The organism is Micromonospora sp. NPDC049102 (genome assembly GCF_043197485.1).
Lineage (GTDB): Bacteria > Actinomycetota > Actinomycetes > Mycobacteriales > Micromonosporaceae > Micromonospora.
On record NZ_JBICTE010000003.1, the window covers coordinates 225,584 to 283,254 of the forward strand.

Annotated in this window: 47 protein-coding genes and 1 pseudogene (2 of these 48 running past the window's edge); 30 read left to right on the forward strand and 18 right to left on the reverse strand. The window is 71.3% G+C overall.

Features of this window, described 5'->3' with window-relative positions:
* On the forward strand, positions 1–325 hold the 3' portion of the coding sequence (locus ACGFH9_RS05695) for a hypothetical protein (RefSeq protein WP_393215989.1). 554 nt of this gene lie to the left of the window's left edge; only the last 325 of its 879 coding nucleotides appear in the window; the start codon falls outside the window, past its left edge; the stop codon is at positions 323–325.
* Positions 326–696: 371 nt separating this feature from the next.
* Here the strand turns inward: ACGFH9_RS05695 and ACGFH9_RS05700 are convergent, their stop codons facing one another.
* Positions 697–1,968: an MFS transporter gene (locus tag ACGFH9_RS05700; protein ID WP_393215816.1), complete on the reverse strand. Its 1,272-nt coding sequence runs from the start codon at positions 1,966–1,968 to the stop codon at positions 697–699.
* Between the two features lie 77 nt (positions 1,969–2,045).
* A complete protein-coding gene (locus tag ACGFH9_RS05705; RefSeq protein ID WP_393215819.1) occupies positions 2,046–3,323 on the reverse strand; it encodes an MDR family MFS transporter in 1,278 nt (425 codons plus the stop codon).
* 153 nt (positions 3,324–3,476) lie between these two features.
* Here ACGFH9_RS05705 and ACGFH9_RS05710 point away from each other — a divergent pair, with 153 nt between their 5' ends.
* Positions 3,477–4,244 (forward strand): phosphoglyceromutase, encoded by a 768-nt coding sequence (locus tag ACGFH9_RS05710; protein WP_393215822.1) that lies wholly within the window; start codon positions 3,477–3,479, stop codon positions 4,242–4,244.
* Positions 4,245–4,294: 50 nt separating this feature from the next.
* On the opposite strand, the gene phoU is transcribed toward ACGFH9_RS05710, so the two are convergent.
* The gene (gene phoU / locus ACGFH9_RS05715; protein ID WP_393215825.1) at positions 4,295–4,948 is read right to left on the reverse strand and encodes a phosphate signaling complex protein PhoU; all 654 of its coding nucleotides are present in this window, start codon (positions 4,946–4,948) and stop codon (positions 4,295–4,297) included.
* Between the two features lie 227 nt (positions 4,949–5,175).
* Between phoU and ACGFH9_RS05720 the strand changes: the two genes are divergently transcribed.
* Together ACGFH9_RS05720 and ACGFH9_RS05725 are read left to right on the forward strand one after the other, a co-directional pair.
* Complete coding sequence (locus ACGFH9_RS05720) at positions 5,176–6,432, forward strand: sensor histidine kinase (RefSeq protein ID WP_393215992.1); 1,257 nt, start codon at positions 5,176–5,178, stop codon at positions 6,430–6,432.
* Between the two features lie 23 nt (positions 6,433–6,455).
* Positions 6,456–7,139: a response regulator transcription factor gene (locus ACGFH9_RS05725; RefSeq protein ID WP_039906992.1), complete on the forward strand. Its 684-nt coding sequence runs from the start codon at positions 6,456–6,458 to the stop codon at positions 7,137–7,139.
* 58 nt (positions 7,140–7,197) lie between these two features.
* Here the strand turns inward: ACGFH9_RS05725 and ACGFH9_RS05730 are convergent, their stop codons facing one another.
* Positions 7,198–7,746 carry an NADPH-dependent F420 reductase gene (locus tag ACGFH9_RS05730; RefSeq protein WP_393215828.1) on the reverse strand — a complete coding sequence of 183 codons (549 nt, stop codon included), beginning with the start codon at positions 7,744–7,746 and terminating at the stop codon, positions 7,198–7,200.
* A gap of 41 nt (positions 7,747–7,787) precedes the next feature.
* Here ACGFH9_RS05730 and ACGFH9_RS05735 point away from each other — a divergent pair, with 41 nt between their 5' ends.
* Positions 7,788–8,321 carry a TetR/AcrR family transcriptional regulator gene (locus ACGFH9_RS05735; protein WP_393215995.1) on the forward strand — a complete coding sequence of 178 codons (534 nt, stop codon included), beginning with the start codon at positions 7,788–7,790 and terminating at the stop codon, positions 8,319–8,321.
* Between the two features lie 36 nt (positions 8,322–8,357).
* On the opposite strand, the gene ACGFH9_RS05740 is transcribed toward ACGFH9_RS05735, so the two are convergent.
* Positions 8,358–9,155, reverse strand: coding sequence for a hypothetical protein (locus ACGFH9_RS05740; protein WP_393215998.1), 798 nt, complete (start codon positions 9,153–9,155; stop codon positions 8,358–8,360).
* Between the two features lie 80 nt (positions 9,156–9,235).
* On the opposite strand from ACGFH9_RS05740, the gene ACGFH9_RS05745 reads away from it, so the two are divergent.
* Together ACGFH9_RS05745 and ACGFH9_RS05750 are read left to right on the forward strand one after the other, a co-directional pair.
* Positions 9,236–10,180 carry a Ppx/GppA phosphatase family protein gene (locus tag ACGFH9_RS05745; protein ID WP_393215831.1) on the forward strand — a complete coding sequence of 315 codons (945 nt, stop codon included), beginning with the start codon at positions 9,236–9,238 and terminating at the stop codon, positions 10,178–10,180.
* Positions 10,181–10,256: 76 nt separating this feature from the next.
* Positions 10,257–11,063, forward strand: a complete 807-nt coding sequence (locus ACGFH9_RS05750) for a sugar phosphate isomerase/epimerase family protein (RefSeq protein WP_393215834.1) — start codon at positions 10,257–10,259, stop codon at positions 11,061–11,063.
* A 30-nt stretch (positions 11,064–11,093) separates the two neighbouring features.
* Here the strand turns inward: ACGFH9_RS05750 and ACGFH9_RS05755 are convergent, their stop codons facing one another.
* Genes ACGFH9_RS05755 through ACGFH9_RS05765 form a run of 3 tightly spaced genes read right to left on the reverse strand, consistent with a single transcriptional unit; the run spans position 11,094 to position 13,227 of the window.
* Complete coding sequence (locus tag ACGFH9_RS05755) at positions 11,094–11,681, reverse strand: CGNR zinc finger domain-containing protein (protein WP_393215837.1); 588 nt, start codon at positions 11,679–11,681, stop codon at positions 11,094–11,096.
* Positions 11,682–11,699: 18 nt separating this feature from the next.
* Entirely contained in the window at positions 11,700–12,866 is a 1,167-nt protein-coding gene (locus tag ACGFH9_RS05760; protein WP_393215840.1) for a glutathionylspermidine synthase family protein, read from the reverse strand.
* A 1-nt stretch (position 12,867) separates the two neighbouring features.
* Complete coding sequence (locus ACGFH9_RS05765; RefSeq protein ID WP_393215843.1) at positions 12,868–13,227, reverse strand: hypothetical protein; 360 nt, start codon at positions 13,225–13,227, stop codon at positions 12,868–12,870.
* On the opposite strand from ACGFH9_RS05765, the gene ACGFH9_RS05770 reads away from it, so the two are divergent.
* From ACGFH9_RS05770 to ACGFH9_RS05825, 12 genes and pseudogenes are all read left to right on the forward strand, one after another.
* Positions 13,226–14,146 carry a proline dehydrogenase family protein gene (locus tag ACGFH9_RS05770; protein WP_393215846.1) on the forward strand — a complete coding sequence of 307 codons (921 nt, stop codon included), beginning with the start codon at positions 13,226–13,228 and terminating at the stop codon, positions 14,144–14,146. The genes ACGFH9_RS05765 and ACGFH9_RS05770 overlap by 2 nt on opposite strands.
* A 68-nt stretch (positions 14,147–14,214) precedes the next feature.
* Positions 14,215–14,790: a WHG domain-containing protein gene (locus ACGFH9_RS05775; protein ID WP_355622845.1), complete on the forward strand. Its 576-nt coding sequence runs from the start codon at positions 14,215–14,217 to the stop codon at positions 14,788–14,790.
* A gap of 62 nt (positions 14,791–14,852) precedes the next feature.
* A complete protein-coding gene (locus tag ACGFH9_RS05780) occupies positions 14,853–16,142 on the forward strand; it encodes a hypothetical protein (protein WP_393215849.1) in 1,290 nt (429 codons plus the stop codon).
* Positions 16,143–16,890: 748 nt separating this feature from the next.
* A complete protein-coding gene (locus ACGFH9_RS05785) occupies positions 16,891–23,502 on the forward strand; it encodes an RHS repeat-associated core domain-containing protein (RefSeq protein WP_393215852.1) in 6,612 nt (2,203 codons plus the stop codon).
* Between the two features lie 36 nt (positions 23,503–23,538).
* Complete coding sequence (locus ACGFH9_RS05790; RefSeq protein WP_393215855.1) at positions 23,539–24,045, forward strand: hypothetical protein; 507 nt, start codon at positions 23,539–23,541, stop codon at positions 24,043–24,045.
* Between the two features lie 167 nt (positions 24,046–24,212).
* Positions 24,213–25,595, forward strand: coding sequence for an efflux RND transporter periplasmic adaptor subunit (locus ACGFH9_RS05795; RefSeq protein WP_393215858.1), 1,383 nt, complete (start codon positions 24,213–24,215; stop codon positions 25,593–25,595).
* Positions 25,592–26,440: pseudogene (locus tag ACGFH9_RS05800) on the forward strand (ABC transporter ATP-binding protein); the annotation flags it as partial. The gene ACGFH9_RS05795 and the pseudogene ACGFH9_RS05800, both read left to right, overlap by 4 nt.
* Before the next feature lie 122 nt (positions 26,441–26,562).
* Positions 26,563–27,747, forward strand: coding sequence for an ABC transporter permease (locus tag ACGFH9_RS05805; protein WP_393215861.1), 1,185 nt, complete (start codon positions 26,563–26,565; stop codon positions 27,745–27,747).
* Positions 27,748–27,948: 201 nt separating this feature from the next.
* Complete coding sequence (locus ACGFH9_RS05810) at positions 27,949–28,158, forward strand: helix-turn-helix domain-containing protein (RefSeq protein ID WP_007465625.1); 210 nt, start codon at positions 27,949–27,951, stop codon at positions 28,156–28,158.
* Between the two features lie 214 nt (positions 28,159–28,372).
* On the forward strand, positions 28,373–28,474 hold the full coding sequence (locus ACGFH9_RS05815) for a 30S ribosomal protein bS22 (protein WP_007465623.1): 102 nt from the start codon (positions 28,373–28,375) through the stop codon (positions 28,472–28,474).
* 122 nt (positions 28,475–28,596) lie between these two features.
* Entirely contained in the window at positions 28,597–29,673 is a 1,077-nt protein-coding gene (locus tag ACGFH9_RS05820) for an NAD-dependent epimerase/dehydratase family protein (protein ID WP_393215864.1), read from the forward strand.
* Positions 29,674–29,930: 257 nt separating this feature from the next.
* Positions 29,931–30,788 carry a lysophospholipid acyltransferase family protein gene (locus ACGFH9_RS05825; protein WP_393216001.1) on the forward strand — a complete coding sequence of 286 codons (858 nt, stop codon included), beginning with the start codon at positions 29,931–29,933 and terminating at the stop codon, positions 30,786–30,788.
* A 1-nt stretch (position 30,789) separates the two neighbouring features.
* Here ACGFH9_RS05825 and ACGFH9_RS05830 read toward each other — a convergent pair whose 3' ends face one another.
* The 3 genes from ACGFH9_RS05830 to ACGFH9_RS05840 all read right to left on the reverse strand — a co-directional run bounded on the left by ACGFH9_RS05830 (position 30,790) and on the right by ACGFH9_RS05840 (position 33,909).
* Complete coding sequence (locus ACGFH9_RS05830; RefSeq protein WP_393215867.1) at positions 30,790–31,665, reverse strand: HAD family hydrolase; 876 nt, start codon at positions 31,663–31,665, stop codon at positions 30,790–30,792.
* A 124-nt stretch (positions 31,666–31,789) separates the two neighbouring features.
* Entirely contained in the window at positions 31,790–32,677 is an 888-nt protein-coding gene (locus ACGFH9_RS05835) for a DUF5667 domain-containing protein (protein WP_393215870.1), read from the reverse strand.
* A gap of 278 nt (positions 32,678–32,955) precedes the next feature.
* Positions 32,956–33,909 (reverse strand): ECF subfamily RNA polymerase sigma factor, BldN family, encoded by a 954-nt coding sequence (locus tag ACGFH9_RS05840; RefSeq protein ID WP_393215873.1) that lies wholly within the window; start codon positions 33,907–33,909, stop codon positions 32,956–32,958.
* A 576-nt stretch (positions 33,910–34,485) separates the two neighbouring features.
* On the opposite strand from ACGFH9_RS05840, the gene ACGFH9_RS05845 reads away from it, so the two are divergent.
* Genes ACGFH9_RS05845 through ACGFH9_RS05855 form a run of 3 tightly spaced genes read left to right on the forward strand, consistent with a single transcriptional unit; the run spans position 34,486 to position 37,044 of the window.
* A complete protein-coding gene (locus tag ACGFH9_RS05845; RefSeq protein ID WP_393215876.1) occupies positions 34,486–36,117 on the forward strand; it encodes an AMP-binding protein in 1,632 nt (543 codons plus the stop codon).
* Complete coding sequence (locus ACGFH9_RS05850; RefSeq protein ID WP_030329740.1) at positions 36,107–36,361, forward strand: glutaredoxin family protein; 255 nt, start codon at positions 36,107–36,109, stop codon at positions 36,359–36,361. The genes ACGFH9_RS05845 and ACGFH9_RS05850 overlap by 11 nt, the downstream gene beginning before the upstream one ends.
* Before the next feature lie 17 nt (positions 36,362–36,378).
* Positions 36,379–37,044, forward strand: coding sequence for an HAD family hydrolase (locus ACGFH9_RS05855; RefSeq protein WP_393215879.1), 666 nt, complete (start codon positions 36,379–36,381; stop codon positions 37,042–37,044).
* Here the strand turns inward: ACGFH9_RS05855 and ACGFH9_RS05860 are convergent.
* Both ACGFH9_RS05860 and ACGFH9_RS05865 read right to left on the reverse strand, forming a co-directional pair.
* Positions 37,025–37,678, reverse strand: a complete 654-nt coding sequence (locus tag ACGFH9_RS05860; RefSeq protein ID WP_393215882.1) for a response regulator transcription factor — start codon at positions 37,676–37,678, stop codon at positions 37,025–37,027. The two genes, ACGFH9_RS05855 and ACGFH9_RS05860, sit on opposite strands and share 20 nt — an antisense overlap.
* A 39-nt stretch (positions 37,679–37,717) precedes the next feature.
* Complete coding sequence (locus ACGFH9_RS05865) at positions 37,718–39,019, reverse strand: sensor histidine kinase (protein WP_393215885.1); 1,302 nt, start codon at positions 39,017–39,019, stop codon at positions 37,718–37,720.
* Positions 39,020–39,507: 488 nt separating this feature from the next.
* Here ACGFH9_RS05865 and ACGFH9_RS05870 point away from each other — a divergent pair, with 488 nt between their 5' ends.
* Genes ACGFH9_RS05870 through hemB form a run of 5 tightly spaced genes read left to right on the forward strand, consistent with a single transcriptional unit; the run spans position 39,508 to position 45,221 of the window.
* The gene (locus ACGFH9_RS05870; RefSeq protein WP_355245007.1) at positions 39,508–40,278 is read left to right on the forward strand and encodes a redox-sensing transcriptional repressor Rex; all 771 of its coding nucleotides are present in this window, start codon (positions 39,508–39,510) and stop codon (positions 40,276–40,278) included.
* Positions 40,275–41,672: a glutamyl-tRNA reductase gene (locus ACGFH9_RS05875; protein ID WP_393215888.1), complete on the forward strand. Its 1,398-nt coding sequence runs from the start codon at positions 40,275–40,277 to the stop codon at positions 41,670–41,672. The genes ACGFH9_RS05870 and ACGFH9_RS05875 overlap by 4 nt, the downstream gene beginning before the upstream one ends.
* Complete coding sequence (hemC, locus tag ACGFH9_RS05880) at positions 41,669–42,637, forward strand: hydroxymethylbilane synthase (protein ID WP_393215891.1); 969 nt, start codon at positions 41,669–41,671, stop codon at positions 42,635–42,637. The genes ACGFH9_RS05875 and hemC overlap by 4 nt, the downstream gene beginning before the upstream one ends.
* Entirely contained in the window at positions 42,634–44,214 is a 1,581-nt protein-coding gene (locus ACGFH9_RS05885; protein ID WP_355245016.1) for a uroporphyrinogen-III synthase, read from the forward strand. The genes hemC and ACGFH9_RS05885 overlap by 4 nt, the downstream gene beginning before the upstream one ends.
* Before the next feature lie 23 nt (positions 44,215–44,237).
* Positions 44,238–45,221, forward strand: a complete 984-nt coding sequence (gene hemB, locus ACGFH9_RS05890) for a porphobilinogen synthase (RefSeq protein ID WP_393215894.1) — start codon at positions 44,238–44,240, stop codon at positions 45,219–45,221.
* A gap of 241 nt (positions 45,222–45,462) precedes the next feature.
* Here the strand turns inward: hemB and ACGFH9_RS05895 are convergent, their stop codons facing one another.
* From ACGFH9_RS05895 to ACGFH9_RS05905, 3 genes are all read right to left on the reverse strand, one after another.
* Positions 45,463–48,741: a lamin tail domain-containing protein gene (locus ACGFH9_RS05895; protein WP_393215897.1), complete on the reverse strand. Its 3,279-nt coding sequence runs from the start codon at positions 48,739–48,741 to the stop codon at positions 45,463–45,465.
* Positions 48,742–48,833: 92 nt separating this feature from the next.
* A complete protein-coding gene (locus tag ACGFH9_RS05900; RefSeq protein WP_393216004.1) occupies positions 48,834–49,850 on the reverse strand; it encodes a GNAT family N-acetyltransferase in 1,017 nt (338 codons plus the stop codon).
* A gap of 72 nt (positions 49,851–49,922) precedes the next feature.
* The gene (locus ACGFH9_RS05905; protein WP_393216007.1) at positions 49,923–51,335 is read right to left on the reverse strand and encodes a lytic murein transglycosylase; all 1,413 of its coding nucleotides are present in this window, start codon (positions 51,333–51,335) and stop codon (positions 49,923–49,925) included.
* Positions 51,336–51,389: 54 nt separating this feature from the next.
* Between ACGFH9_RS05905 and ACGFH9_RS05910 the strand changes: the two genes are divergently transcribed.
* On the forward strand, positions 51,390–51,599 hold the full coding sequence (locus ACGFH9_RS05910) for a zinc ribbon domain-containing protein (RefSeq protein ID WP_355245028.1): 210 nt from the start codon (positions 51,390–51,392) through the stop codon (positions 51,597–51,599).
* 153 nt (positions 51,600–51,752) lie between these two features.
* A complete protein-coding gene (locus tag ACGFH9_RS05915; protein ID WP_393215900.1) occupies positions 51,753–54,575 on the forward strand; it encodes an ATP-binding protein in 2,823 nt (940 codons plus the stop codon).
* A gap of 58 nt (positions 54,576–54,633) precedes the next feature.
* Here ACGFH9_RS05915 and ACGFH9_RS05920 read toward each other — a convergent pair whose 3' ends face one another.
* Together ACGFH9_RS05920 and ACGFH9_RS05925 are read right to left on the reverse strand one after the other, a co-directional pair.
* Positions 54,634–55,218 (reverse strand): phospholipase, encoded by a 585-nt coding sequence (locus ACGFH9_RS05920; RefSeq protein WP_393215903.1) that lies wholly within the window; start codon positions 55,216–55,218, stop codon positions 54,634–54,636.
* A 177-nt stretch (positions 55,219–55,395) separates the two neighbouring features.
* A complete protein-coding gene (locus ACGFH9_RS05925; protein WP_393215906.1) occupies positions 55,396–57,057 on the reverse strand; it encodes a glycoside hydrolase family 10 protein in 1,662 nt (553 codons plus the stop codon).
* 201 nt (positions 57,058–57,258) lie between these two features.
* Between ACGFH9_RS05925 and ACGFH9_RS05930 the strand changes: the two genes are divergently transcribed.
* Positions 57,259–57,671, forward strand: the 5' end (the start) of a protein-coding gene (locus ACGFH9_RS05930) for an amino acid permease (RefSeq protein WP_393215909.1). The gene runs 1,084 nt beyond the window's last position; 413 of the gene's 1,497 nt are visible here — the first part of the coding sequence; it begins with the start codon at positions 57,259–57,261; its stop codon lies beyond the right edge, outside the window.

Consider the following 57,671-nt stretch of genomic DNA (forward strand, 5'->3'; position numbering starts at 1 on the left):
GGTGATCGCGTCGATCGCCGACCGGCCCGAGCGGCCGGGGCGGAGCCTGATCACCGCCAACCATGAGGTCATCCAGCGGTGGGCGCGAGAGCGTGGCGCGAAGCCGGCGACCATCGCGGGTACCGAGCGGGACGGTCGGGCGGGAGTGTTGACCTTCAACATCCCCGGATACCGGGAAAGCAGCCGGATTCGTGAGATCACCTGGGATGAGTGGTTCCACACCTTTGATCTGCGCCGGCTCAATCTGATCTATCAGGAGCAGATGCGGGACGGCCGGCCGAGCAACTTCTTCCGGACGGAGTCACCCGATCGTGAGGACGGCTGAGGTGTTTGCGGGAATGCCCGACGGGTACCCGGCTGTTGCCAGAGACCGGGGTCAGAGCTGGGCATACTCGCCAGTTGTGACGGGCGAGACAGCCCATCTGGGTTGAATCCAGAATCTGGCCGAACTAGCTTTACTGCACCGCGCCACGCTTGGAAACGTTCGGGGGAGCGGCGGATCGATCAGATCCGCGCACCAGGCGAGGCGCGAGGGGACGGGTGGACCAACCGTTGGGGGACGGTGCCCACCTGTTTGGACCGGCGGCGTGAGCGGGCGATGCTTACGGGGGTGAGTGTTGCCCGCCGCCGCCGGCCCCACCGGCGAGCGCCCACCATCGACCTTCGGGACGTGGTGGGCGCTTTGCCGTCGTACGGTCAGCTTGTCGGGATACGTTCTGCCGGCTCCCGCGCGGCGGCCCGACGCAGCGCGTCGACATGCCTCTCGCGGGACGGACCGGCCAGCAGGTGACCGACGGCGGCCAGCAGGCCCAGCCCGCCCACGATCAGCCAGTGCCGGTCGCCGAGGTACTGCAGACTGACCCCGCCGAGCATCGGTGCGACGAAGGCCGCGGCCGGGAACGTCAGGTAGAAGACCGACTGGTACCGCGCGCGCAGGTCCGGCGGCGCGAGATCCGCGTTGATCTGCGCGTTCGGCGGGGCGGCGAGCATCGAGCCGACCGTCCAGACCACCGCCGCGCCCAGGTAGACCGCCAGGTGGTCGGCGACCGCGAGCACTCCGAACCCGACCGCCAGCAGGGCGGTGGAGGCGGCCAGGACGACGGCCTTGCGGCGTCCGTCGATCAGGCGGGGCACGAACAGTTGCCCCACCACGATCAGCGCGCCGCCGAGGGCCACGACCATGCCGTACGCCGACGGTCCCAGTCCGTCCGCGCGCATCGCCAGGGGCATGATCGTCGAGGTCTGCAGGGTGAGTACGGCCAGCACGAAGGTGAGCCCGACGAAGACCAGGAAGATCCGGTCGGTGAGGACCGTGAGCAGTCCGGGCCGGCGGGGCTGGACTGCCGCCGGATGCCCGGCCGGCGAGACAGGGGTGGCCGGTCGCAGGGTCTCCGGAACCTTCCAGCCGATGACGACGGCAGCCGTGAACGTGGCGCCCGCGTCGACCAGGAATAGTGCGGTGAAGCTCGCCTCGGCTACCAGCCCGGCGAGCAGCGAGGCGACCGCCATCCCGAGGTTCAACGCCCAGAACTCCAGGTTGAACGCGCGTGAGCGTCGGTCCTCGGGTACCACGTCGACGATCGCCGCCACGAAGGCCGGGCCGGGCATGGAGTGTGCGACGCCGACCAGCGCGGCGAGCGCCGCGATCAGCAGGAGGGGCCGGCTGAAGGCCAGCGCGACCATCAGGGTGGCGGTGGCCAGGTGCGCGGCGAGGAGGGTCGACCGGCGACCCCACCGGTCGGCCAGTACGCCGCCGCACAGCACGCCGGCTGCCCCGCCGGCCCCGTACGCCCCGACGACGACGCCGGCCACCGCCGCGCTGGCACCTCGGGCGTCGGTGAGGTAGAGCGAGAGGAAGAGCATGGCGAACGCGCCCGCGCGGTTGATCAGCAGACCGGCCCAGAGGTACCAGAAGGTGGCGGGGAGTCCACCGGCGGTGTCGTGCCACCAGCGCCGCAGGCCGTGCATGCGATCTCCCGACAGTTCAGTTTGTTAACCGTTTCCTCGAACGGTAGTCGGGCCGCGAACCGGCGGTCGTACCGGACTCAGGCCGCCGCCTCGGCGGGCTGCGGCGCGCGAGCACCGACCGGCGTCGCGACCTCGGCGGCGTGCCGCAGCGCGACGGCACGCCGCTCCCGGGCGGGGCCGGAGGCCAGGTGGACGACCGCGGTCAGCACACCGATCGCGGCGCAGCCGAGCCACAGTGCGGCGTTTCCGACATGCTCACGCACCAGACCGCCCAGGATCGGCGCGCTCGCGCCGGCGATCTGCCAGGAGAGCCCGAAGACGCCCTGGTAGCGCCCGCGCAGCTCGGCCGGGGAGAGTTCGGCGATCAGCGTGGAGTTCGACGGCGAGTTCAGCATCTCGCCGACCGTCCAGATCAGCACCGTCAGCCCGTAGAACCACGCGGTGCCGGCGAACGCGGTAAGCCCGAACCCGACACCCATCACGACGGCGGCGAGGGCGAGCACCTGCGAGCGGTTGCGCCCCCGGATCAGCCGGGGCACGAAGAGTTGGCCGACGACGATGAGCAAGCCGTTGAGCGCGATGACCGAGCCGTAGGTGGCCGGGCTGAGACCCGAGTCGCCCATGGCGATCGGCAGCATCGAGATGTGCTGGAGGAAGACCATCGCGGCGAACAGGTTCAGCGCGACGAAGCCGAGGTAGATCCGGTCGCTGAGGATCGTGCGCAGGGCGCCGCGCTGAGCCGTGGTCGCCGCGACCGTGAATCCGCCGTGGCGCGTCTCCGGCACCCGGGCGAAGATGATCAGTGCGGTGATCAGCATCGTGCCCGCGTCGACCACGAACAGCAGCAGGTAGTCAGCCTGCGCGGCGAGGCCGGCGAGGATGGCGGCGCAGGCGAAGCCCAGGTTGATGGCCCAGTAGTTGAGCGAGAAGGCGCGCAGTCGATCCTTCGCCGGCACCACGTCGATCATCATGGCCCCGAACGCCGGTCGGGCGGCCTCGGCGAACATGCCGAGCAGCAGCGCGCCCAGCGCGACCGCCCAGAGGTCCCGGGCCAGCCCGAGAGCCAGCATCATGGTCGCCGCGCCGACGTGGGCGGTGAGCAGCGTCGGCCGACGGCCCCACCGGTCCGCGAGGGCCCCGCCGGCGGTGGTGCCGACCGCGCCGCCGACGCCCCAGAGGCCGAGCACCAGTCCGGCCTGGGAGGGCGAGAAGCCGCGTTCCTGGGTCAGGTAGATGGCGAGGAACACGAGCACGAACGAGCCGATCCGGTTGATCAGCGTGCCGGACCACAGGTACCAGAAGGTCCTCGGTAGGCCGCCGGTGGTGTCCCGGAACCAGCTCCGCATCGTCCGCACGTGGTGCCCCCGCTTACAAGTAATGACCGATGTGACTACAGCGCCTTACAACCCTAGTGGCGGCCGGATTCGCAGGCCATCCGCTTTATCACGTGGTGGTCGTCACCACGGGTGCCCGCGTGTCCGGCGCGGGGTTGAGGCAGGATGATCCGCATGACTGCGAGCGAGGGGCCCACCGTCGGGACGCTGGTCCTGCTGCGGCACGGCGAGAGTGACTGGAACGCCAAGAACCTCTTCACCGGCTGGGTGGACGTCGACCTGACCGAGAAGGGCGAGGGCGAGGCCCGGCGCGGCGGCGAGCTGCTGCGGGAGCACGGCCTGCTGCCGGACGTCGTCCACACCAGCGTGATGCGCCGGGCGATCCGCACCGCCGAGCTGGCGCTCAGCGCCGCCGACCGGCACTGGATCGCCGTGCGCCGGTCGTGGCGGCTCAACGAGCGGCACTACGGCGCCCTACAGGGCAAGGACAAGAAGCAGACCCTCGACGAGTACGGCGAGGAGCAGTTCATGCTCTGGCGCCGGTCGTACGACACCCCGCCGCCGCCGATCGCGGACGACGGCGAGTGGTCGCAGGTGGGCGACCCGCGGTACGCGCTGCTGCCGACCGAGCTGATGCCGCGTACCGAGTGCCTCAAGGACGTCGTCCAGCGGATGCTCCCCTACTGGTACGACTCGATCGTGCCCGACATCCTGGCCGGCCGGACGGTGCTGGTGGCCGCGCACGGCAACTCGCTGCGCGCCCTGGTGAAGCACCTCGACCAGATCTCCGACGAGGCGATCGCCAAGCTCAACATTCCGACCGGCATCCCGCTGCGCTACGACCTCGACCCGCAGCTTCGCCCGCAGACCCTGGGCGGCACCTACCTCGACCCGACGGCAGCGAAGGAAGCCGCCGCCGCGGTCGCCAACCAGGGCCGCTGAGCAGACGCAGAAGGGGCCCCCGCAGCGCGCGGGGGCCCCTTTCGCGTGCCTCAGGTGGTGGCCGGGCTGCTCTCCCCGGTGATCAGGTAGATCACGTGTTCGCCGGCGTTCACCGCGTGGTCGGCGAAGCGCTCGTAGAAGCGGCCCAGCAGGGTTGCGTCGATCGCGGTCTCCACCCCGTACGGCCAGTCGTCGCCGAGCAGCACCGCGAACAGGCTCTTGTGCAGCTCGTCCATGGCGTCGTCGTCGCGGTCCAGCTCGGCGGCGAGGTCCACGTCGGGCTTCGCCAGCACGGAACCGATCTTCGCGGCCATCCGGTCGGCGATGTCGGACATCTCGGTGAAGACCGTCCGCAGCTCGGCCGGGACGGCGGGGGAGGGGTGCCGGCGCAGCGCGGTCTTCGCCACGTGCTCGGCGAGGTCGCCCATCCGCTCCAGATCAGCGGCCACGTGCAGCGCGGTGATCATTGCCCGGAGGTCGGAGGCGACCGGCGCCTGTCGGGCGAGCAGGTCACACACCCGCTCCTCGACGTGTCGGTAGAGGTCGTCGATCTCGGCGTCCCGCTCGATGACCGTCTCGGCGGCCCGCCGGTCGGCGGTGAGCAGGGCCCGGGTGGCCTGGCGCATGGCGGCGCGGATGCCCTCTGCCATGTCCACCAGCAGTTGGCTGACGATCTGGAGGTCGGCCCGGAACTCGTCGCGCATCATCACGTCCTGTGGTCGGTCGCCGCCGACGGCTGCCGGCGCAGGGGTTGAGCAGGTGCGACGCCAACGGTAGGGCGCGTTCACGGACCTTGGATGAACCACGGTGAACGACGCCAGACGTGGGGGTGAACACTTCCGAAAGTGAGGGTGGTTCGTCCCGTTCTGTGTGGTAGCCAGGTTAACAATGACCCTACGATCGCCGGGTGGAGTGGGCGGTGGCGGTCGTGGTGGCCGTGGCGTTGGCGACCGGACTGGTCGCCGGTCTCCTGCTGCCCCGGTTCCTGACGGCACGTGGCCGCTCCACGTCGACGGGCAGCGCGAGCTCCCGCTGGAGCACAGGGAGGCCCGCGATAGCCGACGAGCAGCAGGCCGGTCTCGGTCGTCGGACGATCGACTCGCTCCGGGCCGGTGTCGTGGTGTTGGGGGACGACGACGTCCCGGTCCTGATCAACCCGGCCGCCCGCGCGATGGGGCTGCTGCGCACCGGGAGCACTCCGGGTTCGATCGCCGCGCACCCGTTGATCCGTACCCTCGCGGGCCAGGTGCGACGCACCGGCGTGCGGCGCGAGATCGAGCTAGACCTGCCACGTGGTCGCGACAGCGCGGGGGAGAACCCGCTGGGCGTGCACCTGCGGGCCATGGCTCTCGGGAACGGCTTCATCGCGGTCGAGGCGGTCGACGTGACCGAGTCGCACCGGCTGACCCGGGTCCGGCGCGACTTCGTGGCGAACGTCAGCCATGAGTTGAAGACCCCGATCGGGGCGCTCCAACTGCTCGCCGAGGCACTGCTGGACGCCACCGAGCCGGCCGACGCCGCCGCACCCGACCTCTCCGAGGACCTGGTCGCCGCCCGTCGGTTCGCCGAACGGATCCAGCACGAGTCGACCCGGCTGGGCCGGCTCGTGCAGGAGTTGCTGGAGCTGACCCGGCTCCAGGGCGCCGAGCCGCAGCCGCCGCCGGAGCCGGTCGCGCTCGACTGGGTGATCGCCGAGGTGGTGGACCGTACCCGCACCACGGCTTCCGCCCGTGGCGTCGAGCTGACGGTCGACGGCGAGCGGGGCCTCACCGCCTACGGCAGCGACAGCCAGCTCGCCACGGCCGTGGCGAACCTGGTGGAGAACGCCATCAACTACTCGGGCGAGGACACCGCGGTGCGGGTCACCCTCCGGGGAGACGACGAGCACGTCGAGATCGCGGTCTCCGACCAGGGCATCGGCATCGCTCCGACGGACGTGGACCGGATCTTCGAGCGGTTCTACCGGGCCGACCAGGCCCGTTCACGCGCCACCGGTGGCACCGGGCTCGGCCTGGCCATCGTGAAACACATCGCGAGCAACCATGGCGGTCGGGTGGAGGTGTCGAGCACTCTTGGTGGTGGGTCGACGTTCACCCTCCGGTTGCCCGCCAGCCCGCCGGACGACCTTCTGGCGACACTGCCGCCGGCTGGGATCGAGACCGGTCCGGCCGAGCTTCGGCAGGTCTGACAGCAATGGAAAGGAAATCCCCGTTGAGCCGCGTTCTGGTGGTCGAGGACGAGGAGTCGTTCTCCGACGCCCTGTCGTACATGCTGCGTAAGGAGGGTTTCGAGGTCTCGGTCGCGGCGACCGGCACCGATGCCCTCACCGAGTTCGACCGGACCGGCGCCGACATCGTGCTGCTCGACCTGATGTTGCCCGAGATGTCGGGGACCGAGGTGTGCCGGCAGCTCCGGCAGCGCTCGGCCGTACCGATCATCATGGTCACCGCACGGGACAGCGAGATCGACAAGGTGGTCGGCCTGGAGATCGGCGCCGACGACTACGTCACCAAGCCGTATTCCCCTCGGGAGCTGGTCGCCCGGATTCGGGCGGTGCTGCGGCGGCAGAGCCCGGAGGTCGCCGAGGCGGGCGCTCCGACGCTGGCCGCCGGACCGGTCCGGATGGACATCGAGCGGCACGTGGTGACGGTCGAGGGTGGGGCCGTGCAGCTGCCGCTCAAGGAGTTCGAGCTGCTGGAGCTGCTGCTGCGCAACGCGGGCCGGGTGCTGACCCGTGGCCAGCTCATCGACCGGGTCTGGGGCGCCGACTACGTCGGTGACACCAAGACGCTTGACGTGCACGTCAAGCGGCTGCGTTCCAAGATCGAGCCGGAGCCGTCGGCGCCGCGTTTCATCGTCACCGTTCGGGGTCTGGGCTACAAGTTCGAGCCGTGATCGACCGACCCGAAGGGGCCCACGCGCGGCGTGGGCCCCTTCGGCTGTCGGCGTCCGCTCAGCGGACGACCTTGATATTGAAGAGGGCGGTGTCGAGCCGGCCGCAGAGCCGCAGCCAGAGCGGCATCAGCATCTCGGTGCCCCGGGCGGTCGAGAGGTCACCGAGGTCGATCACGTCGGTGTGCCCGAAGCTCACGAGCAGCCCGGTGACGATCCGCTTCGCCTCCGCGTCGTCGCCCGAGACGAAGACGCTGTGGTCACCGTCGGCGAGCTGCCGCGGGCGCACCATCAGCTCGGCGGCGAGCGTGTTGAGTGACTTGACGACCTTGGCCTGCGGGAACTCCCGCTGGATGCACTCGGCCAGGGACCCGGTGCCGCTGGTGGCGTTGACCACCAGTTCGGCATCGGCGGCGGCCTCGGCCAGGGTGGCCAGCCCGGCCCCGGGGTGCTCGGCGGCCCAGGCCGCGTACGCGCCCGCCCGGGTGGCCGCGACGTCCCGGGTACCGATGGTGACCTGGTGGCCCAACTCCGCGGCGCGGGCCGCGATGGCCTGACCCACCGAGCCGGTGCCCGTCACCAGCAACGACGAGGGAGTGTCGATGTCCACGAACCGTACGCCGGCCGGCCGGCTCGGCTCGGGACCGGATCCTGGACACCGCGTTCCGGCTGTTCTACGCGCACGGACCGCGCGGTGTGGGGGTGGACACGGTCATCGCCGAGTCGGGCGTGGCCAAGGCGACGCTCTACAAGCACTTCCCGCGCACGGACGACCTCGTGCTGGCGTACCTCGACCGGGTCGACCAGGCCTGGTTCGGCGCGCTACGGGCGTCGGCCAGGGATGCCGGCGACGAGCCGCGCGACCAACTGGTCGGCATGTTCGACGCCCTGACCGGAGCCTGTCGCCGGGACGGCTACCACGGCTGCGCGTTCATCAACACGGCTGCCGAGTCGCCGGCCGGCGGTCCGGTGCACGCTCGGACTGTCGAGCACAAGACCGTCGTCCGGGCCTGGGTGACCGAGCTGGCACGCAGGGCCGGCGCGGCTGACCCGGACCTGCTCGCGCGGCAGCTCACCCTGTTGCTCGACGGCGGGCTCGCCAGCGGGGTCCTGGACGGCGACCCGGCGATCGCCGAGGCGGCCCGGCAGAGCGCCCGCCTGCTCGTCGACGCCGCCCTCGACTGATCGCGAGCGCTCGACAATGGGTGCCGCCGAGATCGACTAGAGATCGTCGGCGGGGTGGGGGGCGACCAGGCCCTGCCGCACCCGGGCGGCGCACAGTTCGGCCAGTCGCTCGTACGCGGCGGCGCCGATCAGCGCGGTCAGCTCCGGCCCGTACGACAGGTACATCGGCTCGGTGCCGACGTGCGCGTCGGTCGACGAGGTGCACCACCAGTCCAGGTCGTGGCCGCCGGCGCCCCAGCCGCGCCTGTCGAACTCGGACAGCGTGGAGACCAGCACCTTGGTGTTGTCCGGTCGCGTGACCCAGTCCTGGTCCCGCCGGATGGGCAGCTGCCAGCAGACGTCCGGCTTGTATTCCAGCGGGTGGACCCCGTCGCGCAGCGCCTGGGCGTGCAGCGCGCAACCACCGCCACCGGCGAAGTCCGCGTCGTTGAGGAAGACGCACGGCCCGTCGGTGCCCTGGGTGGCGGTGCGGCGGGCCGGGTTCTTGCCGTCGATGGTGTCCTGGTCGGTCCAGTTCTTGAAACCGCGTCGGAAGTGCTGCCAGGTCTCCGGGGTGAGCCGCTTGACGGCGTTGCGGACCCGCTTCTCGTCGTCCGAGTCGGTGAAGAACGCCCCGTGCGAGCAGCAGCCGTCGGCCGCCCGGCCGGCGATGATGCCGTGGCAGCCCTGGCCGAAGATGCACGTCCAGCGGGAGAGCAACCAGGTCAGGTCGGCCCGGATCAGGTGGGTCTCGTCGGCCGGGTCGGCGAACTCGATCCACTCCCGGGGAAAGTCCAGCGGCACCTCGCGGCTGCGCGGGTCGCCCGGGTCGTCCACCAGCACGCGGAGCTCCATCGTCACCCGGACCAGCGTACGCGTGGTGCCGTTCCTGGGTCGACGAGCCGCACGAACGTGTTGCACCTAGGGTCTTCACCATGCGACTGGGTGTTCTCGACGTCGGATCCAACACGGTGCACCTCCTGGTGGTCGACGCGCACCATGGCGCGCACCCCTGGCCGGCGCACTCGGAGAAGGTCGTCCTCCGTCTCGCCGAACAGATCGGCCCGGACGGGGCGTTGACCGAGGCGGGTGCGGACAGCCTGGTCAAGGCGGTCGGCATGGCCAGGGCGGCGGCTACCGGGCTGGAGGCCGACGACCTGATCGCGTTCGCCACCTCCGCGGTCCGCGACGCCACAAACGCGGCCGACGTGCTCGCCCGGGTCCGCGACGAGACCGGCGTACGCCTGGAGGTGCTCTCCGGCGCGGACGAGGCGCGGATGACGTTCCTGGCGGTGCGACGCTGGTTCGGCTGGTCGGCGGGGCGTCTGCTGGTGCTCGACATCGGTGGCGGCTCCCTGGAGATCGCCGCCGGGATCGACGAGGACCCCGATGTGGCGATCTCGCTGCCGCTCGGCGCCGGGCGTCTCACGAGGGAGCGGCTCCTGCTCGACCCGGCCAGCGCGACGCCGCCGTCGGCGGAGGCCGTCGACAAGCTGAGGGAGTACGTGGACGGCCGGCTGGACAAGGTGGTCGACCAGATCACGGAGGTGGGCTGGGGCCGGGCGGTGGCCACCTCGAAGACCTTCCGCACCCTGGCGCGACTGGCCGGCGCGGCGCCGTCCGGGGCCGGCCTCTGGGTGCACCGCAGGCTGACCCGTGCCGGTCTGCGGCAGATCATCGGTTTCATCCGGCACATGACGCCCGCCCAGATGATGGAGCTGGAGGGGGTCGGCGCGGGCCGGGCCCACCAACTGCTGGCCGGCGCGGTGGTCGCCGAGGCGGTCATGCGCAGGCTCGACCTGGATGCGCTGGACATCTGCCCCTGGGCCCTGCGCGAGGGCGTCATCCTCCGCCGGCTCGATCAACTGGAACCGATCTGAGCAGGTCCCCGGACCGCCGGTGCTTTGCCGGTGCTCGTCCTGAGAACGCCGTGACAGCCGGGCTACGCTGGCGGATGTGACTTCCCGCGTCCCGGTGCTCCTGTCCAGCTCGTCGGTCTTCCCCGAGCCGACCGCGGCGGCGTTCCAACTGGCCGCGGCGCTCGGCTACGACGGCGTCGAGGTGATGGTCTGGACCGACGTGGTGAGCCAGGACGCGGGCGCGCTGCGCGGCCTGTCGGCGCACTACGGCGTGCCGGTGCTCTCGGTGCACGCGCCCTGTCTGCTGGTCACCCAGCGGGTGTGGAGCCCGGACCCGTGGCAGCGGCTGCGCAAGGCCGCCGAGTTGGCCGAGTCGCTGGAGGCGCCGACGGTGGTGGTGCATCCACCGTTCACCTGGCAGCGGGACTACGCGCGCGGATTCGCCGAAGGGCTGGCCACGGTCGAGGACCGGTTCCCCGGGCTCCGCTTCGGAGTGGAGAACATGTACCCGGTGCGGATGGCGGGCCGGCAGTTCGTCCCGTACGTCCCCGGCTGGGATCCCACCGACACCGGCTACCCGTCGTACACCCTGGATCTGTCACACTGCGCGGCCTCGCACAGCGACCCCCTCGCGATGGCCGACCGGATGGGCGCGGGGCTGGCCCACGTGCACCTGGGCGACGGCACCGGCGAGGGCCGCGACGAGCACCTGGTGCCCGGGCGCGGCACCCAGCCGTGCGGGGAGCTGCTCTCCTCGCTGGCCGGGCGGGGTTTCACCGGTGCGGTGGCCGTCGAGGTGGCGACCCGGGGCGCGAAGAGCCGCGCGGTGCGCGAGGCGGACCTACGAGCCGCGCTCGAGTTCGCCCGCCAGCACCTGACCGCGCCGTCGCCGGCCGACGTCTGACCTCGACGTCCGACCCGTCGGCGGCGAGCGTCAGCTGACCGGAGTCAGCGACTCGGTGGCCGAGGTCGGCTGCGGGGCGACCGTCGCCTGCTCGCCGATCGCGGCCCGCTTACGGGCCCGGTGTGCCGCCACGTGCGAGCGGGTGGCGCAGCGCTCCGAGCAGAACCGCCGGCAACAGTTGGACGACGTGTCCAGGTAGACGTTGCCGCACCGCTCGTCGGCGCAGACTCCGAAGCGGGCGCTGCCGTACTCGCAGAGCCAGACCGAGAGCCCCCAGACCGCGCCGGCCAGGTATTCGGCGCTGACCGACGCGCCGCGGCTGGTCACGTGCATGTGCCAGTCGCTGGAGTCGTGCCCGGAGATGCGCGGTTGGACCGGAAACGCCTCGAGCAGCGCGTTGAGCTCGGTCACCGCCTGAGCGTCGCGCCCCGAGGTGCCGTACTCGAAGACGTCGCGCAACCGCTTCTGTGCCCGTCGGAAGATGGCGACGTCCCGGTCGGCGACCTCGTCGCGCATCCAGGCGTTGTCGTCGGGGAAGAGGGCCCGCAGGTCGTCGAGGTCGTCCAGGCGGGCGTTGACCAGGTCAACGCCGGTCCGGGCGTACGCGTCGAAGTTCACACCCCAACGGTAGACGACTCACGGGGCGCGCGGCGCGTCGATGTAGTGCGGCAGGAACCGCGCGTAGCCGTCGGTGATCAGACTCGCGCTCTCCCGGACCCCCACCCCGGCCGACTCGCCGTCGACGATCCAGCTGCCCAGCACCGTCCGGTTGCCAGCGAACTGCGGCAGCGCCCGGAACTCCTGGTAGCACCAGCCCTCGTCGCCGTAGATCCCCGGGTTGGTGATCTCCTCGGCGGCGGTGACGATGCGTACCGAGCCGCCCTCCCGGCCGAGCAGGGGCTTGGCCACGTACTCGGGCATGCCACGCGGTGAGTCGAGGTACGCCGGGAGCAGGTACTCGTGGCCGGGGTACAGCTCCCAGAGGATCGCGAGCAGCGCCTTGTTGGACAGCAGCAGCTTCCAGGCCGGTTCGATCCAGGTGGTCGGGGTGCCCGGTGCCAGCGCCGGCGGCCCGTACGGCTCGGCGAGCATCCACTCCCAGGGGTAGAGCTTGAAACAGGTGGTCACCGGGCGGTCGGCGGCGTCGACGAAGCGGCGACCGTCCCAGCCGATGTGTTGGATGGGTTGCAGCTCGACGTCCAGGCCGGCCTGCCGGGCGGTCTCGGCGAGGTAGCCGGCGGTCATGTGGTCCTCGCCGGACTCCTCCTCGTTCGACCAGAGCACGTGCACCCGACTGTCGTGCAACCCGGCGCCGATCTTGGCCCAGGCGCCGACCAGCCGCTCGTGCAGGCTGTTCCACTGGTCCCGGTCGGGGCGGGTCTGCTCCAGCCAGTACCACTGGATGATGCTCGCCTCGACCAGCGCGGTCGGGGTGTCCGCGTTGTACTCCAGCATCTTCGGGGGCCAGGTGCCGTCGTACGCCAGGTCGAAGCGCCCGTAGAGGGTGGGCGGCGCCTCGCGCAGCGAGCGGGCCACCGCGTCGGCGGCCCATTGCGGGATGCCGAACTCGGCGTACCGGCGGTGCCGCACCACGTGCTCGGCGGCGGCGACCGACATCCGGTGCAGCTCTTCGGTGGCCTCCTCCAGCCGCAGCACCTCGTCGAGGTCGAAGGCGTACGCGGCGCTCTCGTCCCAGTACGACATGATCCCGCCGTCGGGCAGCTCGGTGTCGACGTAGACCAGTCCCTGTGCCCGGATGGTGGCGTCCCAGTCGGCTCGGGGCGTCATGGACTCGCGGCGCACCTCAGCCGCCGCAGGAGGCGAGGTGGGTGCCGAACCCGCCGCGCTCGGGCAGGGCGGCGGTCGCCGGCTCCCCCGCGGTACGCCCAGCGGTGGCAGGGTCGGACACCCGCATCGCCAGCGCGACCGTGTCACCGCCACCGATCGGCCCGAGAGCGCAGTCGTCATCGTCGTCGTCGGAGGTCATGTTGCAGCCGGAGAGAGCGAGCGCGAGAGCGGTGAGAGCGCCAAGCTGCACGGAGGCCGACCGGAGCCGGCGGCGGGGGCTTTGGTTCACGGCATCGTTGTAGCCGATCGACGCCAGCAGCGCAGCCCCAGCCGCCGCCGGGCGGGGGTCCTGGCAGGGGCGATACGCTCGGCTCATGCTCCGTTCCGTCATCCTCGCCGCCTCCCGGTCATCCCAGGTCGAGCGGCTCGTCGCGACCGCCCCGTACACCCGGGACGTCGTCCGCCGGTTCGTCGCCGGCGCCGCCACCGACGACGCGCTGAGCGCCACCCGCGGGCTCGTCGACGACGGTCTGGCCGTCACCCTCGACCATCTGGGCGAGGACACCGTCACCCCCGAACAGGCCACGGCCACCCGGGACGAGTACCTGAATCTGCTGTCGGTTCTCTCGGGGGCCGGGCTCACCCCGGCCGCCGAGGTGAGCGTGAAGCTCTCCGCGCTGGGCCAGATGTTCGACGAGCAGTTGGCGTACGACAACGTGCGTGCGATCTGCGCGGCCGCCGACAAGGCGGGTACCACTGTCACCCTGGACATGGAGGACCACACCACCACCGACTCGACGTTGGAGGTGCTGGCGAAGCTGCGCAAGGACTTCCCGTCGACCGGCGCGGTGCTCCAGGCGTACCTGCGGCGGACCGAGTCGGACTGCCGGGAGCTGTCCTCGGCCGGGTCGCGGGTTCGCCTCTGCAAGGGCGCGTACAAGGAGCCGGAGTCGGTGGCCTACCAGTCGGCCCGCGAGGTGGACAAGTCCTACGTCCGCTGCATGAACATCCTGATGTCCGGCGACGGTTACCCGATGCTGGCGACGCACGACCCGCGGATGATCTCGATCGGCGAGGACCGGGCCCGCTGGTTCGACCGGGGGCCGGAGCGCTTCGAGTTCCAGATGCTCTACGGCATCCGTCCCGAGGAGCAGGCCCGGCTGGCCGGCGAGGGCTACACGGTGCGCACCTACGTCCCGTACGGCGACCAGTGGTACGGCTACCTGATGCGTCGGCTCGCCGAGCGCCCGGCGAACCTGGTCTTCTTCGGCCGCGCGCTGGTCTCCAAGAAGTGAGTGCCGCTTGACGCATCTGGCTAGCGACGTTAGCTTTTCGGCTATGACGGCTAGCCGAGCGTGTGTCGGTGCCTAGGGCCGGGCTCAACCAGCAGACCGTGGTGCGCGAGGCCGCCCGGCTCGCCGACGAGGTCGGCTACCAGCAGCTCACCCTCGCCGCGCTCGCCGGTCGGCTCGGTGTCGCGCTGCCCAGCCTCTACAAGCACATCCGGGGGGCGGACGCGCTGAGCCAGAAGCTCTCCGCGCTCGCCACCGCCGAGCTGGCCACCGAGCTGACCACGGCCGCCGCCGGTCGGGCCGGTGGGGACGCCCTGCGGGCGATGGCGGACGCCTACCGGTCGTACGCCCGCCGGCACCCCGGGCGCTACCCGACCACCCAGCGGGTGCCCGACCCGTCCGACCCCGAACACGTCGAGGCGGGTGAACGCGCGGTCGGCGCCATCTTCGCCGTGCTGCGCGGCTACGGGCTCACCGGCGACGACGCGGTGGACGCGACCCGGGCGGTGCGCAGCGCCCTGCACGGCTTCGTCGCACTGGAGGCCGCCGGTGGCTTCGGGTTGCCCCGCGAGGTCGACCGCTCGTACCACCAGATGGTCGCCGGCCTCGACGTGGCATTCCGCTCCTGGCCGGCCCGCGGAGCCTGAACCGACCCGATCGGCCCGGGTCGGCCTCGCCCGATCCGGTGTTTGGTCGTACCCTTCGGCGGGTGACTGACGGGGTGCAGCAGCCAGCACCGCGGCGGCTCTGGCCGCTGTGGACCGTACTCGTCGTTGTCGTCGTGGTTCTGGGCTGTGGCCTTCCGGCGCTGCTGGTGGTCGGTGCCGTCCGCGAGGCCGGCGGCCGGGCCACGCTCAACCGGGCCGGTGTCACCGCCGCCGACGACCCGGCCACCGCCGTCGCCCGGGGGCTGTCCGACCGGATGGCCGCGCAGCTCCGGCAGCAGTCCGCGGCGTTGCTCGGCGGCGACCGCTCCGCGTTCCTCGCCATCGCCGACCCGGCCGCGCACGCTGACCTGCGGCGTCGATTCGCCGCGTTGCGGGCTCTGAAGGTGACCGTCTGGCGGGCCGAGCCGAGCGGCCTGCCCGTGCCGGTCGTCGGCCGCCCGGGGGAGTGGCGGCTGCTGGTGCGCTTCCAGTACTGCTTCGTGGCGGCCGACTGCCGGCCGAGCCCGGTGCTCATCGGCACCCGCTGGCGGGAGAACGGCGACAAGCCCCGGCTGGTCGCCGTGGAGGAGTCCAAGTCCGCCGAGACCGGCACCCGGCCGTGGGAGATCAGCGACCTGGTCGTGAAGGTGGGCGCGCGGACCATCGTCGCCACCACACCGGCGCTGCGCGGCAAGCTGCCCGCCCTGTCGGCCCAGGCCGAGACGGCGGCCAAGGTCGCCGACACGTACGTGGTGACCGGCTCACCGCCGGACCGCTACCGGATCTTCTACGCCGGCCCTACCGAGTGGCAGCGCTGGTACGGCGGTGGGCGCCCACATTGGACGGGCGGCTACGCGGTGACCGTGGGCGGTGGCCACCACGAGGTCGTGCTCAACGCCGACGGTCTGGCCAGCAGCGGCACCGACGACCTGCTCCGGCACGAGCTGACCCACGCCGCCTCACTGCCCGAGCGCGGATACCCGGGCAAGACGACCTGGTGGCTGGTCGAGGGGCTGGCCGAGTTCGCCGGCTCGGGCGGTCAGCCGGTCGACAGGTACGAGGGGCTCGCCGAGGTACGCAAACTGGTCGGGAGCAGCTGGGACGGCCGGTTGGAGGGCGTCACCCCCGCCGACGACGCACCCGCCGAGCGGATCGGCGGCAGCTACGGCGTCGGCTACCTCGCCGTCCGCCACCTCGTCGACCGGTTCGGGCCGGAGCGGCTGCTGACCTTCTTCAAGGCCGTGGTGCACGACCGCACGACGCTCGCCGCCGCCGCCGACGAGGCGTTCGGTGAGGAGTGGTCGACGTTGCACGACGAGTGCGTGGCGTACATCCGCGCGACCGCCGGTTAGCTGCTCGTTCCGGCGGTGCGGCGGTGGGTCGGGTGCACACCCGACCCACCGCCGTTGTTCACCAGTCGGTGGCGAGCGAGACCCGAGGAGCGAGGGAACCATTGGAGGCTCCCGGGTACATCCAGAGGATCCCGGTCGAGTTCGTCGTCCGGCGGACGTGGGTGCGTCCGGTGGGCGGCGACAGTGAACCAGCACGGCTGCCTGCGCGGAACGACGCGTGTCACGCAGAGATGCCCCTTTGGAACTCACTGCGTTGGATTTGCCGGTCCGGCCTCGGTCATTCGTTATCTTCCTGTGACCTATGGTGCGGAGCCGACGTGAAACATTGATCGCGCCACGGGGGTGCGCGACGTAACACCCCGCGTGTCTTTCCGGATCTCGCAGAGGTGAGGGTGCAATGGTCGGGCACGGGGGATTACGTTTGGTCACAGGGCCCAGACGTCTGGCGGCGCTTACTGCGGCGACGTCGCTGATGGCCAGTCTGCTCACGGGGACGCCAGCGACCGCGAAGCCGGACGACGGCGGGCTGTCCAAGCGGCCGCCCATGTCGCCCGGACGATCCGTGACCGGGGTCAGGCCGTTGGCCCCGCATTTCGTCACCCCACCTGACCAGGCGAAGTCGACCCATCGGCCGTCGCGGACGGCATGGCCGAAGGCCGCGTCGGCGACAGTGGAGCTGACCGGCTCGGCTTCCACGACCCGCTCTGCAGCGCCGGGAAGGACCCGTGCCGCTGGCACCCCGGTCTGGGTGGCGCCGGTCGCGAAGGGTGGTCGTTATGCCGGTCCCCGGCAGATGCGGGTCCAGATCGCGGACCGGGCGACCGCCGAGGCCGCCGGCGTGGACGGTGTGCTGCTGTCGGTGACTCCGGCGGTCAGCGGAAGCAGCGGAAGCGCGAGCGGCTCGGTACGGGTCGGCGTGGACTACGCCGAGTTCGCGGAGGCGTACGGCGGCAACTACGGGTCCCGTCTTCGGCTCGTGCAACTGCCGGCGTGTGCGCTCACCACTCCCTCGCTCGCGGCCTGCCGGACGCCGATCCGGGTGCCCTCCACGAACGACCAGGCGTCCAACTCGGTGTCGGCCGAGGTGCCGCTGACGACTGCCGCCGCCGAGAGCCGGCGGGCCGGCTCGGCGTTGGTTCTTGCCGCCGTCGCCGGTGTTGGCGAGGAGGGCGGCAAGGGCGGCACCTACGCGGCGACCGACCTGAAGCCGTCCGGCTCGTGGAGCGCGGGTGGCAGTGCCGGCTCCTTCACCTACTCGTACCCGTTGACCGTGCCGCCGACCCGGTCGAAGCTCGTGCCGCAACTGGCTCTCTCCTACGACTCCGGAAGTGTCGACGGCCAGACCGTGGCCACCAACGCGCAGGCTTCGTGGCTCGGCGACGGTTGGACCACGCCGAGGTCGTACGTCGAGCAGACCTTCGTCTCCTGCTCGGACAACCCGGGCGGCAGCCCGTCCCCGGTCGAGACGAACGACCGTTGCTACGCCGGTCCGATCCTCACCATCGCGTTGAACGGATCGTCGAGTTCGCTCATCTGGGACTCCGGCAAGAAGACCTGGAAGGTGCAGAACGACACCGGCGCCGTGGTCACCCGGGTCATGAACTCGGGCAACGGCAGCGGTACCGAGGACACCGACTACTGGCGGGTGACCGAGCGGGACGGCACGGTCTACGAGTTCGGCCGCAATCGCCTGCCCGGGTGGACGACCAACAAGCCGGAGACCAAGTCCGTCGACTACGTCCCGGTCTACTCGGCGCACTCCGGTGACCCCTGTTACGACTCGGCCGGCTTCAGCTCGTCGGTCTGCACCACGGCCTACCGGTGGAACCTCGACTACGTCAAGGACGTCCACGGCAACGCGATGGCCTACTACTACAACCAGGCCACCAACTACTACGGCCGTAACGAGGGCGCCACCGACGTGCCGTACATCCGGGACAGCAACCTGGCCCGGATCGACTACGGCTTCCGCGACAGCGGCGCGTACGGCATCGTCCCGAACCAGGTGGTGTTCAACACCGACGACCGTTGCCTGTCGGGCACGTGCAAGCCGTTGAACGAGGCGAACAAGGCGAACTGGCCGGACGTGCCGTTCGATCTCGTCTGCAACTCCGGCACCGACTGCAAGACGTGGAGCCCGTCCTTCTTCTCCACCGTGCGGCTGACCTCCATCGTGACTCAGCAGTACGACACCAGCAGTACCCCGTACAAGAAGGTCGACTCCTACGCCTTCGCCCACACGATGCCGGACCCAGAGGACGGCACGTCACCGACGCTGTGGCTGGCATCGATCACCCGCACCGGGCACGACACCACCTCCGGTGGCTCCTCGAGCGCCATCACCCTGCCCGCGGTGTCATTCACCGGCCTCCGACTCCCCAACCGCGTGGAGGTCAGGAGCGGCTACCCCTCGTTCTACCGGCAGCGCATCGCGGCGATCACCACCGAGACCGGCTCGGTCATCTCGCCCATCTACGAGCTGCCGGAACCCTGCACCGTGCCGGTGACGATCAGTCCCGCCTCCAACACCAAGTCCTGCTACCCGGTCTACTGGACCCCCGAGGGGTTGCCGGACCAGATCCGCGACTGGTTCAACAAGTACGCCGTCACCCGGGTCACCGCGACCGACCCGACCGGCGGTGCGCTCATGACCGCCACAAGCTACGAGTACCTCGACGGTGCGGCATGGCACTACGACGACAACGAGGTAATCAAGGCCAAGTACCGCACCTACGGCCAGTTCCGCGGGTACGGCAAGGTCCGGGTGCGCAACGGTGACGGCGTGAACGACTCCCGCACGTTGACCCAGACCACCTACTACCGGGGCATGAGCAAGAACAACAGCACCGCGGTCTCCACTGTCACCGACAGCGCGGGAGGGGTCCACGAGGACGTTGACCAGCTCGCTGGTCGTGCTCTGGAAACCACCTCGTACCTGGGCGACGGCGGTCCGGTGGACAACTCGACGGTCACCTCGTACTGGGTGTCGGACGCGACCGCGACCCGGAGCCGTACCGGACTCCCGGACCTGACCGCGACGTTCACCGCGCCGGTGCAGACCTGGCGACGGCAGGCCGTCACCTCCGGCGCCAGCACCACCTGGCGATACAGCCAGACCGACATGTCGTACGACTCGTCGATCAACTCGCCGACCTTCGGGCTGTTGCGGCACTCCTACGACCACACCGTGCCGGCGAACCCCACCTACGACCGGTGTACCAGCACGACGTACGCCGCGGCCAACACCGGTCTCAACCTGGTCGGTCTGACCAGCCAGATCGAGACGGTGTCGGTGGCCTGCGCCGGCTTCCGTGCCGGCTCGCCGGCCTCGGTGCCGGGCAGCACCAACACACTGACCGCGCCGACCACTGTCAACCGGCCAGCGCAGGTCGTCTCGCACGTTCGCACCTATTACGACGACACGCAGTTCGCGGAGGCGTTTCCGCAGGCCGCCCCGACCCGGGGCAACGTCACCATGGTCCGCAAGGCGTCGGACTGGATTTCTGGTGCGTACGTCTACCAGACCACCGACAAGGCGGAGTTCGACGCGTACGGGCGGGTGACCGGTAGCTGGGACGGTAACGGCAACAAGGCCATCACCACCTACACCGACAACGCGGCCGGTCTGACCACCGGCATGAAGTTGGAGAACGCGGAGGGTCACGCCACCTCCACGACCATCACCACGCTGCGCAATCTGCCCACGAGCAGCACCGACGCCAACAGCGTGGTCACCCGATCGCAGTACGACGCGCTCGGTCGGCTGACGGCGGTCTGGGTGGCGTCCCGACCCACCAGCGCTCCGGCGAACGTGAAGCACACCTACGCGGTGTCCAACACCGGACCGACCGCTACCAAGACGGAGACCCTCAACAAGAACAGCGGTTATTCGACCACCACCACCATCTACGACGCCCAGTACCGCGTCCGACAAGTTCAGTCGGACGCCAACGTGGGCGGTCGACTGGTCACCGACACGTTCTACGACAGCCGGGGTTGGGTGTCGAAGACCTTCAACGCATGGTATGACGCTGCCAACGGGGCGAGCACCGTCCCGGCGGACGCCGAATCGCTGGGAAGAAAGGCGCTGAACCAGACCCTCAACACCTACGACGGGCTGGGCCGGGTCATCGTCGCGGAGAGTGCCCGCGACGGAGTGGTGAAGTCGTCGACCAGGACCGTGTACAACGGTGACCGCACGACGGTCATCCCGCCGACCGGCGGCACCGTCACCGCGACTGTCAACGACCCGATGGGCCGGCTGGAGAAGCAACTCCAGTACACCGCCGCGCCGACGCTGGTGTCCCCGAGCAACCCCTTCACCGGCCCGTTCCGCCTGACCGGCGGCACCACGGTGGACAGCAGCTACGGATACGACGGCCACGGCAACCAGTCGACCCTGACCGACAGTGCGGGCAACGTGTGGGCCAGCACGTACAACCTGCGGGGACAGGTGATCGGCAAGGATGACCCGGACGCCGGCAACAGCACCATGCGCTACGACGGCGCCGGCAACGTCATCGAGTCGACGGACGGCCGGGGCAAGACCACCTCGGCCACCTTCGACAAGATCAACCGCCGCACGGCGAGCTTCGCCGCGCCGACGTCGGCGCAGTCGGCCAGCAACAAGCTGGCCGCCTGGGTGTACGACAACGACAACAACGCCGCGTCGATCACGAACGCGATCGGCAAGCTGACCACCGCTACCGCCTTCCGCAACGGCGCCGAGTACAGCACCCAGTGGACCAGCTTCGACTCCTTCGGCAACTCGAAGGGCGAGACGATCACCATCCCGGCCGTCGAGGGGGCGCTCGGCAACACGTACGGGTTCGGGCACCTCTACTCGACGGTGACCGGCATCCCCATCGCGGACATCTATCCGGCCCGAGGAAATCTCCCTGCGGAAACAGTGAGCCGTGGCTACGTCGGACGGTTGGACCTGCTGTCTACCCTGGCAGGGCTCGCCGGCTACAGCGCGGTCACCGATTACGACGCCTGGGGTCGGGTCATCGGTAACCAGGTTGGCTCTCCGACGAGCCTGGCCTCCGTCGTCAACATCTACGACGATCACAACGGGCGGCTGAACCAACAGCTGGTGACCAAGACGACGACCACCACGACGGACGTCGACAAGCAGAACTACGAGTACGACCTGTACGGCAACATCACGAAGACGGTCAACACCCGTTACGAGCCGACGACGGTCTCCGAGACGGAGTGCTACCGGTACGACTCACTCCGGCGGCTCACCAAGGCGTGGACGGCGACCGACGGTTGCGCCGTCGCGCCGACCCTCGGCAACCGGGCCATGGTCGGCAGCGGTATCGGCGCCACCAGCGCCTATTGGACCGAGTGGAACGTCGACCCGCTCGGCAACCGGAGCAGCCAGACCCAGTACTCGCTGACCGGCGGGACCGACACCACCACCAACTACGTATACGACGGCAACGCCAAGGGGCAGCCGCATACGTTGACGAGCACCACCACCTCCGGCGGGCTCACCGGCAGCACGTCGTACGGCTACGACGACGCGGGCAACATGACCACCCGCAAGGCTGGGCAGGGCACCCAGACCCTGAACTGGGACGACGCGGGTGAGTTGGCGTCGGTGACCGGCGGCACCGACGGCAACAGCTCGTTCCTGTACGACGCCGACGGCAACCTTCTGATCCAGAAGGACCCGGGGGCCACCACCCTCTACCTGCCCGGTCAGCAGATCACTCTCAACACCAGCACCCAGGCGCTCAGCGGCACCCGCTACTACCCGCTGCCGAGCGGCGCGATGGCCTACCGCACGGGTAGTGGCAACGCGTACGGCTTCACCATCCCCGACGACCAGGGCACGCCCAGCCTCTACCTGAACTACACGGCCCAGGTGCCGACCTGGCGGCAGTACACCCCGTACGGCGCGCCGCGCGGCTCCACCGTCACGGCGCCGGACAACCGCGGCTTCCTCAACCAGCCACTCAACACCAACACCGGCCTGACCCAGGTCAGCGCCCGCAACTACGACCCGACCATCGGTCGGTTCGTATCGGTGGACCCGTTGCAGGACCCGACCGATCCGCAGCAGTGGAACGGTTACTCCTACGCCAACAACTCCCCGGTCACGATGAGCGACCCAGACGGTCTGATCCCCGCCGACTGCCGGGAGTACGACTGCCGCGGTTACGACCCGCGTCCGCTGAAGGAGGGTGACGGTCGGGGGGCCGGCGGCTGCCCGGGTGGCTGCGGCACCGAGGCGAACATTGCGTGGGGCGACGCAAACGGGAAGACGAGCACGAGGGACCGGAAGCGAGAACATCCCCGAGTCCTCGGGCACGTGATCCTGGTGCCTGAAACGGTGCCGCTGGAGGAGTTCACCCGACTTTGGGTCGACCAGCGTGCCGCGAAGTTCGGCGCGTCGGCATTCTCGAACGACGAGCTCGTGAGGAATGACGAGCGCGAGCTCGCCATGAACATCTGCGCTGAGATGGGACGACCGGGCGGCTGCAACGAGTGGATTAAACAGCTCTGGGGCGGCCACTTCGATTTCATGGCGGCGACTATGCCGCCAGACGAGCTGGTCCAGAGTGGTGCCATCGGCGCATTGGGTAGTGTGGGGCCCGGGGCCTTGCCAGGTGGGCGTGGTGGCCGCGGCGGTGGCTGTAACTGTGGCTGTAAGAGCTTCAGCGGCGACACCGAAGTCCTGATGGCCGACGGCACTAGTAAGCCTCTGGACGAGATTGAGCCCGGCGACGAGATCCTGGCGTCTGATCCGCAAAGCGGTGACGAGGGTCCGCGAGTTGTCGAGCATGTCTGGGTGCACTCTGATGAACTGATCGATCTCGAGATCGGCGCATCGACCGTCACCACAACCGAAGACCACCTGTTTTGGAACGCCACCGATCGTGAGTGGCAGCGGGCCGACGAGCTCAGCCGAGGTGACCTCGTCCGGGGGGTCGCCGGTCTCGCTCCGGTGGGTGGGCTGCGCAGTTCCTCGATCCACACGGCTCAGGCCTACAACCTCACCGTTAGTGGGATCCATGCGTACTACGTGTACGCGGGGAAGTTGTCGGTTCTTGTTCACAACGACAATGGACCGATCGATCTAAATGGGAAGAGTCATACGGTCTGGCAACGCGGTCAGTACCGCATCGATATCGAAGCCCGCAACGGCACGAAGCAGATGCACTTCCAAGTCCAGATTCGCGGGGTTAGTTCCATGAAGGCGCCAAAGTACCAGTACGATCCGAAGTCGCAGAAGTTCATCGGCATGCCGAAGTCGCTACAGAAAGAGCTCGACAAGATGCCCGATTACCAGAAGAAGTTCAAGGCTGCTCAGGAAACCTTCGGTCGGGTTATCGGCGCGTGCGGCTGAATCTCAACGGACTAAGGGGAAATGCTCGTGGTATGGATGAGCGCGGAGGCGGTGCGGATAGCAGGTGATGATCTCGTGCGGGGGGTTTCTCGACGTGATCTGCCTCCAGGTGTTGAATCTGTGCTCGCTGCTGGCTGGAGCGTCGTTGATGATGCTGTCGTCCTAACGGATTTCTACGAGAGCTACTATGGCCGACGCGATCTCTTCAACGAATTAGTTGACTACGAAGCTGCCGTCAATGGTAGAGGCATCCCGGACGAAGACATCTCGGAAAGAAATGCAAGCTCCATACCGCTGCTCCTGCGCCGAGGGGTCGCTTTTGCTTGGGCTGCGCTCTTCGAGCAGCGCACTAAGCTGCCTGGAATTCAGGTCGCGGCATATATATCGGTGTCGCCAATCCTGCTGGAACCTGATCTTTTTACAGGAAATGTAACGTTTTGCTCTATTGGGCCAGGTCGCCCTCTGTATATTGATCCGCGCAATCTGGTTCAGCATGAAATTGTGGTCGAGATGCAGACGGAAGACTGCCACCGACCTCTGTAGCTCCAGTGGTGATAGTGGTGCAGCGGCGGTGCGGCCCTTATTGAATTCAGCTCATGATGGGTCGCGCCGTCGCCGTCTCTTCACGTCGTTATGAGAGGAGCGGTGGCGGCTCGCGATCGCGTGATTCGAGGGAGGCGAACTTCTGGGCACTTCCGTAGCATGGCGGGGTGCGCCGCCCCGACCTGCCGCGGCCCGCAAGCGCCACGCGGCCCCGCCTGCTCATCGCCCTGACCGCCGTCGCCGTCCTCACCGCCACCACCGCCGCCTCCTGCGGTGACGACCAACCGCCGGTCGCGCTCGCCTCGGCCGCCCGTAACCCGGTCAGCGAGGTGATCGACGCTCCGGCGACGGTGACGGCCCGCGCCGCCGCCAGCCTCACCGCACCCGCCGACGGCACCCTCGCCAGCCTGCGTGTCCAGCCTGGACACCGGGTGAAGCGCGGCCAGGTGCTCGCCGTGGTCGCGTCCCCGTCGGCCCAGGCCCGCCTGCGGCAGGCGAAGGAGGCGCTGGACGCCGCCAAGCGCGCCGGCCGGGGCGTCTCCACCGGCAACCTGTCCAGCAGTCGGCGGGGCACCGACAAGGCTGCCGACGAGGCGTTCGACGCCGCCCGCAAGGCCGCCGAGAAGATCGCCGACCAGCAGCTACGGGACGCGCTGCTGGCCCAGGTGACGTCCGCCCAGCGGCAGTACGCCGCCGCCGCGCGCAGCGCCGACCAGGCGGTCCGGGCGGTGCAGCGGGGGATCAGCGGGCTGAACTCCGCCGTCAGCTCGCTGTCCGCGGCCCAACGGCTCCAGGCCCAGCAGGCGTACGACCTGGCCAAGGCGACAGTCGACGCGCTGACCCTGCGCGCCCCGATCGGCGGAGTGGTGCAGCCGGGTGGCACCCGGGCCGGCGGCGGTACCAGCGGCGGTCTGGCCGGGCTGTTGGAGCAGGCCGGTGGCGCCGGGATCGACCCGTCCGCGCTGGCTCCCGCACCGGCCGGCCCGCCGGCCGGGGTCGACGACGCCGTCGTGGTCGGCGCTCAGGTCGCCGCCGGCACACCGGTGCTGACCGTCGTGGACACCGGGCAGCTCGGCCTGCTCGCCGACGTGGACGAGACCGACGTGCTGCTGGTCAAGCCCGGCGTGACCGCCACCGTCGAGCTGGACGCCGTCACCGGTGCCAGCTACGACGCCACGGTCCGTTCGGTCGACGTGCTCCCCACCAGCTCCGCGCAGGGCGGCGTCACCTACCGCGTACGCCTCGCGCTGGGCGCGGGGAAGCTGGCCGAGGACGAGCCGGCCCCGACACCCCGCCCCGGCATGAACGCGATCGTGCACCTGCGCGTACGCGAGGCCGCCGACGCGGTGACCGTCCCGGCCTCGGCGGTCTTCTCCTCCGACGGCCGGGACGCCGTCTGGGTGGTCCGCGACGGAAAGGCCGACCGGGCGGCCGTGACCGTGGGTGTCCAGGGGTCCGACCTGGTGCAGATCCTCAACGGGGTGCAGGCCGGCGACCGGATCGTGGTACGCGGCACCGACCAGGTGCGCGACGGCCAGGAGGTGCGGTGAGCGACACCCCGCCGGCCATCGAGGCGGTGGACGTGTCGCGCACCTACCAGCTCGACGGGGTGTCGGTCGAGGCGCTGCGCGGGGTCTCGTTGACCGTGCAGCCGGGCGACTACGTGGCGCTGGTCGGGCCGTCCGGCTCGGGCAAGTCCACGCTCATGCACCTGCTGGGCGGACTCGACCGGCCGACGGGCGGTCGGTTGGTGCTCGGCGGGCGGGACGTCAACGCCCTCTCCCCGCCGGAGATGGCCGCCCTGCGCAACGAGACGATCGGCTTCGTCTTCCAGGCCTTCCACCTGCTGCCGCGTACCTCGGCGGTGGAGAACGTGGCGTTGCCGCTGGTCTACCGGGGAATGTCGGCCCGGCAGCGCCGGGACCGGGCGGCGGCCATGCTGGGCCGCGTCGGCCTCGGGCACCGGCTGGACCACCGGCCCAACCAGATGTCCGGTGGCGAGCAGCAGCGGGTCGCCATCGCCCGCGCGCTGGTCACCGAGCCGACCGTGCTGCTGGCCGACGAGCCGACCGGCAATCTGGACAGTGTGACCGGCGCGGCGGTCCTGGAACTGTTGGAGCGGCTGAACGCGGAGTCCGGCGTGGCGTTGGTGATGGTCACCCACGACCAGGAGGTGGCGGCGCGGGCCGCGCGTCGCATCACCATGCGCGACGGTGTGGTGGTGGCGGACAGCGCTGCCGAACGGCATGATCGACCGCCGTCCGTCGACCACGGTCGACCTGAGACACTGGTCCCCGCTCCCAGCGCGGAGCCCCGGTCCGTGTCCGGAAACGGCCCGGGGCACCCGTCCGGTGGCTCCGGTGGCGCCGCCGGAGCCACCGGACGCCTTCCGCACGAGCCCGACCCGCGCCGCGCGGAGGCCGACGACCACGACCCCGGCCGGCACCGCGCGGAGGCCGACGAGCCCGGCCCGTACCGCGCGGAGGCCGACACGCGTGAGCCCGGGGACGGTGTGGCGTGAGGGTCGCCGAGGCGTGGCGGGTCGCCCTGGACGCCCTGCGCGCCAACCGGCTGCGCAGCTCGCTCACCATGCTCGGCGTGATCATCGGGGTGGCGTCGGTGGTGCTGCTGGTCGCCATCGGCACCGGCACCAAACAGAAGGTGGAGCAACAGGTCGAAGGGCTCGGCTCCAACCTGCTGCTGGTCGTCCCCGGCAAGATCGAGGTGGGCACCGCGCCGGTGGTCTCCCCGTTGACGCTCAAGGACGCGGACGCGGTCTCCCGCGTCGTCGGTGATCCCGAACGGGTCGCGGTCACCGTCGCCTCGGGAGCGACCGCACGGGCCGGCGCGCGCTCCGACTTCACCACCGTCCAGGGCGTGCTGGAGACCACGCCGACGGTGTTCACCCGGACGCTGGCCCGGGGGCGCTACCTCACCGGCGCGGACGTGGACACCAGCCGACGCGTCGCGGTGCTCGGCGACTCGGTGGCACGCGCGCTGTTCCCCGACCGCGATCCCCTCGGTCAGCAGGTGACCCTCGCTGGCGTTCGATTCCGGGTCATCGGCGTGTTCGCGCCCCTCGGGCAGAGTCTCGGCGTCGACCGGGACGACGAGGTGCACGTACCGGTGACCGCCGCGCAGCGCCTCTGGGGCACCCAGCGGGTGGACGGCATCGCGGTCAAGGCACCCGACCGGGAGCGGATCGACGAGTTGGGCGAGCGCATCGTCGCCGAACTCAACCGCCGACACCCGGACACCGAGTTCAGTGCGGTCACGCAGCAGCAGATCCTCGGCGTGCTCGGCGACATCCTCGGCGTGCTCACCGGCGTGCTCGCCGCCATCGCCGGCATCTCCCTGCTCGTCGGCGGCGTCGGCGTCTCCAACATCATGCTGGTCAGCGTCCGCGAGCGGACCCGCGAGATCGGGCTGCGCAAGGCGGTCGGCGCGCGACCCCGCGACATCGGCGTGCAGTTCCTGCTGGAGGCGGTGCTGCTCACCACCATCGGTGGGTTGACCGGGATGGCGCTGGGTGTGGGGACCGCCCTGCTGGTGGACGCGCTGTCACCGATCCCCGCGGCGATCACCTGGTGGTCGTTGGCGCTGGCCTTCGGTGTGTCGGCGGCGGTGGGGATCGTCTTCGGTGTGGTCCCCGCGCAGCGCGCCGGCCGACTCGATCCGGTGGTGGCGCTGCGCGCCGAGTGAGCAATCGGACGGCGGACGCAGCCGGGGAGATAAACGGCAGGCCGGATCGGGTGAACGAGCCACCGAAACATGATCAGTTGTACGAAGGGATCGCGCCGGTCACAGCCGTCCCGCTACCGTACTGGTAACACGCGCGTCGCCGCCCGGCCCGGAGCATCCGTCGGGTTGGCACGCGCCGGGCATGGGATGGGTCGGTGAGCCATGGCCGGGTCGCAGTCCGACGGACGGCTGTCGGAGGTCAAGTTCCTGACCGTCGCGGAGGTGGCGACGGTCATGCGGGTGTCGAAGATGACCGTCTATCGCCTCGTGCACAGCGGTGAGCTCACCGCGGTCCGGGTGGGCCGGTCGTTCCGGGTGCCCGAGCACGCGGTGCACGAATATCTGCGGGGCGCTTTTCAGGAAACCGCCTGAGCCACCGATCGGCCGATCGGACGCCCGGTGGGCGGCATGGGCGGGGGCGCGTTGGTCCTGCTGACGCTCTCCGGCTACCCTGGAGCGCGACCGAGACCCCACCGGTGCGCCCCGCCGCCCAGACCGGTCCGGTCCGTTGTCCGCATGCGGTCGCCGTCGCCACCTGCGTGGTGTCATCCGGCCCGCCCCGCACGTTGTATCGAAAGGCTGTCGTATGGGCTCGGTGGTCAAGAAGCGCCGTAAGCGCATGGCTAAGAAGAAGCACCGCAAGCTGCTGCGCAAGACCCGCGTCCAGCGTCGCCGTCTCGGCAAGTGACCGTTGCCGGGCGTTCGCCCGGCAACTCGGCGTCACTTGCCTAACTGTCGATCTCCGGAGGCTCAGGTGATCTGGCCGTGGTCGTCCCGGCTCGATCCGGCCTGTCGGCGTAGGTGCGTCAGATGACCCCCGGTAGCACCACAGGTGCGCCGGGGGTCGTCGTCGTCACCGGAGTCGGTCGTTACCTGGGCGCCCACGTTGCGGCCCGGTTGGCGGCCGACCCGCGCATCGAACGGGTCATCGGCGTGGACGCGCCGGAGCCGGCCGCCGAGCTCACCGATCTGCTGGATCGGGTCGAGCGCATCCGCGTCGACCCGGGTTCGCTCGGTGGGCTCCTCGCCGACCTGGACGTCGACGCGGTGGTCCACCTCGCGTTGATGAGTTCCCCCGACCCGCAGCACGGTGGCCGGTCGGCCATGAAGGACCAGAACGTCATCGGCACCATGCAGTTGCTCGCCGCCTGCCAGCGGGCGCCCCGGCTGCGCAAGGTCGTGGTCCGGTCGTCGACCGCCGCGTACGGGGTGTCGTTCCGCGACCCGGCGGTGTTCACCGAGGAGACCGAGCCGCGCGAGGTGCCGCGCGGCGGTTTCGGCCGCGACATCCTCGACGTCGAGGGGTACGTCCGTGGCTTCCGCCGTCGGCGACCCGACGTGACCGCGACGGTGCTGCGCTTCGCCCCGTTCATCGGCTCCACCGCCGACACGACCCTGACGCGCTACTTCGCGCAGCCGTTCGTGCCGACCGTCTTCGGCCGCGACCCCCGCCTGCAGTTCCTGCACGTCGACGACGCGTTGGAGGTGCTGCACCGGTCGATCGTCCAGGACCATCCGGGCACGTACAACGTCGCCGGTCCGGGAGTGCTGTCGCTGTCCCAGGCGATCCGGCGGGCCGGCCGGGTGGCCGTGCCGGTGCTCGAACCGGGTCTCTCCAGCGCCGCGGCCCTGGCCCGCACCATGGGGTTCGGCCGCTACGGCCTGGACCAGGTCGACCTCTTCGTGCACGGTCGGGTCGTCGACACGACGCGTCTCGAGCAGGAGTACGGCTTCACTCCCCGCTCCACGGCCGAGGCGTTCGAGGACTTCATCCGCGCCCACCACGGTGGGGCGGTGCTCAGCCGAGGTCAGTTGGCGGCGGCTGAGCAGTTGGTCCTGGACGGCATCCGACAGGTCCGTGCCGCGGTGCGGGAGCGGACGTCGTGACCGGACAGGGCCACGATCCGCAGGGGATCGGGCGTTTCGACGTACCGCCGGTTCCGCCCGTGCCGGACGCGGAGCCGGCGCGGCGCAACGGCCATCGCCCGGCGGCCCGCCTCGCGCCCGCCGCGACGGCCGGTGACGAGGTCGACACGCCGACCGACGGTCCGGCGGATACGGCCGCCGGCGGGGTCCACAGCACCGCGACCGACGAGCCGAACGGCGCAAGCACGCCGGCTTCCGGTGGTGGCACCGGGCCGGCGGTGGCGGATCGGCCCGGCGACCAGTGGGACCGCCGGGTGGCGAACGGGTTGGCGTTCCTACGCCGACGCCTGGCCGGGGACTACGAGGTCGACGAGTTCGGCTTCGACCCGGAGCTGACCGACGCGGTCTTCCATCCGCTGCTGCGGCTGCTCTACCGGGACTGGTTCCGGACCGAGGTCAGCGGGGTCGAGAACGTACCCGTCGAGGGGCCCGCCCTGGTCGTCGGCAACCACTCGGGCACCGTGGCGCTGGACGCGTTGATCCTGTCGGCGGCCCTGCACGACAAGCACCCGGCGCACCGCTACCTGCGCCTGCTCGGCGCCGACCTGGTGTTCCGGATGCCGGTGGTGTCGGAGATCGCTCGTAAGACCGGTACCACTGTGGCCTGTAATCCGGACGCCGAGCGGCTGCTCGGTGGTGGTGAACTACTCGGCGTGTTCCCCGAGGGGTTCAAGGGCATCGGCAAGCTCTACGCCGACCGGTACAAGCTGCAACGGTTCGGCCGGGGTGGTTTCGTGTCGGCGGCGCTGCGGACGGGCACCCCGATCGTTCCGGTCGCCATCGTCGGCGGCGAGGAGATCTACCCGATGCTCGCCGACATCAAGCCCCTCGCGCGACTGCTCAAGCTGCCGTACTTCCCGGTCACGCCGACCTTCCCCTGGCTCGGGCCACTGGGCATGGTGCCGCTGCCGAGCAAGTGGCTGATCGAGTTCTGCCCGCCGATCCCCACCGCCCACCTGACCGACTCGGCGGACGACCCGCTGGTCGTCTTCAACCTCGCCGACCAGGTGCGCGAGACCATCCAGCAGACCCTGCACACGCTGCTCGAACGGCGACCTGACCCGTTCGGCCCCTGAGTCAGCCGGCCCGGCGGCGACGCTGGAGGGCCAGGCCGGCGGTGACCGCGCCGGCGACGAGACCGGCCGCAGCCGTCGACGGTACGGCGATCTTGACGGCCCGTCGGCCGGTCCGGAAGTCCCGGACCTCCCAGCCCTGCTGGCGGGCCCGCCGCAGCAGGGTGCCGTCCGGGTTCACCGCCACCGCCCGACCCACCGTGGAGAGCAGCGGCAGGTCGTTGGACGAGTCGCTGTACGCCGCGCAGCGGCGCAGATCCAGCCCCTCCACGGCGGCGAGCTGGGTGACGGCCTCGGCCTTCGCGGGCCCGTGCATGAGGTCACCCACCAACCGCCCGGTGTACGCCCCGGCCCGCACCTCCGCGACCGTGCCGATCGCGCCCGTCAGGCCGAGTCGGGCGGCGATGACCCGTCCGATCTCCACCGGGGCGGCGCTGACCAGCCACACGCGTTGGCCGGCGTCCAGGTGGCGTTGGGCGAGCTGGCGGGTGCCGGCCCAGATCCTGGGGGCCATCAGCTCGTCGAAGATCTCTTGCGAGAGTCGTTCCACGTCGTCCACCCGCCACCCCTCGACGAAGGCCAGCGCGGCGTCCTTCGCCTGGGACATGTCACCCGAGTGCTCGCGGGCGAGCAGCCGGAAACGGAGCTGCTGCCAGGCGAACCGGGCCAGGTCGGCGGTCGTGAAGTAGTTCCGGGCGGCGAGTCCCCGGGCGAACCAGTAGATCGACGCGCCCTGCATCATCGTGTTGTCGACGTCGAAGAAGGCGGCGGCGGTCGGGTCCGGTGCGGGCGGGGTCACCGACGCCAGTTCGGTCTCCGCCCAACCGGCGGTGTGCCCCCGTGCGTCGGTGCTGACCGTCACCTTGCGGCTGCGCGCCACGCGACGTGCCCTCCCTCCGCAGCTACGAGGATGCCTCCAGCGAGGGTAACCGGAGCACACGCTCGACCGGCCGGGCACAGGAAACTGCGCCGCGGCCGGTCGGTGGTGCGGTCCCGCGTGGCGGTCAGCGCGCGCCGGGGCAGGTGGTCGGGGTGGGCCCGAGCGTGTCGCTGCCGGTCGGTGCCGGCAGGCCGCACGCGATGGCTGCGCGTACCGAGTCCGAGCGTTCCCGGATGCTGTCCAGCAGGGCCAGCGACCGCCGGGTCCGTTCCCGGTCGGCCCGGTCGGCGCCGTCGAGCAGGTTGCTCACCGCCCGGCGCTGACTGCTGACGAACGTGTTGACGGTGTCCAGGCTGGCCGGCTCGCCCCGCTGCACGGCGGCGGCGGTGAGCAGGCGAATGCCCTGGCGGGTGTCGGCGTCCATGTCGTCGAGGACGGCGCTGTAACCGATGCGGTCACCCCGCAGCTCGGCAGCCTCGCCGAGTCGGGTCCGGGCGAAGTCCAGGAAGAGCTGGCCGCGGCTGATGTCCGAGCTGGCCAGGGCGAGCTGGGCCCGCTCGGTGGACCGCTTCATGCCGTACAGCGCATCGCCGGGGACGGCGTTCTCGCTGGCGGCGGAGATGCCGGAGACGGCGATTGCCCCGGCGGCGATGCCGACCAGGATCGCTCCCCGGGCGCGGGCCCGTCGGGCGGTGACCGCCGGCAGCAGCGAACCACGGCTCGTGACCGCCGGACGCGAGGCGGCCGGCTCGGCTGTCGCCGGGGCGGTGCCGATTCCTTCGCGCTCGGCCGTGGCGAGCAGCATCGCCCGCAGGCCGGTGCGGAAGTCGGGACTCACCTCGACCCTGGGGGGATCGACGCTGAGTCGCTGGCCCACCGCGACGAGCGGCGCCAGTTGACTGTCCACCCGGGACCGCACATGGTGTCGCCGGCCGCCGTTGGCCTCGTCGAGAAGTTGCGCGAAGCGCTCGGCGCGCCGACGGGAGAAGAGGTTGTTATCCACCGCAGGCACCTCCTCTCGCTGGTCACGGCCGGTCGGCCGCCGAAGTCTCCAGCGACCGGGCGGCGTTGTGACACCACGGAGGTGAGGCGCCGTCCGGCGTGCCGGGCGGACCTCGGTGCCCCGGGCCTGCCGGGACATCCACCGGTCGCACCCGGAGAAACGCGGCGGACCGTGCACGGGTTACGGGCCGGGCGGGGCGGAAATCACAGAAAGTGATCGGCATCACCAGGTGAGAGCCGCCCTGAGCTGCGCAGACAGTGATCAGCCACGCCGGACCCGTCAGCGGATCAAGGCTGGAAGCCATCGGGCAGCAGCCGTGCCAGCGCACGGACCGCCCGATATTGCAGAGCCTTGATGGCACCCTCGTTCTTTCCCATGGCCCGCGCCGTCTCGGCCACCGAGAAGCCCTGCAGGAACCGGAGCACGATGCACTCCTGCTGCTCCGGGTTGAGCTGCTTGACGGCGGTGAGCAGGGCGACGTTGGTGATGTGTTCGACCACCGCGGCTTCCGGGCTGCCCTCGGGCCCCCGATCCTCACGGTCGGCGTCGAGCACGTCCCCGGTGGTGACCTCCAGCCGGTACCGGCCGGACTTGAAGTGGTCGGCGACCAGGTTGCGGGCGATGGTCACCAGCCAGGCGCCGAGATCGCGGCCCTGCCAGGTGAAGCTGCCGATCCGCTTGAGGGCGCGCAGGAACGTGTCCGACGTCAGGTCCTCGGCCAGTTGGCGGTTGCCGACCCGGAAGTAGACGAACCGGAAGACGGTGTCCACGTACCTGTCGTAGATGAGACCGAACGCCTCGGACTCGCCGGCCTGCGCCCGCTCGACGAGCGTCCAGACCTCGGTGGCCGGGTCGGACGGGTCCGGTCGGCTCGGATAGCCCGTCGGGGTGGTCGGGGTGGCGGCCGGGACCGCCGGGATCACCGCCGTCTCGCCCGCCGCCGGGTCGGTGGTCGCCGCCGGTACGTCGCCGGCCCGACGCCCCTGCGAGGGCATCGTCGGTCGGGTCGGTGCGGCGACACGTCCACCGGCCGGCATCGCGTTGCCACCGGGCACCGCCGGTCTCGGTGGAGGCTCGTTGGTGTGCGGGCGGTTGCGGGTCCGCTGGGCAGGGCCCTCGCTGCGCATCGCGGCGTGCGGGTCACCCAGTGGCGCGCGTGTCGCCGGGCGTTCGTTGACCTGCGAGCGGGGCGTCTGGCCGGTCAGGCCGACGGGGCGTTCCGCGTATCCGAAGGTGGTCACCGCGCAGCCCCCGTCCCGGTGGTCGCCGGACGCGCCGGTTTGCGGGTCGTCGGTGCGGACCGACCGGGCAACCGGTCGGGCAGGACTGTTCCGGGGTGTGCCGACGGGCGGCAGTTCCCCTTGAGGTGCTGGTCCAATGCGCTGACAGGCACGGGGGCCTCCTCGGGCTGAGGGGTGTCGACTCACGGCAAATGGGGTGAGCCGACCCGAGTGATAATAGGGCCAACGTCACCCGCGCGTGGCAAGTCCGTTACACAGGGCGGAAGTATTTCCCGCCGTGTCGCACCGGTGGCGGACCGGTTGTCCGTCGTGTGCGTTTGACTTTCGACCGACCCGGTGTTCCAGGATGGATGCCCAGGTCGGAGGGCAGTTCGACCGATCGGTCGAGGGGTGCGTGCCGCCCGCTGGGACGAGCCGGCCGAGCCGGCGGCCGGGTGCTCCGGTCGTCCCATCGGCCGGACTGGACCGGATCATCGACGGCACGGAAAGTGTCCCGTTGACGGGACGCCGAACGGGCCGGCGCACACCACCGTCGGACGTGGCCAGTCGACCGCCGCTGTGCCAGACTCGACCACCGTGCAGGACTCCCCGGCAGACTCGCCGCCGAACCTCGCCGACCGTGTCCGCCGGGCGGCTCTCGACCACGGCGACCGGCCCGCGCTGCACTGGCGGGACCGGCGCGTCAGCTGGTCCGAACTGGACACCGCCGTGACCGCCGCCGCGTACGGCCTGGCCGCCGCCGTGCCACCCACCGAACCGGACGCCACGCCGCCGAGAGTCGCGATCGCGCTGCCCAACACCCCCGACTTCGTGATCGGCTGGCTCGGCGCGCTGCGGGCCGGGCTGGTCGCGGTGCCGGTCAATCCCGGCTTCACCGCCCCGGAGCTGCGCCACGTCCTGGCCGACTCCGGGGCATCGCTGCTGATCGGCACCGAGCGGGTCCGCGGCCTCGTCGCCGAGGTGGCCGTCGACCTGCCCGCGCTCACCGCCGTGCACGCCACCCCGCCGAGCGCCGCGCAGCCCGAGCCGAGCCTCCGCCCACACCGGGGTGGCGACGACCTCGCCGTACTGCTCTACACGTCCGGCACCGAGGGCCGCCCGAAGGGCGCGATGCTCTCCCACCGCGCGCTGCTGGCCAACCACGAACAGGTGGACGCGATCGAGCCGCCGGTGGTCGGCCCGGACGACAGGGTGCTGCTGGCCCTGCCGCTGTTCCACGCGTACGGGCTCAACTCCGGGCTCGGCGCGGTCGTCCAGCACGGCGCCGAGGGCGTCCTGCTCGACGACCCCGACCCGACGGCGGGGCTCGCCGAGATCGCCCGGCACCAGGTCAGCGTGCTGGTCGGCGTACCGTCGATGTTCCTCGCCTGGGCCGACGCCGACGCGGTCCGCGCGGCGACCGCGTCCGTGCGGGTGGCCGTGTGCGGCGCGGCACCGCTGGAACCCGCTGTCGCTGCGCGCTTCACCGCGGCGACCGGCCACCCGGTGCACGTCGGGTACGGCCTGACCGAGACCGCGTCGGTGCTCACCTCCACGCTGGTCGGTCCGACGGCCAAGGCCGGCTCGATCGGTCGACCGCTGCCCGGCGTCGAGCTGCGCCTGGTCGGGCCGGACTCCGAGGTCCTGTGGCGCGACGGGCAGGCGGTCCCCGACGACGACGCGGACGAGATGGACATCTCCGACGTCGCACCGGGCACCGACCCGGGGCAGATCGTCGTACGCGGCCCCAACCTCTTCGACGGCTACTGGCCGGACGGCCGTGACGGCCCGGACGCCGACGGCTGGTGGGGTACCGGCGACATCGCGTACGCCGACGCCGACGGTGACCTCTTTCTCGTCGACCGGCTCGGCGAGCTGATCCTGGTGAACGGCTTCAACGTCTATCCGCACGAGGTCGAGCTGGTGCTCGCCGGGCACCCCGGGGTGGCCGAGTCGGCGGTACTGGGTGTGCCGCACCCGCGAACCGGCGAGACTGTGCGGGCGTACGTGGTGCCGGCGCCGGGGCGGCCGGTCACCGGTGAGGAACTGCTCGCACACTGCGCACGGAACCTGGCCCGGTTCAAGTGCCCGACCGCCGTCGAGTTCGTCGACGCACTGCCCCACTCGGCGATCGGCAAGGTACGAAAGACCCAGCTCCGGCCAGCGACCACGGCCGGCCCGCCCGCACCCGCCGACGACGCCCGCACGGAGGTACCCGATGGCCACTGACGCCCGGCTCGCCCTGATCACCCGACCCGGCTGCCACCTGTGCGACGACGCCAAGGCAGCGCTCGACCGGGTGGTGGCGGTCACCGGCGACAAGTGGGTCGAGTGGGACGTCACCGGCGACGAGGGGCTGGAACGCGAGTACGGGGACCGACTGCCGGTGGTGATGCTCGACGGCAAGGAGCACGGCTACTGGCGGGTGGAGGAGGACCGGCTGCTGCGGGACCTGACCACGCCCCAGCTCTGAGGGCCTAGGGTGCTCGGATGACCTCTGCGCACCCCCACCTGGTCTGGGACTGGAACGGCACCCTGCTCAACGACCTCAGCCTGGTGGTGGCCGCCACCAACGCGGCGTTCGCCAGCGTGGGCGGGCCGACGGTCACCGCCGACGAGCACCGGACGCGGTTCCGCCGGCCGATCGCCGACTACTACGCCGAGGTGCTCGGGCAGGCCGTGGACGACGACGCCTTCGGCCGGCTGGACCAGATCTTCCACCAGGCGTACCGCAGCGGATTGACCACCTGCGAACTGGCCGCCGACGCGCGGACCGCGATGGCCGCCTGGAAGGGCAGCCAGAGCCTGCTCTCCATGTGGTTCCACGAGGAGCTGGTGCCCACCGTGCACACGTACGGGTTGACCGGCCACTTCACCCGGGTCGACGGGCTGCGTGCCACGGTCGGCGGCGACCGCAAGGCCGAGTCGCTGCGGCGGCACCTGGCCGAGCTGGGCGTGGACGGCAGCACTGTCGTGCTGATCGGCGACTCGATCGACGACGCGGACGCGGCCCTCGCCGTCGGCGGTCGGGCGGTGCTCTACACCGGGGGGTTCACCGACCCTGCCCGGCTGCGTGCCTCCGGTCACCCGGTGGCCGACACGCTCACCGACGCGGTGGCCCTGGCCGCCCGGGAGGTCAGTTCCGCAGGTAGGTGAGGACCGCCAGCACCCGCCGGTGCTGCTCGGTGTCCGGCGGGAGGGTGAGCTTGGTGAAGATGTTGCGCACGTGCTTCTCCACCGCACCGTCGCTGACCACCAGCGCTCGGGCGATGGCCGTGTTCGACCGACCCTCGGCCATCAGCGCGAGCACCTCCCGCTCACGCGGCGTCAACTCGCGCAGCGGGTCGTCGCGGCGGCGTCGGGCGAAGAGCTGGCCGACCACCTCCGGGTCGAGCACCGTGCCGCCGGCCGCCACCCGGCGCAGCGCGTCCAGGAACTCGTCGATCGCCGCCACCCGGTCCTTGAGCAGGTAGCCGATCCCGCCGCCGGCGCCGCCGGTGGTGGCGAGCAGATCATCGGCGTACGACACCTCGACGTACTGGGAGAGCACCAGGATCGGCGTACGCGGCACCAGTTGACGTGCCTGCACCGCCGCCCGCAGCCCCTCGTCGGTGTGGGTCGGCGGCATCCGCACGTCGACGATCGACACGTCGGGCCGGTGCTCGACCACCGCCTCGACGAGTGCGTCGCCGTCCCCGATGGCAGCCACCACCTCGTGCCCGCTCTCGGTCAGCAGCCGTACCAGCCCCTCCCGGAGCAGGACGGCGTCGTCAGCGATCACAATGCGCATGGCTGTGGTGTCTACCACGTCGGGGTCGCCTTCCGGTGGTCACAGCGGCAGCTCGGTGCGGATCTCGGTGGGGCCGCCGTTCGGGCTGACCACGGTCAGCTCACCGCCGGCCGCCCGGATGCGGTCGGCGATGCCGGCCAGCCCGTGGCCCTTGGCCAGGTGCGCGCCACCCTGCCCGTCGTCGCCCACCCGCACCTGGAGGTGGGTGCCCTGACGGGCCACGACGACCATGGCCTCGGTGGCCCGACTGTGCTTGGCGATGTTGGTCAGCGCCTCGGCCACCACGAAGTACGCGGTGTTCTCCACCGCCGGGTCGAGCCGACCGTCCCGCGTACCGAGCTGCTGGTCGACCTGAAGCTCGATGGGGATGAGCCCGCGGCCGGCGAGCGCGGCCAGCGCGCTGGGCAGACCTCGGTCCACCAGGATCGGTGGGGCGATGCCCCGGGACAGCGCCCGCAGTTCGGCAAGCGTCTCCCGGGTCTGGGTCACCGCCTCGTCGATGGTCCGTCCGGCCTCCTCCGGGTCGGAGGCGAGCTGCATCCGGGCTCGGCTGAGGTCCATCGCCAGCCGGACCAGGCGCTGCTGCGGCCCGTCGTGGATGTCGCGCTCCAGCCGGCGCAGCGCGGACGCCTCGGCGGAGACGGCGGCCCGCTTCTGCTCCTCCAGCACGGTGATCCGGTCCCGCATCTCGGCCACACCGGTCAGCAGGGCCTTGGCGAAGCTGGCCTGGAGCAGCGCACAGCCCCGGACCACGATCGGCAGCGTGATGAGGAAGAACACCCCGATCGCGGTGTTCAGCCCGATCCGGGCGGTGGTCGAGTCGCCCAGGCCGAGGAGTTGCGTCAGATCCTGCTCGCCGTCGGACGGGCGGGGCAGAGCCCAGTCGTACGTCCAGTAGAGCGATTCCACGATCGTGGCGGCCCACCAGGCCATGGTCACCACGAACGTGACCGCTGCCACGATCACCCGCAGGAGTCCATGAGCCAGGTCGAGCCAGGACTGTGCGTCACGCATCGGCAGGAAGATCCGCCGCCAGGCGTTCGCGCCCGGCTCCGGCAGCCGGTAGCGCGGTCGCACCCGGGGCTGCCGGAGCACGGCGGGCAGTCGCAGGCGCTCGATGTCGGCCATCCCGCGTGCGGCGTACAGGGTGCCGCTGAGGATCGGCAGGCCGATCACGGGGACCATCAGGCCGATGCCCAGCGAGAGGCCGACGAGGAGCACGACGAAGCTGGCCACCGCCAGGGGGAGGCCGAGCAGCACGTACCCGGAGTCGACGAAGAGTTGGCGGGGAATACTCCGTGCCAGCGCGTGTCGGTCGCTGGTGGCGGCAACGGCGGTCATGGCAGAAAGGCTAGGCAGTCGCCGCCCCGCCCCCCATCCCGAAGCCCGGTCTCTCCCCAGTAGTGCTACCCCCACCCACCCCCTTCTCCCCGCCCCCCTCTCCGCGCCGATCTTGCAATTGCTGTTGACGATCTGCCCTGACGTGAGCGTTATGCGGCGACAGAAAGTGCAAGATCGCGGGGCGGGGCGGGGCGGGGCGGGGCGGGGCGGGGCAGGCGCGGGCCCGGACGGGCGCGGGATTGGTCAGAGAAGTCGGGATTGAGCAATAATCGCGCGGGCGGTGAGTGCTCAATCGATCTTGTGGAATGGAGGGGCAGGTGGGGTCGTGTCCCGGAGCGGCAAGATCGCGATTTGTGCACGTCTTCACAAGCGCCTACTCTGTAGTTCCGACGCGCCCTGCTAGCACAGCCGGCAACCTCGGTCGCCAGCGGGAGTCCATAAGCGGTCGACCAGCGGAGTTGGCCGAGGATCGCACCGCACGGAGTCTCATGAGTCAGCACCGTCAGTCAGGTGCGCCCGGCCGCGCCGGTGGCGTACCGGCGCTCCCGGATCTTCCCGAGGCGACCGTCGCTCGGCTCCCGGAATACCTGCGCGCGTTGCACAATCTCGCCGACGCAGGGCACGAAACGATCTCCAGTGAAGGTCTCTCGGCGGCTGCGGGGGTCAATTCCGCCAAGCTCCGCAAAGACCTCTCCCACCTCGGTTCGTACGGCACCCGGGGGGTCGGCTACGACGTCGCGCTGCTGATCGAGCAGATCGAGTACGTGCTCGGGCTCACTCAGCGTCGCGCGGTGGCCCTGGTCGGCGTGGGTAATCTCGGTCACGCTCTGGCCGGCTACGACGGGTTCGCCAGCCGGGGCTTCCGGATCGCCGCACTGCTCGACGCCGATCCCTCCCGCGTCGGTGAAGAGATCAACGGCCTGGTTGTCCGGCATGTCGACGAGCTGCCGGCGGTCGCCGCGGAGGAGTCCATCGCGATCGGCGTGATCGCCACCCCGGCCCCCGCCGCCCAGCGGGTCGCCGATCAGCTGGTCGCGGTCGGCGTGACGAGCATCCTCAACTTCGCGCCCTGCGTACTCTCTGTCCCGGAGGGGGTCGACGTGCGCAAGGTCGACCTCGCCATCGAGCTGCAGATCCTGTCCTTCCACGAGCACCGTAAGGCGTCGCTGACCGCGCTGCCCGCCACCGGCGGGTCCGCTCTCACCGCCCTGCCCGGCGGGCTCGCGGCCACCGACACCCAGGAGGCGATCGGCACGTGAAACTGCTCGTCGTCGGCGCGTCCTACCGGACCGCCCCGGTCGCCACGCTGGAGCAGCTGGCCGTGCCCCCCGCCGACCTCACCCGCACCCTGGACCGCCTGGTCGCGCAGCCGTACGTGAGCGAGGCGGCGATCGTCTCCACCTGCAACCGGGTGGAGATCTACGCCGCCGTGTCCGGTTTCCACGGTGGGCTCGGCGACATCTGCGCCGTACTGGCCGAGCAGGCCGACAGCACTCCGGCGGCGCTCGCCAACCACCTGTACGTCCACTACGACACCGCCGCCGTGGACCACGTCTTCCGCGTCGCCACCGGGCTGGACTCGATGGTCGTGGGCGAGGCGCAGATCCTCGGCCAACTGCGGGACGCGTACCACTGGGCCACCGGCGCCGACTCCGCCGGCCGCCTGCTGCACGAGCTGATGCAGCAGGCGCTGCGCGTCGGAAAGCGGGCCCACGCCGAGACCGGCATCGACCGGGCCGGCCAGAGCGTGGTGACCGCCGCGCTGGAGCTGGCGGCCGGGCACCTCGACGGCGACCTCGTCGGCCACCCGGCCCTGGTGATCGGGGCCGGCGCGATGGGTTCGCTCGGGGTGGCCACGCTGTCCCGGCTGGGTGCGGGGCCGCTCACGGTCACCAACCGGGGCGCCGACCGGGCCGTCCGGCTCGCCGAGTCGTACGGGGCGAGTGCCGCGCCGATGACCGAGCTGGCCGCCACGCTCTCCACAGTGGACATCGTAGTGGCCGCCACCGCGTCCACCGAACCGGTCCTCACCCGGGCGGTGGTCACCGCCGCGCTCGCCGAGCGTGACCCGGTCCGGGGCCCGCTGATCCTGCTCGACCTGGCCGTTCCGCGCGACGTCGAGGAGGGCGTCGCCGACCTGCCCGGCGTCGAGGTGATCGACATCGCCCGGATGGCGGCACTGCTCGCCGACGGCCCGGCCGCAGCGGATGCCGCCGCCGTCGAACGGATCGTGCTCGGCGAGGTGGAGGGCTTCCTCACCTGGCTGCGCGGCGCCGACGTGGCACCCACCGTGGCGGCGCTGCGGGGTCGCGCCGACGACGTCGTCGCCGCCGAGCTGCGCCGTCTGGCCCAGCGCCGCCCCGACCTCGGCGACGACCTGCGCGCCGAGGTGGCCCGTACGGTGCACCGGGTGGTGCAACGGCTGCTGCACCAACCCACCGTCAAGGTCCGCCAGCTCGCCGCCGAGCCCGGTGGTGACCAGTACGCGGCGCTGCTGCGTGAGCTCTTCGACCTCGAGGTGCCGCAGACCTCGCCGGTCGACACCGTCCCGGACGTGCTGACTCCCGACCTCGGCATGACGCTCCCGGACACCGCCCCGGTGTCCGGCACCGACGCCACCGAACCGACCCCACCCACCGGAGGTGCGCGTTGACCGCCCCCCTGCGCCTCGGCACCCGGGGCAGCACCCTGGCCATGGCCCAGTCCGGCCACGTCGCCGAGGCGGTGACCGCCGCCACCGGCCGCCAGGTCGAGCTGGTCGAGGTGGTCACCGCGGGCGACCGCTCCAGCGCGCCGGTGCACCGGCTCGGCGTCGGAGTGTTCGTCTCCGCGCTGCGCGACGCGCTGACCGCCGGGACGATCGACTTCGCGGTGCACTCGTACAAGGACCTGCCCACCGCCGCCGCGGGCGGGCTGCACATCGCGGCGGTCCCGGCGCGGCAGGACCCTCGGGACGCGCTGGTCGCCCGCGACGGCCGGACGCTCGCCGAGCTGCCGTCCGGCGCCACGGTGGGCACCGGCGCGCTGCGTCGTATCGCCCAGTTGCAGGCGCTCGGCCTGCAACTGGAGGTCACCCCGATCCGCGGCAACATCGACACCCGCCTGGCGCGGGTGATCGGCCCCGACGCCGACCTCGACGCCGTCGTCCTGGCCCGGGCCGGGCTGGCCCGGATCGGTCGGGTCGACGTGATCACCGAGACGCTGGACCCGATGCTGATGCTGCCCGCGCCCGCCCAGGGCGCGCTGGCCGTGGAGTGCCGGGTCGACGACCAGGACCTGGTCGAGCTGCTCGGAATGCTCGACCACGCACCGTCACGCTCCGCGGTCACTGCGGAACGTGCGTTTCTGGCAACCCTGGAGGCCGGGTGCAGCGCACCCGTCGCCGCCTACGCCGAGCTTGCCGAAGGCGAGACCGGTGATGAGATCTACCTGCGCGGGGCGGTGATCAGTCCGGACGGCACTCGTGACCTCCGGCTGTCCCGCACCGGAACGCCCGCCGACGCAGCGGAGATCGGTAAGGCACTCGCCGCCGAACTCCTCGAACTCGGCGCCGACTCGATCCTCGGCCACGAAGGACACACCGGCCCGGGGACCCAGCAATTTGGGAGCACAGAATGACCCGCACCCGTAAGCCCGTCGGCCGTATCGCGTTCGTCGGGGCGGGCCCCGGCGATCCAGGTCTGCTGACCCGCAGGGCGCACGACGCCCTGGTCGACGCCGACCAGGTGATCTACGACCGGGGAGTCCCGGAGTCGCTGCTCGCCGCCGTCCGGGCCGAGGCCAGGGACGACGCCGAGTTCACCCCGGCCGAAGGTGCGCCGGGAGACGTGGCGAAGGTGTTGATCTCCGCGGCCCGGTCCGGGCTGAACGCGGTGCACCTGGTCGCCGGCGACCCGTTCGGCCACGACTCGGTGGTCAAGGAGGTGCAGGCCGTGGCCCGTACCGCCGCCCACTTCGAGGTGGTGCCCGGTGTCGGCCAGGCCGAGGGTGTGGCCACCTACGCGGGGGTTCCGCTGCCGGGCGTACGTACCGCCGCCGACGTCGAGGACGTCAGCGTGCTGGACTTCGAGGCGCTGGCCGCCGCCGTCGGCCGAGGTTCGCTCGCGCTCGCCGTGGACGCCGGTGACCTCGCCGCCGTCCGGGACGGGCTGCTGGCCGCCGGCGTCGACGGCACCACCGGCGTCGGGGTGACCGGCGACGGCACCGGCGAGACCCAGTACACGACCACGTCGACCGTGGACAGCTTCGTGGCCGCCGCGCTCGGCTTCACCGGCCGGGTGGTGCTCACCGTCGGGGTCGGGGTCGGGCAGCGCGACAAGCTGAGCTGGTGGGAGAACCGCCCGCTGTACGGCTGGAAGGTGCTGGTACCCCGTACCAAGGAGCAGGCGGGTGCGATGAGTGCCCGGCTGCGGGCGTACGGGGCGATCCCGTGCGAGGTGCCGACCATCGCGGTCGAGCCGCCGCGCACCCCGGCCCAGATGGAGCGGGCGGTCAAGGGCCTTGTCGACGGCCGGTACGCCTGGGTGATCTTCACCTCGGTCAACGCCGTACGCGCGGTCTGGGAGAAGTTCGCCGAGCACGGCCTGGACGCCCGGCACTTCGGCGGGGTCAAGATCGCCTGTATCGGCGAGGCGACCGCGGACGCGGTCCGCGCGTTCGGCATCCAGCCGGAGCTGCTCCCCGCCGGGGAACAGTCCTCCGAAGGGCTGCTGGCCGAGTTCTCGCCGCACGACGAGATCCTCGACCCGGTCGGCCGGGTGCTGCTGCCGCGCGCCGACATCGCCACCGAGACGCTCGCCGCCGGGCTCACCGAGCGCGGCTGGGAGGTCGACGACGTGACCGCGTACCGGACGGTGCGGGCTGCGCCGCCGCCGGCCGAGATCCGGGACGCGATCAAGTCGGGCGGGTTCGACGCGGTGCTCTTCACGTCTTCGTCGACCGTGCGGAACCTCGTCGGTATCGCCGGGAAGCCGCACGCGCGCACGGTTGTTGCCGTGATTGGGCCCAAGACGGCGGAGACCGCGACGGAGTTCGGCCTTCGGGTCGACGTCCAGCCGCCGCACGCCTCGGTGCCCGACCTGGTGGAGGCGCTCGCCGCCTACGCCGTCGAGCTGCGCGAGAAGCTGGCCGCCATGCCGGCCAAGCAGCGTCGTGGCTCGAAGGTGCAGGGGCCGACCGCCCTGCGCTTCCGGTAGTCGTCGTTCAGGAGGACCCTTCCATGTCGTACCCCGAGATCCGGCCTCGCCGCCTGCGCCGCACCCCGGCGATCCGCCGGCTGGTGTCCGAGACCCGGGTCGACCCGGCCGAGCTGATCGTGCCGATGTTCGTCAAGGAAGGGTTGTCCGAGCCACGGGCCATCGCGTCGCTCCCGGGGGTGCTTCAGCACTCCCGGGACTCGCTGCGCAAGGCGGCCGCCGAGGCGGTCCAGGCCGGCGTCGGCGGGATCATGCTCTTCGGGGTGCCCGAACGGCGTGACCCGACCGGGTCCGGCGGCATCGACCCGGACGGCATCCTGAACGTCGCCATCCGCGACGTGGTCTCCGAGGTGGGCGGCAGCACCGTCGTCATGAGTGACCTGTGCCTGGACGAGTTCACCTCGCACGGGCACTGCGGGGTGCTCGCCGCCGACGGCGACGTCGACAACGACGCCACCCTGGCCGCGTACGCCGAGATGGCGGTGGCGCAGGCCGCCGCCGGGGTCGACGTGGTCGGGCCGTCCGGGATGATGGACGGCCAGGTCGGCGTGGTACGCCGGGCGCTCGACGCCGCCGGGCACCAGGACGTGGCGGTGCTGGCGTACGCGGTGAAGTACGCCTCGGCGTTCTTCGGCCCGTTCCGGGACGCGGTGGAGTCGGCGCTGGAGGGCGACCGGCGCAGTTACCAACAGGACCCGGCGAACCTGCGCGAGTCGCTGCGCGAGGTGGCGCTCGACGTCGCCGAGGGCGCCGACATGGTGATGGTCAAGCCGGCGCTGCCCTACCTGGACGTGGTGTCGGCGGTCCGGGCCGCCGTGGACGTCCCGGTCGCCGCATACCAGGTCTCCGGCGAGTACGCGACTGTCGAGGCCGCCGCCGCGAACGGCTGGATCGACCGGGAGCGGGTGATGATGGAGACGCTCACCTCGATCAAGCGGGCCGGCGCGCAGATCATCCTCACCTACTGGGCGGTCGAGGCTGCCGGTCTGCTCCGCCAGCGCTACTGAGCGAACGCAGGTGCTCGGGCCCCCAGGCGTGCCCCTGACATCCTTTGCTCTGCTTCAGCGGAGGCAACAGTCAGAGCCTGAAACTGTTGCGCCCGTTGAAGCTGAGCAAAGGACGCGCGCGAGGTGCGGTGCACCCCCGGATGAGCCGGTTCTCCACAGGGTTGTCCAGGACGGCCGGATCGTCCAACCGAACGGCCCACCCTCCGTGGAAATCTGGAGGGTGGGCCGTCAGCGCCAACGATCAGTCGTCGTTGCTGATCGTTCCGGTCGCCAGCGGGTCGGCCAGCCGCAGGCCGGGCACACCGGCCACCAGCAGGGTCAGCTTCTCGTCCGACTCGCGCCTGCGGTCGCCGCGCACGGTCACCGGGAAGGCCACCGACGTCTCACCGGCGGGCAACACCTTGCAACCGGCGTACGCGTCGAAGTCCGAGCCCACCTGCGCTGTGAGACCAACGGTCGCGGCGCAGAGCAGCACCGGCTGCGACAGCGGCCGGGACACGGTGGCGGTGAAGACCATCTGCCGGGTGCCCTGGTCGCCCTCGACGACCGTGGTGTCGGCGACGCTCAGCGACGCCCGGGAGCGGAACCGGGCCACCTGCGGGTCGTGATCGCTGGAACCCCGCGACCCGTCACCGGTGAACTCGGCCGGCCAGTCGGCGTTGACGTGCGCCGCCCGTACCTGCACCAGATCGCCGTAGAGCGCGTCGTTGACGAACAGGTGGTCGAGCGTCTGGGCCTGCCCCTCGAAGCTGTACGAGTAGGCCGAAGCCGGCACGTCCGCGACCAGGGTGTCCCACAGGTTGTGCAGGCCAGCCTCGTACAACGGGGCGAGCTGGTCCGACGGCGTCGGCTGTGCGCCCGTGGCGATGGGGTCGTCCGGCCGGGGGAAGACGTTCAGGTCACCGCCGTAGACGAGGCGGGCCGACTGATCGGCCTCCTCGATGGCGGTGACGATCGCAGCCCCGTAGCGCGCCTGCTCCCGCCGCTGCCCGATCCGGCCGTCCGGACCGGACGAGTAGTGGTTGCTGAGCGCGTACAGAGTGAACCGCTCGGATGAGCCCGGTGCCGCGGCCACGCTGAACTTGCCCAACTGGGGTGCCCGCGTGAAGACGTTGTTCCCGTCCTTGCCGGTCGACGTGTCCACATCGGATGGCAGCACCGCGTTGAGCGCCTTGGGGTTCTGCACGTCGGCATTGCCCGGCAGCCCTGCGGCGCGGTACTGCACGGTCGGCGTCGAGCCCAGCAGAGGGTCGCTCGCCGTCGCAGCCGCCAACGACAGCCGGTCCGTGCGGTACAGGAACGCGGCGGTGATACCGCGGGCGTCCGCGCCGGTCCGGTCGTAGGCAGCGGCGTACGCCGGCCCACCGGCCGCCGCCACCGCGAGCGCCAACTCCTGGATGCTGTCCGGAGCGCCGTCGGCGTTGTCGGTGTCGCCGCAGGCCAGCGCCGCCCCGGAGACCATGCAGATGTCCTGGTCCTCGGCCTCCTGGACGAGGATCAGATCCGGTGCGTGCAGATCCTTCACGATCTGGTCGGCGAGCGACGTCAGGTGCTGGCGGTAGTCGGCCTCGCTGCTCGGCACGTAGTCGAACGGCGGGGTGACACCGGTGCAGCCGGCGTTGCCGGTGAAGTCGCAGCCGTCGAACGGGTCGTCGCGGTAGTCGTACAGGTTCTCGACGTTGTACGTGGCGACCGCGACCTCCTGTGCCCGGTCGGCCGGCTTCGGCGGGTCGTTCTTCGACGGGTCGGCGCCGGCGTCGAACTCGGCCCGCTCGACCTGCACGCCGTACTTCTCGAACGAGTAGTAGACGCCGCCCACCGCGTCCGCGCGCAGCGTGTCGAAGGTGTGCGCCGGCGGGAGCAGCGCGGTGCTGTCACCGGCGGTGGCCTTCACGCCCATGCTGCCGAGCAGCACACGCTGCCCGTTGCCGTCGTCGAAGCGCCGGGTCGGGTCGTTGTCCAGCGGGTGCGAGTCCCGGAAGACCCGCCGGGCGTACGGGTCGGCACGGTCCAGCAGCGGATCGTCGCGGTCGACGACCCACAGCTCCGAGTCCGCCGTGGACGCGAAGACGTCCCGGCCGCTCACCGCGCCACTGCCCGCGCGTACGCGCAGTCGGGCGCCCTCGTGCCGCTCCCACCAGCGTTGCGCATCGGTCAGCTCGACCGGAGGCGCCGCGTCGGTCACCGTGACCGTCGTGTCCACGTCCAGGCCGGTGGCGATCCGGCGGACCAGTGACGCGCCGGAGAGCTGGGTGAAGTTGTAGTACTCCGACACCCGGGCCCGGAGCACCACCTCGTCGCCGACCGTCGGGACGTAGCCGCCGACCAGGGAGGTGAACGCGCCCATGAAGACGAAGATGCCGTCGGAGCTGGTCGGGTCGCCGTCGGTGTCGCCGCTGCGGCTCTCCAGGAAGAAACCGTTCTGCTCCGCCCCGGCCGACGTCCGGGCCAGCGTCCGCTGGGTGATCACGCCCCGGACGTCGTACATCGTGCTGCTCGTGCCGTTGCCGCTCGCCGGTGCGAGCGGTGAGCGGTCGGCGGGGCCGGCCTCGGCGTCGGTGGTCGGGCCCTGCACCTCGCCGACGGTCAGTTCCCGGGTCGCCTGCACGGCCAGCGCGCAGGTGGCGGTGCCACCGCCCGCGTCGGTCGCGGTCACGGTCACGGTGTACGCCCCGGCGGTGAGGTCGGCACTCACGCCGATCGTGGCGCGGGCCGTGCCACCCGCCGCGTCGGCCGGAGTGAACGCGGTACGGGTGATCGAGCCGCTGGCCGGGGCCGGGCTGACCTCGGTCACCGCCAGGTCGACGATCGTGTCGTCCGGGTCAGTGGCGGTGATCTCCCGACTCGTCGCCGTCCCCGACGCGGTGACCAGTGGTCCGCCGCAGGTCACCGTCGCCGGGACGTCGACCGGTCCACCGCCGTCCACGGTGTGCGAGCCGAGCCCGTCGAAGGTGTCGACCGGCAGCCCGGCCCACTGCGCGGCGGGGTCGAACGCGTCCGACGGGTCGGTGTCGCCCGCCGTCACCGAGGGCAGCCGGCGCAGCGTGTTGTCCGCCGTGCTGGCCGTGCCCGTGCCCCACTCGGTGCCCGGGTCGACGCCCACCTGACCGATCGAGTCGAGCACGGTGGTGCCGCGGCGGAGCACGATCGCGTCGTCGCCGTTGAACAGGCTCGCACCGGTGGTCTGGTCGGCCTGGGTGAGGACGGTCGTTGCGGCCGAGGCGCTGGCGAACACGAAAGCGTCCCCGGCGGCGACGGTCCCGGTCAGCGCGATCGTGGTCGCCGTGGTGGAGCCGTTGAAGTAGAGCTGGAGCTGGTAGCCGCCCGCGGTGAGGTCGATGGGAGCGCCGGTGCCGTTGAACAGCTCGATCGCCTTGTTGTTCGACGAGCCTTCGACGTACTCGGAGATGAAGAGGTCGGTGGGCGTAGCGCTGGCCGCGGTGGGTGTGACGCCGAGGGCCGTGACGGTCACTGCGGCGGTGGCGATAGCGAGCGCGGCTGTCGTGCGGCGCGGGCGCATAGGGCCTCCACGATGGGTGGGCGGGGTCAACGCACGTTAAGGGGCGCTGCTGTCCACCGTCCATCCCCTAGTGGACACTTTCGTGAATTTCCTCAGCGTGACGGATCGAGGCGGTGTACCAGCTCAGCGACGTCGACGCTGTATTCGCACCAGTCCCGGTCGGGCCGGTAGCCCAGCTCCGCGTTGACCTTGAGCAGTGCCTCGTTGGCCTGCGCGTTCCAGGTCTGTACCTCGACCAGCTCCGGCTCGGCGGAGCGCAGCTCCAGCAGCATCCGCGCCTTGAGCGCCCGGTCGATGCCGTAACCCCGGTGCTCCTGCGCGACGATCGTGTCGTACTGGTCGGCGCGGGTCGGGTGCTGCGCCGGCACCACCACCTCGGTCAGGCCGGCCACCTCACCGCTCTGCTCGTGCCGGGCCAGCACGATGTACGGCTTCATGCCGCGCCGGTGCAGGGTGTCGAGGCTGTCCCGCAGGCGCTCCGGGTCGTAGGAGCTGGGACGTAGCTCGCCGTCGTCGACGTCACGCACCTCGGCCTTGGCCCGCGCGTACGACTCGATCAGGTCGTCCGGTGGGCCGCCCGGGTAGAACCCCAGCTGGTAGCCGGCGCCGATCCCGGTGGCCATCTCGGTCAACTCGGCCCAGTCCACCGAGGTCAGGTCAAGCACGCTGCGCGTCTCCACGTACTCCCGGGTGAAGCCGAGCGACTCGTAGAAGGCCACCGCCGGCGTGTCGCCGACCACCTCGACCCCGATCGACCGGAAGCCCTCCTGGTAGACCCGGCGGGCCGCCCGCAGGACCAGGTCGCGGCCGAGGCCGCTGCGTCGCGCCGAGGGGTGCACCAGCACCTCGAGCACCCCGATGTCACCGAGCAGGAGCACGTGGACCTGCCCGAGGACGGCGCCTACCTCGCCTGCGGCGGTCGGCTCGGCCTGGGCGAGCCAGGAGATCCGCCGCTCACCGGGCATCACCTCGGCCAGATACTCCCGCAGGGAGGTCTCCCGCCACGGCGGGTCCTGCGGCAGATCGGCCGCCAGCACCGCGTTCAGCGTGGTCAACAGCGACGCGATCTCGGCGGAGGACGCGGTCCTGGGGTCCCACTCGCGCACCATCACCTGTCTAGCTTGCCGCTAACGGCTGCTCGGCGGAAGTGCCCGGTCCTCCAATGTACGCGGACGATCACATTACGGGCGGCTGGCCCGTCCGTACCGGTCAGCGGTGTCGTAGACGGCCTTGGCGTACCGCCGCACGTCGTTGTACGACAGGATCGCGTTCCACCAGTCGCCGGGGATGCTGAGGTTGCGGCCACCCTTGCAGAGGTAGTTGCCGGCCGCCAGCGCCGCGTCGTCCAGGTCGTGCGGGTCCTTGACCCCGTCCTGGTCGGCGTCGGCGCCGATCTCCTGCCAGGTCGTCGGGATGAACTGCATCGGCCCGATCGCCCGGTCGTAGGTGCTGTCGTTGTCGAGCGCCCCGCGGTCGGTGTCGATGATCCGCATCCGGCCGCCGTTACCGTCCAGCGGCAACCCGATGATCTGGGGCAGGGCTTTGCCGTCGGACCCCAGCCGCGCGCCGTTGGCCGAACCGTGCCCGGACTCGACCTGACCGATCGCGGCCAACGTCGTCCAGCTCAAGGCGCAGCTCCGGTTGGTCTGGGCGAGCATCAGCTCCGCGTACCCGTACGCCTGCATGGCGGCCGGCGGGATGCCCACCCTGGCACCGACCTGCTGCGCCCAACCGGCCAGGGCGTCCGACGGACGACCGCCGAGGGTGGGCGCGACGGCCGGCCCGGTCGGCATGCCACCGGTCGGGAACGCCCCGGTGGGCAGCGCGCCGGTCGGCACCGCGCCCGTCGGCACCGCCCCGCTGGGCAGCGGACCGGTCGGCCGTGGGTCGAGCGGCAACGCCGGTGGCACGGCCACGGTCGGCGCGGCCGTGGCGTCGACGGCCACCGGCTTGGACCCGCGAATCGTCGCCGGGACGAGCAGCGCTCCCGCGGCGGCGGTCGCCGCGACCAGGGCCAGCAGGAAGACCCCGGGGACGGTGAGCCGACCGCTGGGCCGGCGGGACCACTCCCGGGTCGCCCGGGCGGCGGTCACCGCGGCCTGACGTGGCGGCGGCAGACGCACGGCGTGCGCGAACGGCACGCGCCGCCGCCGACCAGGCGTGATCACCGGTACGACGGCGACGCCGTCCACCTTGGTCGCCGTCAGGTCGGTGGGGCTGGCGCCCGCCGCGACTGTCCCGTCGCCGGTGTCCGTGCCGCCGGTGTCCGCAGTTGCGGTGTCCGTGTCGCCGCTGTCGGCAGTGGGGGTGTCCGCGGTGGCGGCATCGTCCGGCTGGTCGCCGGTGGCGGCATCCTTCGGCTGGTCGGCGGCCCGGGCGTCGCCGTTCGCGGGGTCGGCAGTCGTGGTGGCGTCGGCTGGCGTCGGTGTCGCCGTCCTCGGGTCGGTCGTGCCGCTGCGCAGCCAGGGCCGGCGCGGGCGAGGGATTGCTGCGGACACCGGATCGGGCGCGGCGCCCGACTCTGCAAGCGGCCCGTCCAGCGGCGCGGCCGGTCGAAGCGGTTGCACACGCGTCTTGTCCTCGCCGTCCACCACCCGTCGAGTATCACTCATGTCCCGACAGGCGTCAGGTCCACGTACCCTGGTGGCATGCCCCGGTACGAGTTCCGCTGCCGCGCCTGCGGCGACACTTTCGAGGTCAACCGCCCGATGGCGCAGGCCGGAGCGCCGGCCACCTGCCCGCAGGGTCACGCCGACACGGTCAAGCTGCTCTCGGCGGTGTCGGTCACCGGTCGCGGCGCCGGTGGCACGCCGACGCCGGCCGGCGGCGGTTGCTGTGGTGGCGCCTGCGGCTGCTGATCCGGCGGTTTCGGCGGCAGACTCGTGGATCGGCCTTGCCGGGACTGGGTTCGAGTGGCACCTTGAGGCGGCACCTGCCCGGCCGTTCTCACGATGCGTGACCGCTCGGACTCAGGCAGCATGAACCCGACGTCACGGGCGGAGGTTCCTCGCATGTCGCCACGGATCCAGCTCCCGAGCGGTTGGGTGACCTTCGTGTTCACCGACATCGAGGGCTCGACCCGGCTGGCTCAGTTGCTCGGTGCGGACTACCGCCCGGTGCTCGCCGAGCATCGGCGGTTGCTGCGTCGGACCCTGGCCGCCACCGGTGGTGCCGAACTGTTGACCGAAGGCGACTCGTTCTTCCTGGCCTTCGACGACGCGGCGGCGGCACTGACGGCCTGCCTGACCGCCCAGCGGGCGCTGGCGAACCACGACTGGCCGACCGAGGAGGCCGCACCCCGGGTGCGGATGGGCCTGCACACCGGCTACGCCGAGCCCCGCGACGGGGAGTACGCCAGTCCCGAGGTGCACCGGGCCGCGCGGGTGGCGGCGGCCGCACACGGGGGCCAGGTGCTCTGTTCGGCGTCGACGGCCCGCCGGGCCGACCCGCTGCCACCGGGCGCCACCCTGCTGGACCTGGGCCTGCACCGGTTGCGTGGCTTCGACGACCGGGAGCGGCTGTTCCAACTTGTCGCCCCCGGCCTGGAGCGGCAGTTCCCCCGCCCGCGTACCGCCGACGCGGTGACGCACAACCTGCCCACCCAGGTGACCTCGTTCGTCGGGCGTCAGGTCGAGCGCGCCGAGCTGAGTCAACTGGTCGAGCAGCACCGGCTGGTGACGGTGCTGGGCGCGGGCGGCGCGGGCAAGACCCGACTCGCCGTGGAGTTGGCCGCTGGAGTTGTCGAGGCGTACCCCGACGGGGTCTGGTTCGTCGACATCGCCTCGGTGACCGACCCGGGGTTGGTGGCTTTCGCGATCGCCGCGGTCCTGGGGCTGCGGCCCGAGCCGGGTCGCCCGATGCTGGACACGCTCGTCGAGTACGCGGCGGCTCGGCGGATGCTGGTCGTGCTGGACACCTGCGACACGCAACCGGCGGCCTGCGGCGAGGTCATCTCGCGGCTGCTCTCCGGCGGGGGCGGCGTGCGGGTGCTGGCGACCAGTCGCGAGTCGTTCAGCCTGCCCGGCGAGGTGGTGTGGCGCATCCCGCCGCTCTCGGTCGACAGACGTGCCGACGGCGCGGAGAGCGACGCGGTGGCGCTGCTGCTGGACCGTACGGCGGCGGCGCGTGGCGGCCGGCAGCCGGAGCCCGCCGAGTCGGCCGATCTGCGGCGGGTGGTGCGGCGGTTGGACGGGCTGCCGCTCGCCATCGAGTTGGCGGCCGCCCGGCTGCGGGTGCTCTCCGTGGGTCAGCTCGCCGAGCGGCTGGACGACGTCCTCGGCACGCTGGACGCCGGCCGGGAGGACCCGGAGCCACCGCCGGTGGAGCGGGGCTGGTCCGGCAACCAACAGGACACCGTGGACCTGGTCGCGGCGGCGATCGGTACGCCGCCGCCCACCGCGGCGAGCAGGGCCGTGCAGCGGTCGGCCACCGAACGGCACCTGACCATGCAGGCCACCGTGACCTGGTCGTACCGGACGTTGGGGCCGCGGGCCGCGCGGCTGCTGCGCTGGATGGCGGTCTTCGCCGGGCCGGTGGACCTGCCCACCGTCGAGTGGCTGCAGGGCGACGACCCGCTGGATCCACTGTCGGTGCTGGTGGACAAGTCGATGGTGTTGGCCGAGCCGCGTGCCGCCGGCAGCTCGTACCGGATGCTCGACCCGATCCGGGCGTACGCGGCGCGGCGGCTGGCCGAGGCGGGGGAGGAGCAGGCCGCCCGGGACCGGCATGCGGCGTGGTCGGCGCACGCGCTGGAGCGGGCCCACCTGGGGCCGGACGGGCGGCCGGTGACGCTGTCGCTCTACACCCTCGATCCGCTGGCCGACGAGCTGCGGGCCGCCCTGCGGTGGTGTGCCACCGGCGGCAGCGCCCGCGCCGGTCTCCGTCTGGCTGGCGGGCTGGACCAGTGGTGGCGCGAGCGCGGGCTGGCGCGGGAGGGCCGGCTCTGGCTGTTCCGGCTGTACGGGCGGATCGCCGAGACCGGCGAGCGAATTCCGGACGCGGAGCTGGCGGCGGCGTACCACATGCACTCGCTGCACGCCGGCGCCGACGGCGAGTTCGCGGAGGAGCTGCGCTACTCGCAGCGGGCGGAGGCCGCCGCCCGGCAGGCCGGTGACGCTGGTCTGCTGGCCCGGGTGCTCGCCGGCCGGGCCGCGCCCCTTGTGGACATGGGTCAGTTCTTCGAGGCCGAGCGGGTCTGTCGGGAGGTCATCGACTGGGCGCACGGGCAGGAGGTGGTCGGCGAGGCGCTGTTCGCGGTCTTCAGCCTTGCCGAGCTGCTGTGGCGGCGGGGCGCGCTGGGGGAGGCGGCGGACCTGCTGGGAGCGGCCCGTCCGGTGGAGGCCGCCCGTCCGATCGAGCGGGGGCGGCGTTCGGTGGACATGCTGCTCGGGATGGTCGCCCTGGCCCGGGGTGACGTGATCGCCGCGCACGAGCACCTGCTGGTGGCGCTGCGCTCACGGATGGGGCACGGCTACCACGGCCGGGCCTGCGACACCCTGAACGCCATTGCCGTGCGGTGTGCGCTCGGCGGGGACCGGGTGACGGCCGGGCGGCTGTTCGGCGCGGCGCAGGCCACCCGGGCAAGCATGCGGGCGACCCCGGGGATCTACGGCGGCTACTGGGCTGACCAGCAGGCCGAGTTGCGTTCGCTGATGGGCGACGCGGCGTTCGACGACGCGTACGCCGAGGGTGCCGAGTTGAGCCTGGACGAGGCGGTGGCGCTCGCACTCGACGTGGAACATCCGGATCTGGCAGCGGACTCGACCCGCTTCAGCACCGAACTGTCCCAACCCACCCAGTCCCAACACCCAGCAACAAAAACCGAACACGCCTAACCCCGCCCCCCTAACCCCGCCCCCCTAACCCCGCCCCTCTGGTGGGTCGATCATGAAGTTATTGCCACGACACGCCGCGCCGACGGGCAATAACTTCATGATCAACGGGGTGGGGTGGGTGGGGTGGGTGGGGTTGAGCCTTCAGGCGGGCGGCTCGGTCTATGTCGGCCTGCTTGACTGCGGCTACCGAGCCGAAGATGTGGACCGCCTGGTAGTACGTCCAGGCCAGGCTGTGGCAGGCCGGGCGGACGACGGTGTTGTACGTGGCGCAGACCCGCTTCAGGTCCGCGTAGAAGGCGTTGTCCAGGCGGGCCTTGTTGGCGGAGAACTGGCCGACGGCCTTGTAGTTGCGGTAGCCGAAGTCGTGTCGGTAGCAGCCCAGGTTGAAGGTGAAGCCGAGCGGGTTGTCCGGGCTGGACGAGCAGTAGTCGGTGGACCAGACGAAGTTGTACTCGGCCCAGGGCGCCCGGTTGACGCGAGCGCTGTTCCAGGAGTTGTAGCTGGACGCGCTGGTCTGGGTCCAACTCGACAGCACGGACAGCTTCCGTGCGGGGGTGACGGCGGCGGCGGGGGAGGCGATGGCGAGGGTGGCGAGCAGCGCGAGCGCGCCCGAGCTGAACAGGGTGGCGAGACGTCGGGGCACGGGTTACCTCCGCGGGGTATGCGGTGGGACGGAAGTTGCCGGCGGGTCACCGGATGTCGACAAGTTTCGATCAACTGATCAGCTTGCCGGTATGCGCCGCGCGAACTATCGGTGACATACGCCGAAACAGACGAATGCCCCGGGCGCGCGGGCACCCGGGGCATTCGGCGGAGCTGGTCAGCGCAGGAGGAAGGCGGGCGGGCCGGCCGGGCTCTCGTTGGCCGTCCGGTCCAGCGCGGTCAGCCGGTACGTGTAGCGCCGACCGGGCTCGACCGACGTGTCCACCCAGGACCGGGTGTCGCCGGGGGTGGCCCGGACGGTGTCGACCAGGTGGGTAGCGTCGGAGGTGGCGCACCGCCCGGGCAGCGTGGTGCCGTCGAACCGGTAGATCGCGTACGACGTCGCCGTGCCGAGCGGACCCCTGCCGTCGGCGGGCTGACGCCAGGTCAGCCGCACTCCGTCGGCCTCCCGGGTGACCCTGGTGACGACCGGCGGCAGCAGCGGCTTCGCCGGCAGGTGCGGCATGGCCGGCACGAGGGCCAGGCGCGAGTAGTGCTCGGCCGCGTAGATGTCGGTGGCGCCGAGCCGGTTGGCCCGTACCTGGACGGCGGAGAAGTGCACGTTGCCCTGTACCTCGGGGTACGACCGGTGGAGCGTCAGGTGGTCGGACAGCTCACGCGGGTTCTGCCAGTACGGCCCGTACGCCGGATCGCCGCTCTTGTAGTCGGCCTGGCCGATGTAGAGCTGCACCCGGGTGCCGCGTACCGTCTCGGCCCACCACGGCACGAGTCGCGCGTAGTCGGCCGCCGGGTACTGGCCGATGTACCAGTAGAGCTGCGGCACGACGTAGTCGATCCACTCCTCTTTGATCCACTTGCGGGTGTCGGCCGAGATGATGTCGTACGACTGGCTGCCGGTGGTGTCCGAGCCGAGCGGGTCTGCGGTCTTGTTACGCCAGATGCCGAAGGGGCTGACACCGAACTTCACCCACGGCTTCGCCGCCTTGATCCTGCCGCTCATTTCCTGGATCAGCAGGTTGATGTTGTCCCGCCGCCAGTCGGCCCGGTCGGTGAAACCCCGGTTGTACGCCGCGAACGTGGCGTCGTCGGGCACCTGGTAAGTGCCGCTGGGGTAGGGGTAGAAGTAGTCGTCGAAGTGGACGCCGTCGATGTCGTACTTCGTGACCGCGTCCATCATCGCGGTCTGGACGAACTCGCGGACCTCGGGAATTCCGGGGTTGTAGTAGAGCCGGCTGCCGGCCACGCCGGCCGGCGGGTAGGCGAAGGTCCAGTCGGGGTGCCGTCGGGCGGGGTGCCCGGGGGCGAGCTGGTCGAGGTCGGCGCCGGCGCCACCGGGGGCCGGCATGGAGACGCGGTACGGGTTGAACCAGGCGTGGAATTCGAGGTTGCGCCTGTGCGACTCGTCGACCAGGAAGGCCAGCGGGTCCCAGCCGGGGTCCTGGCCGCGCACGCCGGTCAGGTACTCCGACCACGGCTCGTACGGCGAGGGCCAGAGCGCGTCGGCGGTGGGCCGGACCTGTACGACCACGGCGTTGTGGTTGAGTCGTTCGGCCAGGTCGAGCAGTTCCCGGTACTCGGCCTGCTGGGCGGCGATCCGGTCCGGGCTGGTCTGGGACGCCTTGCTGGGCCAGTCGATGTTGACCACCGAAGAGATCCACATCGCCCGGAACTGCCGCTTGGGGGTGGCCGGGTCCGTGGCGCAGGTGGTGGTGCCGGTGGTGTCGACCGCGCCGGGGGTGGCGCTCGCGGGGGTGACGGCGACGAACGTGCCGAGTAGGGCTGTGACCAGCCCGGCGACTCCGAGTCGGGTGGCTTTCATGCGGTGTGTCCCTTCGGTGGGGCTCCCGGATGTTTGCGCGGTGCGCGGCAAGATTCGCCGCCGATGTCCTTGTTCCTGGTAGGAAATTTTCACACTCTGGCAATCGCCGCAAGAGTTCGTGGTTGACCGATCCCTCCGCTGGGTAGCAACGCCGGTCACCGGCCGCCACCGTGGTGGTCGCACGGTGGGAGGGGTGAGCGCATGTCCGTGTTGCGAACCAAACCGATCAAGGACGTCATGGCCCAGGGCGACGCCGACGGCAGCGACGGCAGGTTAGGGCTGAAGAGACGACTCGGTGCCCTCGACCTCACCGGCTTCGGCATCGGCATCGTGATCGGCACCGGCATCTTCACGCTCACCGGCATCGAGGCGCGCGACAGCGCCGGACCGGGTGTGGTGATCTCCTTCGCCATCGCCGGCGTGGTGGCCCTGCTCGCCGCCCTCTGCTACGCCGAGCTGGCCTCCAGCGTGCCGACCGCCGGCAGCGCCTACACCTACGCGTACGCGACGATGGGCGAGATCGTCGCCTGGATCATCGGCTGGGACCTGCTCCTGGAGTTCGCGCTCGGCGCGGCCGTGGTGGCCCGCGGCTGGTCCGGCTACCTGGCCGAACT

What these genes read in the sequence shown, in the direction of transcription:
- ACGFH9_RS05885 (WP_355245016.1), top strand. Translation starts at nt 42,634, where the DNA reads ATGACCCGCACCCGTAAGCCCGTCGGCCGTATCGCGTTCGTCGGGGCG.
- ACGFH9_RS05865 (WP_393215885.1), bottom strand. Translation starts at nt 39,019, where the DNA reads ATGACCGCCGTTGCCGCCACCAGCGACCGACACGCGCTGGCACGGAGT.
- ACGFH9_RS05740 (WP_393215998.1), bottom strand. Translation starts at nt 9,155, where the DNA reads ATGGAGCTCCGCGTGCTGGTGGACGACCCGGGCGACCCGCGCAGCCGC.
- ACGFH9_RS05910 (WP_355245028.1), top strand. Translation starts at nt 51,390, where the DNA reads ATGCCCCGGTACGAGTTCCGCTGCCGCGCCTGCGGCGACACTTTCGAG.
- ACGFH9_RS05700 (WP_393215816.1), bottom strand. Translation starts at nt 1,968, where the DNA reads ATGCACGGCCTGCGGCGCTGGTGGCACGACACCGCCGGTGGACTCCCC.
- ACGFH9_RS05870 (WP_355245007.1), top strand. Translation starts at nt 39,508, where the DNA reads ATGAGTCAGCACCGTCAGTCAGGTGCGCCCGGCCGCGCCGGTGGCGTA.
- ACGFH9_RS05770 (WP_393215846.1), top strand. Translation starts at nt 13,226, where the DNA reads ATGCTCCGTTCCGTCATCCTCGCCGCCTCCCGGTCATCCCAGGTCGAG.
- hemB (WP_393215894.1), top strand. Translation starts at nt 44,238, where the DNA reads ATGTCGTACCCCGAGATCCGGCCTCGCCGCCTGCGCCGCACCCCGGCG.
- ACGFH9_RS05765 (WP_393215843.1), bottom strand. Translation starts at nt 13,227, where the DNA reads ATGAGCCGAGCGTATCGCCCCTGCCAGGACCCCCGCCCGGCGGCGGCT.
- ACGFH9_RS05810 (WP_007465625.1), top strand. Translation starts at nt 27,949, where the DNA reads ATGGCCGGGTCGCAGTCCGACGGACGGCTGTCGGAGGTCAAGTTCCTG.
- ACGFH9_RS05895 (WP_393215897.1), bottom strand. Translation starts at nt 48,741, where the DNA reads ATGCGCCCGCGCCGCACGACAGCCGCGCTCGCTATCGCCACCGCCGCA.
- ACGFH9_RS05855 (WP_393215879.1), top strand. Translation starts at nt 36,379, where the DNA reads ATGACCTCTGCGCACCCCCACCTGGTCTGGGACTGGAACGGCACCCTG.
- phoU (WP_393215825.1), bottom strand. Translation starts at nt 4,948, where the DNA reads ATGCGCGACGAGTTCCGGGCCGACCTCCAGATCGTCAGCCAACTGCTG.
- ACGFH9_RS05710 (WP_393215822.1), top strand. Translation starts at nt 3,477, where the DNA reads ATGACTGCGAGCGAGGGGCCCACCGTCGGGACGCTGGTCCTGCTGCGG.
- ACGFH9_RS05790 (WP_393215855.1), top strand. Translation starts at nt 23,539, where the DNA reads ATGAGCGCGGAGGCGGTGCGGATAGCAGGTGATGATCTCGTGCGGGGG.
- ACGFH9_RS05925 (WP_393215906.1), bottom strand. Translation starts at nt 57,057, where the DNA reads ATGAAAGCCACCCGACTCGGAGTCGCCGGGCTGGTCACAGCCCTACTC.
- ACGFH9_RS05820 (WP_393215864.1), top strand. Translation starts at nt 28,597, where the DNA reads ATGACCCCCGGTAGCACCACAGGTGCGCCGGGGGTCGTCGTCGTCACC.
- ACGFH9_RS05860 (WP_393215882.1), bottom strand. Translation starts at nt 37,678, where the DNA reads ATGCGCATTGTGATCGCTGACGACGCCGTCCTGCTCCGGGAGGGGCTG.
- ACGFH9_RS05915 (WP_393215900.1), top strand. Translation starts at nt 51,753, where the DNA reads ATGTCGCCACGGATCCAGCTCCCGAGCGGTTGGGTGACCTTCGTGTTC.
- ACGFH9_RS05900 (WP_393216004.1), bottom strand. Translation starts at nt 49,850, where the DNA reads ATGGTGCGCGAGTGGGACCCCAGGACCGCGTCCTCCGCCGAGATCGCG.
- ACGFH9_RS05850 (WP_030329740.1), top strand. Translation starts at nt 36,107, where the DNA reads ATGGCCACTGACGCCCGGCTCGCCCTGATCACCCGACCCGGCTGCCAC.
- ACGFH9_RS05815 (WP_007465623.1), top strand. Translation starts at nt 28,373, where the DNA reads ATGGGCTCGGTGGTCAAGAAGCGCCGTAAGCGCATGGCTAAGAAGAAG.
- ACGFH9_RS05745 (WP_393215831.1), top strand. Translation starts at nt 9,236, where the DNA reads ATGCGACTGGGTGTTCTCGACGTCGGATCCAACACGGTGCACCTCCTG.